Raw genomic sequence first — 44,150 nt, forward strand, 5'->3', positions numbered from 1 at the left:
CAAGACCGAACGAGCATTCTTCCTGCTGGCCAGCGACGACGTCAGCAAGAACAAGCGGTGCAAGATACTGGTCGACTCGTTTCTCGCCCAGTCCGAAGAGCTGCGCCTGAGATTTCTGGGGCGGATGATGCTGGGGCTCACGTCCCAGCTTGCATCGGGTCGGCTGGACATAAATTGGGTTTAGAGCCAGTGAAAACTTTTAGGTATTCTCATGGCGCCCGTTGCTGCCTACCATGAATTTTATAATGAGCAAGGCCGCCCATTTCAGGCGGCACATTCTCGATTTCCGATAGTGGGCCGCTGATTACTCCAGCACCGCAGATGAGGGTAATATGGACGCTGACACACCCACAATTCGACGCCGCGGCGGCCGATCTTCTGTCGTGGCGGCGCGGGAAGCCGAGAAAAGGCCGCGCGTTTCCACCATAAAGTACGGCATTCGGCCAGTAGAGGTCGTCTCTGCAGAGCAGTTGGAACGCATTCACCAGGCGTCCTTAGCTATTCTGCGCGAGGTCGGCATCGAATTCAGGGATGAAACGGCGATAAGGCAGTGGAAGGAGGCTGGCGCCGATGTTAACGAGCATCGCGTCCGCCTCGAGGGCGATATGGTTATGGACCTCATCGCCAAGGCGCCATCCCGCTTTGAGATGACATCCCGCGACCTATCGCAGCGCTTCGAGATCGCGCTTGATACGATGACATTCGGTGCCATGCAGGGGGCACCAAATGTCCGCGACCTACAGGGCGTCCGTCGATCATCGACGATCGCGGATCTTCGCGACATAAACCGGCTTACCCAGATGCTGCCGGGCTTCCACATTGCCGGAGGGTTTACCTGCGAGCCCACCGACATCGCAGTGCCCTGGCGTCACCTACACATTAATCATTCCAGCCTAGTGGAAACGAACATGCCCTTCTTCGGTCTTACGACCGGGAAGGAGCGAGCCGAGGATTCTATCGCGATGGGCAGAATCGTCCATGGCAAGGAATTCATGGACCAGAATGCTGTGATGATGGGGCATGTGTCAGGAAATTCGCCCTTGGTCTGGGATTCAACCATGCTTGAAGGGCTTCGAGCTTTCGTCGAAGCCAACCAGGTCGTTTTGCTGTCACCCTTCGTCCTCGGCGCTGCTAACACTCCCGCAGACGTGCCGGCCACCATTGCGCAGTTGAACGCAGAAGCGCTCGCCGCGCTCGCCTATACCCAACTGGTCAGACCCGGCGCGAAAATGATCTATGGCCAATATTCGGTCTCGGTCTCGATGCGCAGCGGCGCCCCGATGTCCGGGATGCCTGAGGTCACCTTGCTCAACGCCGTCATCGGCCAGCTCGCCAGGCGGTACGGTGTGCCTTGGCGAACCACTGCCTCCCAGTCGTCCGCCAAGACTTTCGATGCGCAGTCCGGATATGAGTCAGCCATCGCTTATATGTCGGGCGCCAGCGCCTGCGCGAGTCTAATGATGCACGCCGGCGGCTGGGATGAGGCCGGCCTGGTGTGCTGCATGGCCAAGTTCGTGGCTGACGCGGAGCAGAATCTGCTGATCGAGAAATACGCGAAAGGTATATCCTTCGAACATTTCGACGACGCGCTCGAGGCTGTCCGGCGGATCGGCCCTGGCGGCCACTACCTCGGGGATTCCTTCACGCTCAAGCACTTCAAAGACGCTTTCATCGCCCCCGAGATACTCGACTACCTTAGCTACGAGCAGTGGAAGGTGAAGGGATCGAAAGATATGGCACAGCGCTGCCGCGAGAAGGCCAAATCGATTATCGAAAGTTACGAGCAGCCGTCTCTAAATGTGGCCTTGCGAGAAGAACTCGATGCATTCGTCGCCAAGCGCCAGGAGGAGATCTCGCCAAGCATTGCTTAGGCTCCCTGCGCAACATAGCGACGCTGCATTCACCGCTGCAGAGGTACGCGCTTCACCCCGTTCGAGATGCTCTGTGGAAGGTCTCGTAACCAAAGAACTCCCAAGGCTTCGTCCGAAGCCGGGTCGGCGCCCCATCGAGCATGGGGTGCCGACCTCTTTGAAATCAAGCGTTGAGACAAGACATGGCTGATGAAGAGATCATTCTTTCCGAGCTTTCCGACGATGAACTCGTGCAGCAGATGCACGACGACCTTTACGACGGACTCAAGGAAGAGATCGAGCAGGGAACGCATATTCTCCTCGAACGCGGCTGGGTGCCCTACAAGGTGCTGACCGAGGCGCTGGTCGAAGGCATGCGCATCGTCGGCGAGGATTTTCGCGACGGCATCCTGTTCGTGCCGGAAGTGCTGCTGTCGGCCAACGCCATGAAGGCCGGCATGTTCATCCTGCGTCCGCTGCTCGCCGCCACCGGCGCGCCGAAGCAGGGCAAGATGGTGATCGGCACCGTCAAGGGCGACATCCACGACATCGGCAAGAACCTTGTCAGCATGATGATGGAAGGCGCCGGCTTCGAGATCATCGACCTCGGCATCAACAACCCGGTCGAAAAATACATGGCGGCCTTGGAGGAGCACCAGCCCGACATCATCGGCATGTCGGCGCTGCTCACCACCACCATGCCCTACATGAAGGTCGTCATCGACACGATGAAGGAAAAGGGCATCCGCGACGACTATGTCGTGCTGGTTGGCGGCGCGCCGCTCAACGAAGAATTCGGCAAGGCCGTCGGCGCCGACGCCTATTGCCGTGACGCGGCCGTCGCCGTCGAGACCGCCAAGGACTTTATGAAGCGCAAGCACAACGTTCGAGCTTGATTTCTGAGGGCTCGATCTCGCGCCGACAGAAGTTAAATCCGGCGCGATATTTTGGACGGATTAGACACCATGAATGCGCCATTTGCACCGCCCAGCAGTTCAGGCCCAGTGCTTTGGGACACTGCAAAGAATCAGATGGATGCACAAGCGGATCAGTGCCGCCTGATGATCTTGGCGCTCCCTGGATTTTCCCTGCTTAGTCTTTCATCATTTGTGGACCCGCTTCGCCTTGCCAATTCGATCTTAGGACGGCCGTTTTTTGAATGGTCCCTGTTGAGCAAAGACGGTCAGCCGGTAAGATGCGCCAGCGGCTTTGGGCTGTCGGTGGACAGTGACTTCAAATGCGCCAGCCAAATGTTGCAGTCCGGAAATCGGCCAACCATGGTCGTCGTCCTGGCTGGCGAAATGGTCGAAAAGCAGGTTTCAGCTTCTCTTGTAAATGTTCTTCGTCTTTATAAACGACACGGCGTTCCCATAGCGGCTTTGGGTACAGCAACCTGGCTGCTCGCCGAGATCGGAATGCTCGACGGGGTCCCGTGTACAATTCATTGGGACAAGCGTGCCGCGTTCGCTGAGACATTCGGACGGCCCCAAGTTACCGATCGACTCTTCGTTCGAGATAGCCAGCTCGTGACATGTGCAGGTGAGTTCGCGTCGTTCGACCTGGTGATGGAGTTGATCAGCGAGCATCTCGGCAAGGAGGTGGCGCTGGCCGTCTGTCGGCACACCACGGCCGGGCATTGGCGCTCCACCTCGGAAAGACAGTCGCCCATCAGCCCTAACGAAATAGGCATCTCGAAGCCGATCGCTGAAATAATTCGTATCATGGAAGAACATGTCGAGGACCCAATGCCCGTGCGTGACATTGCCAGGTGCGTCGGTCGCTCGCCGCGTCAGATCGAAAGGCTCTTCGCGCGCGCATTGTCTACCTCCCCGATGCGCTATTACCTCCATGTAAGACTTTCCCGAGCCAAGCGTCTTGTCGAACAGACCGAATTGCCGATCGTTGAGGTCGCGATAGCCTGTGGGTTCGCGTCGGCGTCGCATTTTTCCAAGTGCTTCCGCCTCGCGTTCGGCGCCAATCCAAACGCTTATCGAGCTTAACCTCTGGCGCTGAGAGGTCGGAGGACATCGTGCGGGATAAACCCATTCTATAGCATGCGGTATTTTTTTCCGCATATGAAAGTCCGCTAACCTCCGACTTAATTGTCCAAACACCAACGTAGGGAACGCTTAATCCATGTCATCTTTCTCGGTCACGACCCCCAAAATTGATCCCAGCCGGCGTCCAACAGCACTGAAACCTGACGGGAGCATCGATGACAACGATCGCGTGGAAATTGGGCCTACCGATGTCGCGTTTGCCGAATGGTCGGCACTGGGGTTGACCCCGCCAAATCTGGTGAGAATGCGCGAGACGCGGCTTGCCCGCATCGTTCAGCAGCTTCGGCAGCGCGACTATGCGGGCGTGCTGTGCTTCGATCCGCTGAACATCAGATATGCAACCGATTCCTCGAACATGCAAGTCTGGGTTACGCACAACGCCAATCGGGCCGCGTTCATATCTGCGGATGGATATGTCGTAATCTGGGACTTCCACAATTGCGAGCACCTTTCGGCCCACCTCCCACTCGTGAACGAAGTCCGAGATGGGGGTGCGGCCTTCTACTATTTCGCCGCTGGTGACGCGGAAGAGGTGATCGCCAAGCAATTTGCCGGGCAGGTCGACGAGCTTCTGCGCCGAAGCTGCGGCAAGAACCGCCGTCTGGCGGTCGATAAGATCGAGATCCCTGGCCTTCGTGCTTTGGATGAAATCGGGATCAAAGTCTGCAACGGGATGCAACTCATGGAGCATGCGAGGGCCATCAAGGGCATTGACGAGATCAACGCCATGCGCTGCTCGATCGCAACTTGCGAGATTGCCGTCGCCAAGATGCGCGAGCGCTTGCAGCCCGGTATAGCCGAAACGGAACTGTGGTCGGTGCTTCATGCCGAAAACATTGCCCGGGGCGGCGAGTGGATCGAAACCCGTATCCTCACTTCCGGGCCACGCACCAATCCGTGGTTGGCAGAGGCAGGGCCGCGCCGGATCCAATCGGGCGACTTGGTCGCGTTCGATACCGATATGGTGGGTCCTTACGGCATGTGCGCCGATTTTTCGAGAACCTGGTACTGCGGCGATGGAAAGCCCACCGATGAGCAGCGCCGGTTGCATGCCATCGCATATGAGCATGTGCAGACCAATATGGCCCTGCTGAAGCCCGGCCTGTCGTTCACAGAAATTACGGAGCGAGGCCACAAGCTACCGAAGGAATTCGTCCACCAGCGCTATGGCGTCATGATGCATGGCATTGGCCTGTGCGACGAATATCCTGCAATCTTTTATCCCGAGGATTTCATTCCGGGAGCGTTTGACTACATCCTTGAGCCCGGCATGACGCTTTGCGTCGAAGCTTACATCGGAGCTGTCGGTGGGCGCGAAGGCGTGAAATTGGAGGAGCAGGTTCTGGTCACCCAGAACGGCTTCGAAAATCTCACGAAATGTCCTTTCGACGCCGCTTTGATGGGCTAGATCTTCGGCATCGGTCGCATCCGAGCAGGAATCGGCCGGACTTGTGCTGACGTGAATACCTCACGTCTGCTCAAGGCGTTCGAAGGAGGCCAGCACGGCTGCCGATGCCTCCCACGGCCGCCTCTGGCTTACCGCCGGGCACGCTCCCGCGTAGCCCCAGAGCAAACTATTATGAAACAGAAGATGGGTGCGCACGGTCGTATAAGCAGAGGATCATTATTCTAAGTTTTGAGGCTAGATATGACGACCGAAGGTCCTACCCCTGAATCCAATAAATCTTGGGCAGGGCGCAGTGTTGAGGATGCGGGCACGGCTGCCGCCCGCGCCGCCTTGGCGGTTTTCACTCAACGTTTCGATTTGGTGCGCGAGTTCCTGGATGCACCATTCGGCCGCCACAGTGCCGATCTGCGCTTCGTTCTCGACGTGATGCGTTCCCAACCGACGGCTGGCAAGTGGTTCACGATAATGACCAGGCCCTACAGCGAGTGGCGCGCCGCGCGCTGGTCGCCTGACGGCTTGGACATCGCTGAAATGGCGCCTGCCTGTTTTCAAACGCGCGAGGATGTCGAACGCTGGGTTTTCAAGCAGCGCTGGCGCCATCTGATCGGTCCACTCCCAGTGCAGGAAAGTGACGATGCAGCCTGATCGCCCAGTGATCCTCGCTTATGCAGATCGCGACAGCGTCAAGCCGGGCGAAACCATCGGCTTTGCTGTGAGTTGCGTGAAACTCGACAGCTTCGAGTGCGATTTCGTCCGCTTGCTTGGCTGCGATGCCGGACCGGAAATGCCGCCCTTCGAGCCCACCGTGTTGATGGAGGGCAAGCGTTATCCTGGGCGCGAGCAGCCCATCCGGGCTGGTTCCTACATTGAGGTCGGTGGCTCGCAGCGTCTGGCGGATCTTGGGCCAATAACGCTTTGCGCCAACATTTTTCCGACTTTTGTTAATGGTCAACCTCGTTGTCTGGTGAGTACGCTGACCGCGGACGGGCGCAGTGGGGTCGCCTTGCGGATCGATGCCGAGGGCTGTCTGACCGCGATCTTTGCGGACGCCGATGGGGCGCGGGTCTACCGCCTCGATCAGCCATTGTCTCTGCGTCGCTGGAGCTTCGTTGCGCTAAGCTATGATGCCGAGCGCGGTCATTTGCTTATCGCGGTTCATCGCCTCGCTTCGGGAACGCACGACCACGCCGGCGCAAGTTGGCTGGCCGTGCAGGATGTGAAGCCGCCAGCAAGCGGTGACGGTCATCTTCTAGTGGCTGCCGAGCGGGGTGGAGACGGCTTTCCTTGCCACCACTTCAACGGCAAAATGGAACGTCCCCGCATCTTGGCTGCGGCGCTGTCCCTCGGCCAGATCACGGAGTTGGCTGCACGCAAGCCGAACGAACCTGTCAATTGGTCCTGCTTGGCCGATTGGGAACTGGTGAATGAGCCCGCATCAGACGTGGTCCGGGATCTCTCAGGCTTGGGTCACGACGGCTTATGCGTCAATCAGCCCGCCCGTGCTGTCCAAGGTTCGAACTGGGATAGCTCTACATTAGATTGGCGCCAGGCGCCTGAACAATATGGTGCTATCTATTTCCACCACGACGATATCGAAAGTCCCGGCTGGCAAGAGGACCTGCGGCTTACTGTGCCGGTCGATTGGCCGAGCGGTTGCTATGCCGCCCGTCTGCGGGGAGAGAGTGCTGAATTCTATGTGCCGTTCTACATACGGCAGCCAGCAAATGCCTCGAGCGATGTTGCCTTCCTGGCGCCCACGGCCACATACGCAGCCTACGTCAACATGCTATCCCAACATCAAAGAATAGAGTACGGTCTCGGCTGTCTTGGTGTCACTTTCACCCCACTCGACCTTCTGGCTGTTGGTCTTCCAGGTCCCGGCAGGTCGCTCTACGATCCGCATGACGACGGCAGCGGGCGCTGGATCGGCTCGCTCCGCCGGCCGGTGCTGAACCGACAGCCTGGCGGCTGGCTCTGGAACTTCCAGATCGATCTTTGCCTTCTCGGCTGGCTTGGCCGGGCAGTTCCCGGTCACAACGTCTTGACGGATGAGGAGCTCGACCGAGAGGGCGTTGCCGCCTTGGAGGGTTGCCACGTGCTGGTTACTGGCAGTCACCCGGAGTATTGGTCTCAACCGATGCTGCAGGCCCTCGACCGTTTCCTCGCCAAGGGCGGTCGGCTCATGTATCTCGGGGGCAATGGGTTTTACCACACCATCGATTTTCATCCCCAAAGGCGCGGCTTGGTCGAGCTCCGGCGGCGTAATTCAAAGATGGGCCGTGTCGACGCGGGCGATGCCTACAGCAGCTTTACAGGCCGGCTCTGTGGCGCATGGAGGGATCTCGGCAGACCCGAACAGTCACTCGTTGGAGTGGGGTATCGGACCGAGGCTTTTGACCGCTCCAGTTACTATCGTCGGCTGCCGGCAGGTGACGATCCGCGGGCGCGCTTCATTTTCGAAGGGATAACCGAAAGCATCATTGGCGATTTTGGTATATTGGGCGGAGCGGCGGGTCTTGAGCTTGACGTTGTGGACCAAGGACTTGGCACCCCGCGCCATGCCCTTGTGGTTGCCGCTTCCGAGGGCCATAGCAGCGCATACATGCGGGGGATGAGTGGAAGCGAGTTCTTCACAGCTCTCTGGAATGATGCCCCAAGAGAGCCTATTCGAGCAGATATAACGTTCTTTGAGACACCTGCGGGCGGCGCGGTCTTTTCTGTCGGCTCGATAGCGTGGGGAAGCTGTCTGCCGTACGCCGACTACGCCAACAATGTCGCGCGCATTTCCGACAACGTGCTACGCCGCTTCCGCGATCCAAGTCCGTTTCAGACGCCGGGCTGACGTGCGGTTGCGAAGTTGTGCCTTATAGCGGGCCGGTCCGAAGGAGCGTGAGAACGCCCGAAGGCACAGCCCTTTGTTGCTTGCACGACAGCGTCGTTGCGTGGCTGTGGTGCCAGCGAGAGACGCAGCTAAGATTGAGGAGCGAAATGCCTGACACGAAATCAGCGACATAGCGGTCCTTGGGCGCGGTGACGATATCTTCCGGCGTTCCCACCTTTCGCGAGGTCTAGGAACTGCTGTTGGAGTTGGCGGCCTAGGGCTGAGAACGGCTCGTCCAGTAGCAGGATCTCCGCCGCCATGGCACGGGCAAGCCCCACCCGCTGCTTCATCCCGCCGGAGAACTCGTCGGGTAACGCTCACCCCAACCGCTCAAGTCAACGAGCTTTGAGGTTTTCTTCCGCCACGCGGCGGCACTCCTTGCGTGATTTGCCGCGGAGTTCGAGACTAAGGGAGACATTGTCGTAGACGGTGCGGTGCGGCAGCAGCGCCATGTGCTGGAACACCATGCCGACCGTCACTGAGCGAAGGGCCCTCAGAAGGTGCGCGCCTTCGAGCGCAAGCGGCCAGTGCGCAAGCCCTGGCCCGATGACATCGAGCGCGAGCGCGTCGTCATCGCTGCTCCGTCGGCCTGCGGTCGCTGCGGTGGATCGCGGCTGGCCAAGCTCGGCGAGGACGTGAACGAGACACTGGAGGACACCCGCCGCTTCATGCTCACTGACATACTCCTTGAACTCGGCGTTTAGCGCCTCGATGCGCCGATCGAGATCCCGCCATTCCTCGCGCATCTCGATGATCAGCGTGCGCATTCGGCCGCTTAGGGGTGTCCGCTTTCGCGCGACTAAGTAGCGACCAGTTCGGCGATTTTGGTCGCGACTTCCGCCATCGACTCTTCGGCAGTGCTGAGCCCGGCTCGGGAGGCTAGCAGGAGACTGACCTGCTCAAGTTCTTCATAGGTCGTTCCATGAACAACCGGGACGAGCCGCTCACGCCGGAGAAGCGCCGAAAGCTCTTTGTCTGCGATGCCTTCTGCCGGGAGGCGTCGCAACATAGCCGGGGTCACCAAAACAATACCGACCCGCGAATTCACCAAGCCCTTGTCGATCGCGCGCATCATCGGCACCCCGAGACCAAGGTCTTTCTCGCTGAACCACACGCGGACACCGCGCGCTTCGAGCAGATCATGTAGTTCTTTGGCAGAGCCCTGCCTGTCATCCCATGCGTGACAGAGAAATACGTCACGAAGGTCAGGCTGCGAGGCCGCTAGGTTCTCCACGTTTTCGCGAATCGGCGTGAGCGCCTGCACTTGTTCAGGCGTGTACCACACAGCCGAACCTGCTCCCGACCAGCGCGGCTTTGCGGTGCGGCGCCCCGACCCGTTGCTACTGCTCCTTGAGGAGGAGTAAGAAGGGGACGAGTATGATCCGTTGCTGCTGTAGCCGCGATACCCGCCGTAACCGCTGAAGCGGCTATAGCGACTCCCGCATGCAGGACAGTCGGCTGCGGCGGCCGATGAGCGATGGCCCCTTACCGGCGCAGTGCATCTAGCCATGCCTTTTCATCTCCTTCGCCACTCCGCCAGATCGCGGATCTATTGATGGGCTTGTAGCCCATTCAAATTGACTGGTAGGTTGCATCTCTCACGTCGAAGACGAGCAATGCCTCTCGCCTTACGCCTTCAATATCTCGGATGGATGGATGGCACCGATGATCTCTGAAGCCAAATTCGATTCTGTAGTCGCGACCAATCTTTGAAACGCTGACCACAGCCTCAACTCCATCCGACGTTTTTCCTCGTAGATAGCCAATTCGCTTGTCTTTCGAACGAGCCAAGTGGTTTTTTCCTGCCTGCTGTCACGCGCCCACGAAAGAGCGTCGAACCGGAATGAAGCGGCTCGAGCCCTTCTGGACAAGACCGTTAGTTGTTCTTTGGTTTGTTTGTCCCCACTTTTGTCTGCTGCGTTGCTGCAAGCACAGGTTCAAGAATAAATGCCCTCGTAGTGATGGGCCAATCACGCCGCTATTACGCATATTCCTGTTTGCGCTTCACGGCGTTTGTTCCGGGACAGCCCGCGGCTTCGAAAGAACAATCCTGCCGCTATTGGGGCAGGCTCAGCATTGCCATCCGGCCGCCATCGATCGTCCACACCTGTCCGGTGACAAAAGAAGCTTCGTGCGAAGCCAGCCAGGCAATCAGGTTTGCGACCTCCTCGGCCTTCCCGGTGCGGCCTACCATGTGGATCTTCCCGACCTTTTGGCGAAATCCCTTTGGATCAGGCAGGTTCCGGATGAATTCCACATTGATGTCGGTATCGATCCAACCCGGTGCCACCGCGTTGCAACGGACGCCTTCCCCGCTGTGGTCGATCGCCACTGCCCTGGTGAGGGCATGGATACCCGCTTTGGATGTGCCGTAGGCAGCATGCTTCGGATTGGAGCCCAGGCCCTCGATTGAGCCGACATTCACGATCGAACCACCCACTGACCGCAGGTGGGGCAGGGCGGCTTTGATCAGCATGAACGGTGCCGTCAAATTGACGGCCATCGTGCGCTCCCAATCCGCCAATGCCATATCCTCGATCCGCGCTTCCTCCATCATTCCCGCGTTGTTCACCAGCACGTCAAGTCGCCCGGCTTGGTCTACCGCAGCCTCGACAGCACGACCTGCCTCAGCCGGCACCGATAAGTCGATCGAGATCGCTTCGAACTCCCGATCCTCGCCCCGCTGCGCCGTGATGACGCGTGCACCCTCGTCCCGAAGTCGTCGCGCGGTGGCTTGACCAATTCCGCTACGCCCGCCCGTCACGAGGGCGACCTTTCCTTCAAACCTCTTCATCGTGGCTCCTTTTCCACCGTTAACTTAGACGAGCGACTTTCACGTGTGGGGCCGGGACCGGACGAACTGAGTTCGTTCGGATAGCCTGCCCGAGAGCCGTGCTGCTAGACGCTGCCACACGGCCGGACAAAGGTTGCTGAAACCCGTGCGGAGCATTTGCGCGCTTGCTCGGTTTTCTCACGCCCCCATTGCGGGTAGCGAGGCTGGCACACGCTATAGCGGCGAAGCTCTTGCTCAAGCCAACTCCGAGGCACTGTAACCAAAGGTACTCTTGGGGGAAAATCAGCTAGAGAGGAATACCTGGTCATCCCGCCTTGCAGACTCGAGCCAAGCTCATCGACATCGGCGCCGGCTGCCCTTTGTCGCCTGGTGGTTTCGCGTTGAAATCGATACTGGCGTCGTGGGGAAGTGCTGGAAATGCACGCACCTTTGCGCCTCGCGCGGTCCAACCACCGAGAACCGGTCCTCCCGGCCCCAGAATGCTGGAGTGTCAGTATTCATCAAAGCCTCGCTGCGGCGCCGGAATAAATAGTGTTCGCTCTGGCAAAAGGAATCATGCCGCCCGGTAGGGCGGTATCGCTCACCATAACATCAATGATAGAGGATCAAGCGTTCCCAAGAGAATACCTAAAAGTTTTAGCTGGCGCTAAATCCAATTTATGCCTGGTGCGGCCGGGCAAATTGGAGAGTTGGCAGTCAGAGCAAAATCCGCAGGGGATTGTGCGCTTCCCGAACCCTGCCTCCAGCGTGGTTAGCCGCATCCCAGTCTCGGTCCGGAAACCGGCAGCGCGATGCTTCTAGAGCCTTTAATCGGCACGCTTGGCGGCTTCACGTTGAGGTCCCCCACGAAGAGCAACTGGATCGAGGTGCAAGGCTAAAGCTTCGGCATTACGCAGGTCTATATCACTGCGTTCCCATCTATGCTTTGGGCAGACATGTTCTTGCGCTTGAGGCCACACGCTCTCCGATCCCCGAGCCGCGCCAGAATTTAACCGTTCACGCCAGTCGCGAGAGAAATTTCGAACGGCTTTTTCTGACCTCGCGCCGCGCTGCTGCGGGGGGACAAAAAATTCTCAGATGGAGGGTTCTCAAATGCACAAGTGGACCAGACATCGGCGGCGCGCTCATCCAAGCTGCTCGAAACTCGCCATGAGCTTGGCAGTCGGAGCTTCTGGGGATGCTCGCCATGACATGACGCGCTGAACAGAAGTTCCGGCTTCGCCAGACGGTCTGGTGAGAAGAACAGCTTGTCAGTCACTCAGATGCCGCCCATGCAGAGATATTTCATCTCAAGGTAATCCTCGAGGCCGTGGCGGGAGCCCTCCCGCCCGATGCCGGACTGCTTGACGCCACCGAAGGGCGCTGCTTCCGAGGACATGCGCCCGGTGTTGATGCCCACCATGCCGTATTCCAGGGCCTCCGCTACACGCCAGACACGCTTCAGGTTGGACGCATAGAAATAGGCGGCTAGTCCGTAGATCGTGTCGTTGGCCTCACGCACGACCTGATCCGCATCCTCGAAGCGGATGAGGGGAGCCAATGGCCCGAATGTCTCCTCCTGCGCCACCGTCATTGCGCTGGAGACGTCGGTCAGGACTGTCGGCTGGAAAAAGGTGCCGTCCGCGCCAATCCGGCCCCCGCCGCACCGGATCGCGCCGCCTTTTCCCACGGCATCGGCGATGTGGGATTCGATCTTGGCGAGCGCCTGGCGGTCGATCAGCGGGCCGATAGCGACGCCTGGATCGAAACCGTCGCCAACCTGGAGCTCGCGAACCCGTTCGACGAACTTGTCGACGAATTCGTCATGAACGCTCGATTGGACGTAAAGGCGATTCGCCGAAACGCAAGTCTGGCCGGCATTGCGGAACTTCGCCTGGATCGCCCCGTCCACGGCGGCATCGACGTCGGCGTCGTCGAAGACGATGAAAGGCGCATTGCCGCCGAGCTCGAGGCTGACCTTCTTGATCTGGTCCGAGCACTGGCGCATGAGCAGGCGTCCGACCTCGGTCGATCCGGTAAAACTAATCTTGCGCACTTTGGGATTGTGGCAGAGCTCGCGCCCCACCGCGGCACCCTCCGAAGCATAGATGAGGTTGACAACGCCGTCGGGAAAGCCGGCCTCGGCGGCGAGCGCGAACATCGCGCCTGCGACAAGCGGGGTCTGTTCCGCAGGCTTAAGCACTATGGCGCAGCCCGCGGCAAGCGCCGGCGAGATCTTGCGCGCCACCATCGAAGCCGGGAAATTCCATGGCGTGATCGTGCCGACGACGCCGATCGGCTGCTTGATCACCAGCATGCGGCGATCTGTCGAGGGAGCCGAGATGGTCTCGCCGTAGATGCGATTGGCCTCCTCGGCGTACCATTGCAGATACGCGGCCGCATGCGAGACTTCCGATTTGGCCTCGGCGAGCGGCTTGCCCATTTCCGCCGTAAGGATCGCGGCCAGGTCATCGGTGTGGCTGACGATCAGCTGATGCCATTGCCACAGTATTTCGCTGCGCTCGCGGGCTGTCAGTCCCGCCCATTCAGCCTGCGCGACATAGGCCTTGTCGATCGCCGCGCGGGTCTCCTCCACGCCCATGTCGGGAAGCACCGCCAGCAATTCACCGGTCGACGGATTGAAGACCTCGAACGTGCGTCCACGGACCGGCGTGCCAAGTGCAGGCACACGGTCGATAGCGCCAAACAAGGGGGATTTCAGATGGCGGACCAGCTCCGGATGTAGAGACATGAGGCGATCTCCTCAACTCGGAGGTTGGCTGTGGAGGGGAATGCGGAACCTATCGGCAGCCGCCATTCTTGCTTAGCACTTGGTGCCGGCGCTGATAAACAACCGTCGATCGAGTCCGCGGGAAAATTCGGCGAGCGGCTGGAACGAGTTTGTCGTGGCCGGCGCATACCGTTGGGGAGCTAGACCTGTCAGACACCGACCACCAGAGCCCCGCCTGTCAGGCCAGCACCAGCTGCTGCCAATAGCAGCCTCTCACCCGGCTGAAGCGGGTTGGCGCCATGGGCAATCGACAGCGACAAAGGAATGGTTGCGGCCGACGAGTTCCCGTAGTCGGCGATGGTTTTGACGATGCGGCCATCCTCAATGCCAAGCGACTTGCCGACAGCGTTGAAGATGCGGGCATTTGCTTGATGCGGCGCGAACCGGGCGACGTCCGTTGTCGAAAGGCCGGCCGCTGCCAGCGCCTCGACGGAACAGCGGCTCATCATCTCCACGGCCTTGACGAAGACCTCGCGGCCGTCAGCGATGGTCATCCGGGTTTCGGCAATGTCGATGTCTTCCGCGAAGGGACGGTTGCTGCCGCCGGCCGCGATATGGATCAGGCCATAAGCGGACCCATCCGAGGCAACCGAGGCACCGAGTATGCCGTGGCTGGGATCATTTGACGGGGCCAGCACCACCGCACCTGCGGCATCGGCGAACAATACGGCGCTCGCCCGCTCGGTCGGATTGATCCGGCGGCTCAAAATGTTGGCGGCGATGACGATGGCTGGCTTGTTGTGCAGGCGCACGAAGCCGTCGGCGAAGGTCATGGCGTAGATGAACCCGGCGCAGGCGCCCGCCAGGTCAACCCCACCGGCCTTTTCGAGGCCGAGCCTGTGCGCCACCAGTGGTGCGCTCGGTGGTAGCAGATGGTCCGGCGTAGAGGTGGCGAGCAGCAGCAGGCCGATATCCTTGCGGTCGATGCCGGCCGCTTGCAGCGCCATGTCACCGGCCTTGGCCGCCAGTCCGGAAAGCGTGTCGTCGGGCTCTGCCCAGAAACGCGTGCGGATGCCGGTGCGCCCTTCGATCCAGCCTGCTTCCAGCCCGAGGCTTGTTTCGATCTCGGCATTGCCGACTTTTCGGGCCGGGACGTGATGGCCAAGGCCTATGATGCGCGCTGTGCGGTTCATCTTTTGTCGCCCGCAAGTCCGGCCGCCTCGTCTATTGCCGCATAGAGCCTGTCGAGTTCGCCCGACGTCACGCAATAGGGCGGCAGCACGTAGATGACGTTGCCGAGCGGTCGCACCAGCAATCCGCGATCGAGGAAAAAGGCGCGCAGCCTCGGGCCGACCTCGGCCAGATAGCCGGCATTGCCGACGCTGAGGTCAAGCGCGGCGATGGTGCCGGCCGTGCGCACATTCTCGAAGCGCGGATCCCCGTTGAACCGTGCAACCTTCTCCGCCTGCATCCGCGACAGCGCGGCCACGCGCTCCGCCACCGGCTCGTCGTTCCAGATACCAACATTCGCCAGTGCTGCCGCGCAGGCGATCGGGTTTGCAGTGTAGGAACTCGAATGGAAGAAGGTCTTGGACCGATCCGTCGAATAATGCGCTTGGAAGATCGCGTCGGTGGCAAGCGTCGCCGCAAGCGGTAACGATCCACCCGTCAGTCCCTTGGATGTGCACAGAATATCGGGCGCGACCGCCGCCTGTTCGCAGGCGAACATGGTGCCTGTGCGGCCCCAGCCGGTCATGACTTCATCGGCGATGAAAAGCGTCCCCGAGCGCTCGGCAATGCGCTTGAGTTCGGCGAAAACTGAGGCCGGATACATCAGCATGCCACCGGCGCCAAGCACCAGCGGCTCGACGATCAGCGCGGCAACCTCGCCGTCACGCGAAAGCCGTTCGAAGGCATCGAGCGTCTGCTGCTCTTGGCCGGCGGCAGGGAAGGGGATGGTATCGACCTGAAACAACAGCGGTTCGTAAGCGGCGTTGAAGACGCCGCGCGCGCCGACGCTCATCGTGCCGATGGTGGCGCCGTGATAGCTGTGCTCGATGACGACGATGCGCGAGCGCGCCGCGCCGGAGTTGCGGTGAAAGCCGAGAGCCATCTTCAGCGCCACTTCGACGCTGGTCGAGCCACTATCGGAATAGAAGACCCAGTCGAGGCCCGCCGGCGTGATGTCGACCAGCGCCGAAGCCAATCGCTCGGCCGGCTCATGGCTGAGGCCGGCAAAGATCACCTGGTCGACAGTTTCGGTCGCCTCGCGGATCGCCTCCACGATCTTCGGGTGGCGGTGGCCGTGGGTGATGACCCACCAGGAGGAGATCGCGTCGAGTATGCGCTTGCCGTCGCGCGTCTCGACATAGGCGCCTTCGGTACGCACGATCGTCGGCGGCACCGGCTCGGTGGCGTGTTGGGTGAAGGGATGCCAGACGGCGGAGCGGCTCATACCCGGATCTCTATGAAGTCGGCGGCATTAAACGAAGCCGTCATGGCCGCGGAAAGTGTTCCAGGTGTCAGCGACTGAAGAAAGGGGAGGCGACCCAGCACGCGCACCTTGCCCATCTGGGCGATCGTTTTTTGCGTATCGACCATCCTGTCGCCGATGAACACCACGCCGAGCAGCGGTATCGAGCGGGCGCGCAGAGCCTCGATCGAGAGCAGCGTGTGGTTGATGGTGCCGAGCGCGGTGCGGGCGCAAAGCACCACCGGCGCGTTCCACTGTGCGAAGACGTCGATGTAGAGTCTGCACCTGTTCAACGGCACCATCAGTCCGCCGGCGCCCTCCACGACGAGCGGACGGTCCGTCTTGGGCAGTGCGAGTTGATCTGCATCGATCTCCACCCCGTCCAACTCCGCGGCGCGGTGTGGGGACAACGGCTCTCTAAGGCGCCAGGCTTCCGGCAAGACCCGATCAGGCAGTCCGGCGAGGAGAGAGACAACCTCGCTGTCGGTCTCTTCGCGGTTACCCGCCTGCACCGGTTTCCAGTAGATGCCATCGAGAAGCGCCGTAAGGCCCGCTGCGAACACCGTCTTGCCGATGCCGGTGTCGGTTCCCGTCACAACGACTTGCACCGTCATCGGGCGCTCTCCCATTCTGCAGCCAAAGCATCAAACAGTGCCGAGACGTCGGCTTCGCCGACATTCAGCGTCAGCGAGACGCGCAGCCTTGCCGTGTTTTCGGGCACGGTTGGCGGGCGGATGCCGCGCACGTCGAAGCCACGCGACTGCAGGGCCGCTGCCAGCGCCATGGCGCGGGCATTGTCGCCGACGATGATCGGCAGGATCTGCGTACCGCTCGGAGCCAGGCCAAGGGTCTCGGCCCTCTTGGAGGCAAGCGCGACCAGCCGCGCCAGACGCTCGCGCCGCTCCGGCTCGTCGGCGACGATGTCGAGCGCCGTTGCCGCCGCCACCGCCATCAGTGGCGAAGGCGCGGTGGCGTAGATGAAGGGCCGGCAGCGGTTGACGAGATAGTCGCACAACACCGCACGCGCGGTGACCAGCGCGCCGGAGGCGCCCAGCGCCTTGCCGCAGGTGTGCAGCACCACGACATTGTCGCGGCCTTCGAGGTGGTGCGCCAGACCGCACCCGTCCGGACCATAGACGCCGGTGGCATGCGCTTCGTCGACGAACAGGAATGCGTCGTGGCGGTCCGCGATTTCGGTGAGTTCACTGAGCGGAGCGCGGTCGCCGTCCATGCTGTAGAGGCTTTCGACCACGATCCAGGCGTGGCCGGCGCCGCCTTTCGCGCGCCAGCTCCGGATCGAATCGTCCACGGCGTCCGCATCGTTGTGCGCGGCTTGCGTCACTTCGGCGCGGCCGGCTCGGGCCCCCTCATGCGCGCTGGCATGGATGAGTTCGTCCAGCACGATCAGATCGCCCTTCTGGGGCAAGGTCGTCAGCACCGCGAAATTCGCGACATAGCCGCCGCCGAAGAACAGTGCCCGCTCGGCGCCGAAAAAGTCGGCCGCCTTGGCCTCGAGCGCCTCGTGTTCGTGGTCGTTGCCGCGCAGCAGCCGCGAGCCGGCCGCTCCGACAGGAGTGCCGGCGGCGAGCGCCGCCGCGAGGGCCTCTGCCATACGCTTCGAGCGAGCGAGGCCGAGATAGTCGTTGGAGGCGAAGTCAAGACCCGAGCGGCTGCTCAACCTGCGCAACCGGTCCTTGCGAGCAAGACCATTTAAGGTCGCCCTGTAGCGGTCGAGGAAGCCACTGCCGTTCACAAGACCTCACGCGCAAATGGCTTGATGCCCAGCCGGCGAAACAGCGCGCTGTCCTTGTCCTCACCGGGATTGTCGGCGGTCAGCAAGGTGTCGCCGACGAAGATCGAGTTGGCGCCGGCGAAGAAGCACAGCGCCTGCATCTCGTCGCTCATCGCCGTGCGGCCGGCCGACAGCCGCACATGCGATTTCGGCATCATGATGCGGGCGAGCGCGATGGTGCGCACAAATTCGATCGGCTCGATCGGTTCGGCGTCGCCGAGCGGCGTGCCTTCGATCGGGATCAGCATGTTGATCGGCACGCTATCAGGCGGCTCCGGCAGGTTGGCGAGCGTCACCAGCATGTCGATGCGGTCGGCCTTCTCTTCGCCCATGCCGACGATGCCGCCGCAGCAGACCTTCATGCCGCTGTCGCGGACATTGGCCAGGGTGTCCAGCCGCTCGGCGAAGGTCCGGGTCGAGATGACCTCTGTGTAGTAGCGCTCGGAGGTGTCGATGTTGTGGTTGTAGTAGTCGAGGCCGGCCTGCTTCAGCTGCTGGGCCTGGCCGAGGTCGAGCATGCCGAGCGTCATGCATGTCTCCATGCCGAGCGCCTTCACGCCCTCGACCATGGCGACCACGGCCTCCATGTCGCGCTCCTTGGGACTGCGCCAGGCGGCGCCCATGCAATAGCGCGTGGCGCCGGCATCGCGGGCCTTCGTCGCCTCGGCGATTACGCGCTCGACCTCCATCAGCTTCGAGGCCTTGAGCCCGGACTGGTGATGCGAGGACTGGCTGCAATAGCCGCAATCCTCGGGGCAGCCGCCGGTCTTGATCGAAAGCAGGCGCGACAGCTGCACCCGGTTGGGATCGAAACTCTCGCGGTGGGTCGTCTGGGCGCGCAATAGCAGGTCGTTGAAAGGCCGGTCGTAGACTGCCTGGGCTTCCGCCCGCGTCCAGGGCGGATGGGCCCAACCGAGAGGGTCCGATGTCAGGTCCGAGCCAAGTTCCGCGTTCATTCCACCTCCATCAGCAAAAACGTGGGTATCAGCCAAGAAAACGGACCTCGGAGCCCGTCACGATCTGCCCACCAGCGCCGGCACGGGCAGGGGAGTGCGAGCTTCGTCGAGGATGGAGAAGCTGTAGCCTCCGCCCGCATCGCGCTCGACCGAATAGGTCAGGCGGTCGACGATCCGATTATCCTTGTCGAAGGTCAGCACACGCGGTTTCAGCGCGGTGAACTCCGCCTGGTCCACATAGACCGAGTTGCAGATGATGACCTGGTCGCCTGGCTGGCAGGTGCGGGCCGCGGCGCCGTTGAGAACGCAGCAGCGCGAGTCGCGTTCGCCGAGGATGACATAGGTCGAAATCCGCGCGCCCGAATTCTTGTTCCAGATATCGACGAATTCCATCGGCAGGATGCCTGCCTGTTCGCAATGGGCGGGATCGAGCCTGATCGAACCGTGATAGTCGAGATTGGCCTCGGTGACATGGATGCCGTGCAGCTTGCCGGCAACGATTTTGCGCATCCCTTCCTCCAATACGACTTTCGATCCTGCCCACCCGCCCGAGGTCCCTGGTGTCGGACGCTAGCCCGTGGTTTCTTGGCCGTGAGCGGATAAACGCTCCCTTCTGATCGCGTCGCATGACTCATTGAAAGCGACGTCCAAAAGGTAGCCGATAAGTTCCAGCTCCTGCGAGGCAGCCAGCTGGCGCAGTTCATCGAGCCGGCAGACGATTACGCCGAGCGCTTCGCCGCGGGTTGTTGTTTGGTCATTGTCCGTCATCACTCCCCCTTTGCCAGTCAAAGCCATCGCATGGCAACGCAGTTGCGCCGATGTTTGGGGCGGCGACCTAAGTCGCGGTAGCCAGATCACGACTTGGCCTGTCGCCGCAAAATTCTCTCCGCGGTTTTGCCCTCAGTTCAAGCGCCGACTGCAATTGCCATCGAGCGGCACGTCCAGCCCAATGTCGAGGATCGGGGCGCTGTGGGTGAGCCAACCGACGGAGATAAGGTCCACGCCGGTCGCCGCAATTGCCGGGGCGCTCGCCCGCGTGATCCGGCCCGAGGCCTCGGTGATCGCGCGGCCACCGACCATCGCCACAGCCTGGGCAAGGTCCTCGAGCGACATGTTGTCGAGAAGTACGGCGTCGACGCTCGCCTGCAGCGCCATCTCCAACTGGTCGAGCGTGTCGACCTCGACCTCGATCTTGACCATGTGACCTATGGCGCCACGCGCCCTCTCGATCGCGGTGCGGATGTCACCGGCAATGGCGATGTGATTGTCCTTGATGAGCACGGCATCGTCGAGCGCGAAGCGGTGGTTGGCGCCGCCGCCGGCGCGCACGGCATATTTTTCCAGGACACGCAGGCCGGGCGTGGTCTTTCTTGTGCAAACGATCTTTGCGTTATAGCCCCGCACCGCGTTGACCAGCGAGGCTGTCGCCGTTGCGATGCCGCTCAGCTTGCATAGAAAATTGAGCGCCGTCCGTTCCGCCGTCAGCAGGCTGCGCGCTGGCCCGCTTACGACCGCGATAGTCTCCCCGGCCGAAACCTTGCCGCCCTCGGGACAGTGCAACTGCATGCTGATCCCAGGATCGACCAGCAGAAAGGCAAACATCACCAGATCAAGCCCGGCGACAACGCCGGCCTGCCGGGCATTCAACGCGAGCGTCGCCTTGCAATCGGCGGGGATAATGGCATCGCTGGTGATGTCGCCGGCTCTGCCCAAATCTTCCAGCAGGGCACCGCGCACGATCGGCTCCATGATGATCTGGGGGAGCGGTGCAAGTAAACTCATATCAGCAACTCCGTTCGGATCTCTGCCAACTGAGCGCAACGGCATTCTCAAAGGCAGTGCAGAGCGTCAGTCGCGAAGGCAGGGCAGCGGCAGCGTCGCGACAAGGAAAATCGGATCGGTAGTGCGAACCGCGGCTCTCCTCGCGCTTCAAGGCTGCGATCGCCATCAACAGCGCAACCAGCGCCGGCTCCGCGGCCGCCGTGTCCCCGACGGCGATCGGCAGCAGGTTCGCGACCGCTGCGCTCAGTGCCTTTCCGTTGCGGACAATACCGAGCGCATTGGAGACCTCTTGTCGTATGGATGAAGGATCGGGTCGCACAGCCACCATCGCGGGCATCCTGGGCCACTGCCAGCCTGCGGAAGTCCCCGCGATACACCCTCCTACCCAGGCGGCTGTCGCAACCAGTTCGGCCAACGAGTTGCTGGCCAGCCGGTTTGCCCCGTGCAGTCCCGTACGAGCCACTTCGCCGCACGCCCAAAGGCCCGAGACGGAACTGCGCCCTTCGGCGTCCACGGCCACGCCGCCCATGTGGTAGTGCGCTGCCGGACGCACGGGGATAGGCATGGCGGCCGGATCAATGCCGGCCTGCTTGCAAGCGGCGTCGATCGCCGGGAAGCGTTTTGCGAATTTCTGCCCGAGGCAGCGCCGGGCATCGAGATAGACTCGATGCCCGGCGGCGAGCTGATGGGCGATCGCCCGTGCGACCACGTCGCGCGATGCGAGCTCGGCACCAGGCGTGTCGCTCAAGAAGCGGCGACCATGTTCATCGACCAGCAAAGCGCCTTCGCCGCGCACTGCTTCGCTGATCAGTGGCATCGGCCGGCGCGGACAGTCGAGCGCGGTCGCATGGAACTGCACGAATTCCAGATCAGAGAGTTCCGCGCCGGCGCAAGCGGCGAGCGCCAGGCCGTGGCCGAAAGAGGCAAGCGGATTGGTAGTGTCGCAGAAGAGGCCGCCGATACCGCCGGTCGCCAGCACTACACGACGGGTGGGCAATGCGAAAACGCCACTGTGAAGGACGGCCAACAAGCCCACAATGCCGCCCTCTGCAACGACCAGGCGAAGGGCTGTCGCGCCTTCCATGATTGTGATCGAACGGGTTCGCCGCGCCACGGCGAGCAGTGCATGGAACAACTCATGACCTGTGGCGTCCGCGACGTGGACGATCCGTCGCCTTGAATGGGCTGCCTCCAGGCCGAGCCGCAGTTGTCCGTCTAGAGCGCGGTCGAAGGGAACACCAAGACGAATGAGGTTCTCGACAGCTACAGGCGCGGCCTCGACCACTCGCCTGGCCATTTGTTCGTCGCAAAGCCCATCACCCGCGGCAAGCGTATCGGCGAGGTGCAGATCGGGGCTGTCGTCCTCGCCCAGGCTCGCTGCGAGGCCGCCCTGAGCGAGGGTGCTCGAGGTATCCGTCCCAAGCGGGGCTCTGGAAAAGAGCACGACTGGTTGCGGCGCCAGATGCAGCGCCGTCATCAGGCCGGCAAGGCCAGCGCCGATGATGACCGGCGCCCCGCCGATGTCATGGATGTATGCCGTCATACGAAGAGCATGCGTTCGACGGCCCAGCGGGCCCGCTCGGCGATACGCGGATCAATGGTGACGATGTGGCGGTTCTGCTCGAGCGCTGCGCGTATGTTGGCGAGTGTGATGCGCTTCATGTGCGGGCAGAGATTGCAGGGGCGCACGAAGTCGACTTCGGGATGCTCGACGGCGACGTTGTCGCTCATCGAGCATTCGGTCATCAGCACGACGCGTGCCGGTTTGTGCCGTCCGACATAGTCGGACATTGCCGCCGTCGAGCCTGCGAAATCGGCTTCGGCGACCACCTCCGGCGGGCACTCGGGGTGGGCGAGCACCGTGACGCCGGGATGCGCTTCGCGCAACTCGCGTATATCGACGGGGCTGAAGCGCTCATGCACCTCGCAGCGTCCTTTCCAGGCGATGATCTCGACCTTGGTCTGCGCCGCGATGTTTTTTGCCAGATATTCGTCGGGCAGCATGATGACGCGTGGCGCGTTGAGCGACTTCACCACCGCAAGCGCATTTCCCGAGGTGCAGCAAATGTCGGACTCGGCCTTCACCGCCGCAGAGGTGTTGACGTAGGTGACGACTGGAGCGGAAGGATAGCGCTGCCGCATTAGCCGCACGTCCTCCGCGGTGATCGAGTCGGCCAGCGAACAGCCCGCGGCAAGGTCTGGAATGAGCACCGTCTTGCCGGGATTGAGGAGCTTTGCGGTCTCAGCCATGAAATGCACGCCGGCGACGACGATTACGTCTGCGTCGACCGTCATTGCCTTGCGGGCAAGCGCCAGACTGTCGCCGACGATGTCGGCAACACAGTGGAAGATCTCTGGCGTCTGATAATTGTGCGCGAGGATGACGGCATTGCGCTCACGCTTCAGCGCCAGGATGGCATCAATGTCAGCGGCAAAAGCCGGCCATTCCACCAGCGGGATCACTCGTCGGACGCGTTCATAGAGAGACGCGGCCGTGGGTAATGCGCCAATCATTTGCGCCTCCGCTTATAGTCAGACTGGAAATAAATGCGATAAGCTAAGCTTGGCTTGGCCGTTCCCAAAGGTTTAGGACTTGGCCGATTCCTTTGCTCTTAGCGTTTTGAAGAACTTCGAAACCCCAGCTGATGTCGAAGACAGCCATGCCGCAGGCGATGAAGATCACGCGCTCTTTCCCGTCCTCTCTGCCGGGTTTCTCGCCGTTGACGACGTCGCCCAAGCCCGTTGAATCCTTGAGGGCCGGCAGCTTGCCAGCATCGATCAGACGAAAGAAGGGCCCACCGATAACACTGCTATAGTAGGCTTCCTTGTTTCCGGAGGCGATCGCATCCTCGACATACGCCTCCTGCAAGGCCGTGTGGTCGTAGACGATCTTGGCGTCAGTCAGGAACGACGCGTCCGTGTTAAATGGGCCGGACACCAAGATGGTCGCGCCAGGCTTGATCCATTCGTCCTTGAAGTGGAGCGGTTTGAGTCGTGAAGCGGCGATGGTGATTACGTCAACATCGCGGAACCCGGCCTCTGTGTCGTCTACGCCGATGGCTTCGACGCCATAGTCCTTATGTACCCAGCTTGCGAATTCCTTGGCTTTTTCGAGAAAGAGGTCGAAGCAGACCACCTTTTGAACGGCGCTCAGTTGGGTCATGATTGCGGTAAAACACGCCTTGTTGATCGGGCCGCAGCCGACGACCGAGACGATCCGTGCTTCCTTGTTGGCTAGGTGCCTGGCCGCGACGCCTGGCACTCCGCCAGTGCGCGCGGCGCTCAAAAGATTCGCCGACATCAGCGCGAGCGGCGCGCCGGTGTCTTTGTCGTTGAGCATCATGGTCAAGATGGAACGTGGCAGCCCCTTTTCAGCATTGGCATGGTTCGAGCCGTACCATTTGTTGCCGCAGACGTCGAAACGTCCACCGAGGTAACCAGGCATGGCCGCGAAACGACGGTCAGGACCGGCCACGGGCATGTTCGGGAACTTCGTTTCCTTCGGAAAGACTATGTTCAGGCCATGATTGTTGTGGTTGGCGCCGCCCATCAAATAGTCGCCCCTGCCGAGGAGGCTGAAAGTTTCCTCGCACACCTCAACGCAGCGCTGTGCGTCGAGAACGCCGGCGGCAATCATGTCCGGCTCGGAAAGGTAGAGAAAATCGACCCTGGGATACATGGAGGCAACCTCTTCTATGGTTGAATGAACATTTGAGTCCCCGCCCTCTCGCGGGCCGCGTCAGAAGCGGAGAAGGGGCTTGATGTCAAAGAGCCGGCAGCCAGGGCTTGCCGCGTTGGCGCGCATGAGGAAGTTCAGCTTTTCAATGCGCTCTCCCGAACGCGGCGCGCCATTCTTTTGGAACGGCACTTCGAGACCGACGGAGAAATCCATCACCACGTCATCGACGACGCCGCCGGAACGGCCCGACGGCACCGAGATCATGCCGTGTTGGCTGGCAAACCGATGCGCATCTATGGCCTCGGAGATCGTGCCGACCTGATTGGGCTTCAGGATGAAGCCGTCAACGGCATGGGTTTCATAGGCGCGTTTGAGTAGGGCAGGGTTGGTGACGATGAGATCGTCACCGAGAACGATCGTGCGGGTGAGTTCCTTGGTCGCCTTGCTGTAGCCGTCCCAATCGTTCTCATCGAGCAGGTCCTCGACGAAGACGAGATCGAACTTGTCGGTGAGCCCTTTGGCATATGCGATCAGTTCGTCGGCGGAGACATGGTTGCCTTTCAGCAGATAGGTTCCGGCGTCGCGGTCGTACATTTCGCTGGAGGCGCAATCGAGTGCGAAGGCAACGCGGCCTGTATAGCCGCAGGCGTCGATGGCTTGCTGCATCAGTGACAGGATCACTTCCGGGTCGTCCGAAGGGGCCGCGTAGCCATAGGAGCTCGCGATTTGCGGCTTGCAACCGAGATGTTTCGTCAGGACCTCGGCGAGTTGCTGGAACACCGCGACCGCCATCTCGACGGCCAGGTCTACGCTGTCGGTGCCATAGGGCACGATCAGGAATTCGTTGAAGGCCTGTGTCAATGTCTCGTAGCGGCCACCGTTGACGACGTTGAAACAGGGCACCGGTACGGTGCGAATTTCTCTGCCCGCAATGTACTTGTAAAGCGGGATCCGGCGTGCGTCGGCAGCCGCACGGAAGGCGGCGATTGAGGTTGAATAGATCGTGTTGCCGCCGAGATTGTGCTTGTCCGGCGTGCCGTCGAGTTCGATCATCCTGTGATCAATGGCGCGCTGGTCGAACACGTTCATGCCGATCAGCGCCGGGCCAATGACGTTCACTGCTTTGTCGACGGCCTTGTGGACGCCGAGCCCCTTGTAGCTCGCCGAATTTCCATCGCGCAGGACGAAGGCCTCATGCATCCCGACCGACGTTCCGGTGGGAGCTGCGCCCCTGCCGATTGCGCCGCTTTCGGTGCGGATTTCAACCTCTACGGCGGGCCGGCACTTGCAGTCGATGATCTGCTGGGCCCGGACGGATGCAATCCTGTCCTCCATGGCTACCGAGACTCCTCAATTGCCGGGACGTAGAGGATGTTGAGGTCACAGAGATTGGTGCCGGTGTTCCCGGTGAAGACCGTGGAGCCGATGGCAGCGAGCGCCTCGAAGCAGCTGTGTTCGCGCAGCGCTTGATAAAAGCTGATGCCCTTGTCGGTGGCAGCCTTCAGGCTGCTGGAATCGGTGATACCGCCTGCGACTTTGGCTGTGCCGTCCGTACCCTCGCTGTCGATTGAAAGCAGACACGCGCCCTTGGTCTTGGCAGCCGTGATGGCGAAGCTCACAGCCATTTCCTGGCCTGGCCCGCCGTGGCCTTTGATCAGACTGTTGTCGGTTATCTGCGTGGTGACCTCCCCGGAACTCAAAAGCACGCAGGGCGGCTTGACGGGATTGCCGTAGGTTTGCATTTCCCGCGCCATCGAGGCGAAGAAGGTGCCTGCGTCTCGGCTTTCGCCTTCCAGGAACGAGCTGACGATGATGGCGGGAATGCCAATCTCCTCGCAGACTTGCTTCGCATAGATGCAGGAGTCCGGCAGCGTATTGATCAGAAAATAGGTGTTGTCGGGAAAAGCCTTCGGCGTTTCCTTGTCCGGCCCTGCGTTCATCAGGTAGTCCACGACGCTCTTCGGCAGGCGGTCGACGACATCGAAATTGACCATAGTGGCGCGCGCGTCGTCGAGTGTCGTAGCATCTGGCCCGATCGGCGTGCTCTTGTAGGCGGCGTAAGGCACTGCGATGTCGCCCGTTGCCGGCGAACCGACCGCATCGCTGATGCCGAAGCCGATCAGTTCGGCCCCGACCTGCTGAATGCGCTTTGCCAGCATTCCCCCGTTCAGTGCCGAGATGTGGCGTCGCACCGCATTGATTTCGTAGATGCCTGCGCCCGACTTCAAAAGCACGTCGGTCGCCTCGATCTCGTCCTGCAGGGAAATGCCCTCGATCGGGCAGGACATAAGGGCGGAGCTCCCACCGCTTATGACGACGATGAAGAGATCGTCCGGCCCGGCGTGGTCGACAACTTCGATAATCTTCTTGGAGGCGCGCAATCCCTCTTCGTTCGGCAACGGGTGCCCGCCGATATGCACTTCCGTCTTGTTGAAATGGTCTGTCTCTTCGCTGATCTTGACGATCGCAATGCCGCGCGTCAGGCGTTCGCCGAGCACGTGATCCACCGCCATCGCCATGTGATTGCAAGCTTTGCCGGCGCCAAAAAGGTAGATGTTGCGTTTTGCCGAAAGGTCCCAGGAGCGTGTGCCGATGTGCAGCACGTCGCCTTCCACCCGCATGATGCTGCGGATCCGCCTGTAGCTGTCCAGCTTGTCAAGCGTGCGGTCGGCGATCTCGAGCACGAGTTTCCTCGAAGCGACATCACCCTGCGCGACGATATGCTCGGCGTTTCTTATCTTCTTCATCTGGGCACTCGGGACGACTTAGGGGCAACGATTGAGGCCCGCATCCGGGAGGCAAATCCCGTCGCGAACGGCCATCAGGTACCACTTTCAAGCTGTGCCTGGTACGGCGATAGAATCTCGTCAGATATAAAGCCAGTTTATCTGCGCCCCGTTCTTTTCTGCGTTGATGCGTCGGGCAACCGGAGTACTAAACTGGCACCGCTGCGGTGGACCATCAAGACAAGTCACGGACAATGGGAGAACGTCGGATGAGAAAGTACTTGCTTTGCTTGGGTACGGTCGGGGCTCTAATGAGCGCTGGAGCTGCCCATGCTGCCTGCGGCGACATTAGCTTGGCGCTGTTCAGTTGGCAGTCGGCCGAAGCGAATGCCTATGTCGATCAGTTCATCCTCAACAATGGTTATGGCTGTAACGCAACTACCGTTGCGGGTGACACGGTGCCGACCGTCACTTCCATGATCGAGAAGGGTCAGCCTGACATTGCTCCGTCAGTGGTCGTGACCCTATTGGGCGATTTCTATGCCAAAGGCGTTGCCGAGGGACGTGTCGGCCGAATCGGCACTGGAATCAGCGATGGCTCGGTCTCAGGCTGGTACATTCCAAAATACCTTGCCGACGCTCACCCCGACATCAAGACGGTCGAGGACGCCATGAAGCATCCGGAACTGTTTTCGTCTCCTGAAGACCCTTCTAGGGGCGGCGTGATCCAAGGCCCACAGGGCTGGGGCGACACGGTGGTGACGGCGCAGCTGTTTAAGGCCCTTGAGGCTGACAAAAAGGGGTTTGTTCTCGTCCCGAGCGGGTCTGCGGCGGCGCTCGATGGTGCAATCGCCAGGGCTTATGAAAGCAAGAAGGGCTTCATCGCCGCGTATTGGGCTCCTACTTCCCTTCTCGTGAAGTATCCAATGGTTCGGCTCGAAGCTGCACACGACGATGCAGAGTGGGTGCGCTGCACCACAAAGCAAGATTGCCCGGATCCGAAGCCGAATTACTGGAAGACGGCCGATGAAATCACCTTGGCCTCGGGAAAATTCCTGAAACGCGACGACGTCGCTCCAGCGAAAGACTACTTCGCGAAGCGGAGTTGGAGCCAAGCCGAGGTCGGCAAGGTGATGTTGTGGATGAGCGAGAACCAGGCAAACGGCGAGGAGGGCGCGAAGTGGTTCATCCAGAACATGCCTGAAGTCTGGACAAAATGGATCCCGGCCGACGTTGCCGAGAAGGTCAAGGCGGCGGCCAAATAAGTCACCTTACGGCGCGAAGGCTTCGGATTGCGTCGAGATCTCAACGAACCCGGAGAGAACGCAGAATGGCAGCTTGCCTGCCATCATCTCCTGAACTTTGGGAATAGCGGCAGACATGCTTAGGGGCTTTGCTATGGACTGGTTGTTCAAATTTCCCCAGTTGGACCCCGACTTGTTGCTGACCATAAAGCGCGCGGTGGACGGTTCTCTCAGGGCACTTACGCGTCTTTACGGCGACACAATCGAGAACTTCTTTTATCCGCTGCAGCGCATTCTGGTCTTCTTTGAAGGCATGATTACGGGGTCGCCATGGCCGCTCGTGGTCGCGGTGCTGGCTGGCGTTGCATGGTTCGCGGCACGGCGTTGGACCGTGGTTGCAGCTGTCGTTGGGACGTTGATCGCGATCGGCCTTCTTGGCCTGTGGCAGGACGCGATGAAGACGATTTCGCTTGTCTTTACGGCGACGATCTTTTCCATCGCTGTCGGTATGCCACTCGGCATCCTTATGAACCGCTTTAGGCGCGTCGGCGGGGTAATGCAGGCTGTCCTCGACGTCATGCAAACGATGCCGCCTTTCGTCTATCTTATTCCGGTCGTCATGCTGCTCGGCATCGGCCGCGTGCCAGGATTCATTGCCGTCGTGATCTACGCTGTCCCCCCGATCATCCGCCTCACTGACCTCGGAATTCGCTTGGTCGACAAGGAGGTCCTGGAGGCGGCCGATGCATATGGCTGTTCGCGATTGCAGAAGCTTTGGAAAGTCCAGATGCCGCTGGCCATGCCGACGATCATGGCCGGCGTCAATCAGACCATCATGATGGCCCTTGGCATGGTCGTCATCGCTTCGATGATCGGCGTGCAGGGGCTCGGCCTGAACGTGCTGCAAGCAATTGCCAACCAGTATTTTACGCAGGGCATCTTCAACGGCTTTGCCATAGTCGGCATTGCGGTCATTTTCGATCGTACCAGTCAGGCCTATGGCCGCCGGCTGCAGAGGCGTCAGGGGACGGCGCATGACTAAGGGCGCGTCAATCGAGATACGCGATCTCTACAAGATTTTTGGCAGATCGCCAGAGCGTTACGTCGAGCCGGTCCGGAATGGGTTGTCGAAACCGGAACTGGGAAAGAGGCATGGACATATTCTTGGGCTGAGCAATATCAACATGTCCATACCTGCCGGCAAAATCCAGGTCGTGATGGGATTGTCCGGATCCGGCAAGTCCACGCTGATCCGGCACATCAACCGCTTGATCGAGCCGACGTCCGGCTCGATTACAATCGAGGGACGCAACATTCTCGAAATGTCTGAGCTAGAGTTGCGGCAATTCCGCCGCAACACGACTGCAATGGTGTTCCAGAGATTTGCCCTTCTGCCGCATAGGACCGTGATCGACAACGTGACGTTCGGGATTGAGGTCCGCGGGATCGAGAAGTCCAAGTGTCGCGAGATTGGCATGCGCTGGATCGAGCGCGTGGGCCTGGTCGGGTTTGAGAAGCGCTATCCCGAGGAATTGTCTGGCGGCATGCAACAACGGGTAGGATTAGCGCGTGCCCTTAGCAATGATGCGTCGATCCTGCTTATGGACGAGGCCTACTCGGCTCTCGATCCGTTGATTAGGACCGACATGCAATCCATGCTTCTCGAACTGCAGGCGGAGTTGAAGAAAACGATCGTCTTCATCACGCACGACCTTGACGAGGCGCTCCGGCTTGGCGACCGGATCGTTATCTTGCGAGACGGGTCGATTGTTCAGCAAGGCGACAGCCAAGACATCTTATTGAACCCCGCAGACGATTACATCGCGCGGTTCGTGAAGGACGTTAATCGGAGCCGCTTCCTGAAGGTGAATGCTGTAATGGATCCCGTTCCGCAAGCCGGCAACAATTTGCTGCCAACGCTTAGGTCTGGCTCGACGCTCGACGTTGCCGCCAAGGAACTGACAAATTCGCCCTCCTCTGAAGCTCTTGTGGTGGATAGCAGCGGCAAGCCCGTTGGAATGGTTTCCCTTCGTCAAATCACCGCAGCGATGTCATCACCGTTTGAGAAGGACGCAGCCGAACTGGGTGTCGGCGCTATCGATAGTGTGGACGCACACGGAAAACGTACCGCTCGTGCAACGTAAAGGGCCGGCAGATACCATGACGCGTGGAACATCATATCGGCGGTCGAGAAACGTGGCCATGTACGAGCAAATGGCTGCCGGCGCGGCTGGATGAGCAGGGTGGCGCGCGGGGAGGCAGTTTCGTCGGCAACGTTTGCTCCGCTGGAGAATCCGACGTTTCGCGCGATCTGGCTTGGCGCACAGCTGTCGAGCCTGGGCTGGCTGATCCAGACCGTTGCGGTCAGCTGGCTAATGGCGACCATCTCGACCTCGGACGTGATGGTCGCCCTTGTGCAGACTTCCACAACGCTGCCCGTGTTCATTCTATCGATCTTCGCTGGAGCAATTGCCGACAATTTCAGCCGCCGCAACGTGATGACGCTCGGCTGGTGCGTGATAGCATTGTCTTCGATAATGCTGACGGCTCTTGTTGGCCTGGGATTTTATAATCCGTGGATGATCCTGGCATTCAGCTGTCTGGCTGGATGCGGCGCCGCTTTCACTGACCCGGCCTGGCACGCCTCTGTAGGCGACATCCTGCATAAACGCGAAGTTCCGGCGGCGGTCACACTGATTTCCGTAGGATACAATGCCGTGCGAAGCATCGGTCCGGCGCTCGGCGGCGTCGTTGTTGCATCCTTTGGACCTTTGACCGCGTTTGCTCTAGCGACGCTGACCTACCTGATGATGCTGTTGGCAATCGGGCGCTGCAAATGGGCCGGTCGCTCTTCGCCGCTTCCACGTGAGTCACTCAGTACGGCCATCCACGACGGAGCGCGCTTCACGGCACTGTCGGCGGAGATCATGGCCGCGATCGCGCGAGGGGCGCTTTTCGGTCTAACGAGTATTTCCATACTGGCGTTGCTCCCTCTGATTGCCCGCGATCAACTGGGCGGAGGACCAATCGGCTATGGCATCCTTATGGCTGGCTTTGGTGCGGGTGCCTTGACCGCCGGCATATCCAACAACGTGTTGAGGCGGTCCATGTCGCAGGAGCGGCTGACGACGCTCGCATGCATAGCCAGCGCTGCGTGCTGCCTAGCTCTTGCATTCACTTCTTCTATATTAGTGGCCACTGTTGCCTTGACGCTCGGGGGCGCGGCCTGGGTCGTCACCTGGACGGGGCTTGACGTCAGCGTGCAGTTGTCGAGCCCACGGTGGGTGGTTGGTCGGACGCTTTCGATCCACTATGCCCTCTGCTCCGGCGGCGTTGCCGCTGGCAGCTGGCTCTGGGGCGCCGTGGCTGAGAACTATTCGCTCACATTGGCGTTGGAAAGTTCGGCTGGCGCTCTGCTCTTGGTTGCAGGCACCGGCATGCTTCTTCCCATTCGTCAATGGAAAGAGGCCGACCAGGACGCTCTCAGCTTCGAAATCCCGGAAGTCGCGCTGGAGGTAAAGGCCAGAAGCGGGCCGATCGTTGTTAAGATCGAGTACTTAATACCGGAGTCGAATGTCGAAGCTTTCCTGGATCTGATGCGGCAAAGACGCCGAGTGCAGAGGCGCGTCGGTGCTCGGCACTGGAACATCCAGCGTGATCTGCGGGAACCGTCGCTTTGGACGGAGGCATTCCGCACTCCGACCTGGATGGACTACCTTCGCCTGAACCATCGCCTCACAGCGGCCGACAAGGAGTTGGATCAGGGTCTTCTCGAACTGCATGCGGGAGAGCTTCCCCCTTCCGCAAGGCTTTCGATCGAGCGTCCAACGGGAGCGGCTCGCAGAAGATATGAATCGACAGGCTTCTTTTTCCGGCGCTGACCTTTACGGCGGACATGAGGAAGTACTCAGCGAAGTCGTCTGCGATTCGGCGCGCCGGACGCGCTGCGTGTAAAGCGCGCTCCTCGCATCGGGAGCGCTCCCGATCGGGGAGCCACGGCCCGTAACACAGAATGCATTCGACCGCTTTTTCATTCCTCCCATTAATCGAATCTTAGTCCCGACGGTGATGACGACATCCTGCTTGCTAACCTCTTTGGCTGCGTCACCAAGAGTTCGCCCCAACTTGAAACGCAAAGTCCGGACCGCCGCTTCGAAGATAAAGAGCGGATGCGAAGCCACCAGGGCTACGACCTTTGACATGACGCTGCTCTATATCAGACGCCATCGTTTCCGTCTACGACACACATACCAGATCGTCTATTCGAACAGGAACCTGACCGCGAATCACAGTAACCGTTCGTCTCGGCGGCGAATTCATTCAACCTCGCGTTCCGGATACTGATGTCGGCAAGTGTATTGCGAGAATAAAGTTACGCTGGTCGATTACCACAAGATCACGGGCGCGAGCCGATTAGACGTGAAAGAGGCTCTACGCGAGACGCGGTTATGAGAGAGTGGCGAGGGATAGCGGAGCATTGATCAAATTCAGCCTGTCTTAAGCCGGACAGCAGAATGAGGGTAAGATGGATCTCACGCACTACGATCTGCGGCAGTATCGTCATGGCCAGATTATCGGAATCACGCTCACATGGGGCGCGATCGCCCGATTGCTTGGTAGATTTGAGCAGCTACCGGCACGGGCAACGACATCAAGCCATTGGAAACAATCCGTAGTCCAGTGCGGCACGCAACGGCAGCGCAGCGCCTCGCCCGCAGGGTGGATATTCATTCAATGACGTTGCGGAAAGGGAGCCATCCCCGGCATTGCGCTACTTGCAAAATTGCGTCTTTGTTCGAGCGGTCACAAGGTGGGCGCGACGTTGTGCCGAGTCGCCGAGTTGGTCTGTTTTATGGCGTGCTGATTCCCGGCGAGTTAGGCCGCTACTTTACCCAGCATGGCAGTACACGCCCTTGGCAGCGCTTGGCTGCCTGTGGATCGGGGGTGAGTTTAAGGTAAGGCCCAGATACGTGCGTGCTGTGTTCGAGAGATTTTTGGAACGGCTTTCAGAAAGCGTCGATGAGGCTGATCTCCGCAGCGCTATGGCCGATGTCGCCTCTGGATTCGATCTGCTCGCTTTTGCCTACCTCTCATTGCCACAGCGTCCTAATGGCAAGGCCACGCTGATCTCAAATTATCCGGCGCCTTGGACAGCACGCTATCTCACGAACCGGTATCAGAGCGTCGACCCCGTCATTGTGCGTGCACGCGGTGGCGGGTGCACATTTCAATGGGGCTCCGATATGATCGGTACGGAAAAGGCTTCAGGGGCTGAGGTGTTCGAAGAAGCGGCGCAGTTTGGTATCTCCTGCGGCGTGACATTTCCGATTATCGATGGCCGAGGCAATTTCGCGGCGATGACGTTTGCCGGTGAAAAGCCTGTTCCTGCTTTTTTCCGCGCGGCAGAGCGCTATGAAGAAGGTCTGTCGTATATCGCGACTTGTTTTCATGTGTTCGTCCGCCGCAAACTGACCCCCAATCGAATGGTCGACGGTGTCTTGCTGACGCCGCGGGAATACGAGTGCCTGCAGTGGGCAGCACAAGGCAAATCCGATTGGGAGATCGGCTGCATCCTGGGGATCACGCAGCGCACGGCCGCCTTTCATCTGGGCAACGTTCGCCGCAAGCTTGGGGTGACGACCACTAGGCAGGCAATTGGGCGCCTCGCGCGTTCGGATTTCGGTTGATTGACAGGTTAGTTTCACCTTGTGGAACTGCATAGGTCGCCCTATCGCGGATGTTCGCCTCAAATGGCCGCGAATTTCCCCCGTGAGGATGCTAGGCACGGAAGCATTCCCTGGAGGCGCTCAAGTGCCTCAATGCCTTCCATGTTTACCGCGAATTCGCCGAAGTACTGATGGCGAAAGGCCGGGTCCACGCCGCTCCCGCGACCGCGTCGGAACGCCGTCTCTCCCGGGGTGCGCTCACGAACAATCATGAGTTGCTTGCCTGAAAAAGGTGACGGTCCACGCCGCGCGTCAGCCGGCGAACAGTTCCTTGTAGCCGGTTGTCACTATCCAGTTCGCCCGATCGATATGGCTGCGAACAGCCCGTCGAGCGCGCACCGGTTCAAGATCCGGGTCGATGCCGAGAATGAGATCTGCCATCTCCTCTAGGCTGGCACTGTCGGCACAGGCGTCGAGGATCCTCAGGTAGATCTTGAAATGCTGCCTGTCATAGCTCGTGAGGCTCTCCGACCAGGGGACTTCGTCGCGCAGTGTTGAGCTTTGTGTCCCGCCGGTTGCCGTTGATCGATTCATGTCTGCCGCGAACCTCGCATGTTGATTGCTGGATTCAGGGAAACATATCCCGAAATGGGATTATCCGGAACCGGGATTAGTCGCTGAGCCGGTCTTTACCTGACCGGTTCACCTACATGCCCAAGTCGCTTCGATCTCCCCGCCACCAGCGGTTTCTGGCCCAGCTGATATCGCTGCGCAAGGCCAAAGGCCTGACCCAGGCACAGGTGGCTGAGAAACTTGGTCGGCCGCAATCCTTCGTGGCCAAGTATGAGGGTGGTGAGCGGCGTCTCGACGTCATCGAGTTTCTCGACGTAACTGCGGCGCTTAACGCTGATCCGTGCGAGATTCTATTGAGCCTCCGGACATAGCGAGCCGGGCGCGAGCAACGTGCATCCCGGCTGCTAAATTCAAGGTTAACGCGTCGCCGGCGGGCGCTCTTTGCACGGCGCTGCGGCGCTCGTGAACCGAACGAGTTTGCGGCGTCTCGCCCATAGCTCCCGCACGGGTCGTCTGACCTCGCAATTCTTCATTGTTGGGCCTTTCCATGGAGGCGGGGGGGGTGGGCGGCGTCCGTTGTAGGCCCGCCGCGGCGCCGCAACTCTTCGCTCTCTCTTTGGGTCCTACATTTCGTTTTCGGTGCTGCGTCCGCCTGGATGGCGGCCTGCCAGTCGCAATTCGCCGACCCGGCTTCCAGGAAGTCGATTGGCGAGCGGGAGCACAAATGCATGCAAGACAGGCGAGGGCGGGCACTCGAGCGGAGCGCTAAGAGGTCCCAGACCGCAACATTGCGAGCTGAAGCCTGGCACCGTGTACCGGCAAAGGAAATCTTAGCCTGCCGAGGAACAGCAACGTCCAGCTGTCCAGTCACAACTGTGGAAATTAGAGACGACCGATTCCTTCAGAAGGGCAATCGATCACTGTCCTTTCGCCCGGAGTCTGCGAGATCGCTCGACACAGCTGCCAGTCCTATCCTGCTCCGCTTTTGGAGGTGGCTTAACCTGTACAACTGCACAGGATGCCAAAAACTCAAGATTTGGCTCCAATGGCGTGGAAAGTTTCCGGAGGAGGCCTTCTATGACCGCGCTCATTACACCCCATACTACACTAACCTGCCGACAAAATCGTGGGCAATCCATCGCCAGCCTTTACCTGCGCCTTCAGGCGACGTCTGGCGCTGGCCCGCCGCAGCCGACAACAGCTAAGAAGACGATTCCGTTGACCCGCTCACACCATGCTAATTGTTGCTGCGCGTCAGTAGCCAGTTTGCTGATTACCTGCGACCTCTGTCCTCGGCACTGTCAATCGCGTCCGGTTCGACAAAACGGCACCGCCGATGTCTGGTGCTTTCGCCGCTGCTGCTCCGCCAGATCGCATGATGCTTCAATGTTTCCGGGCGGGGAGGGGAGCGGCAGTCATGCCAGTTTTTTTGACCGACGATGATCAGGCCGACTGGCGGGAGGAAAGATCATACGATTACACCAGCGGTCTGACGCCGCGCGGATGGGCCTGGGAGTTCTTGCGCCGCAATCCAGCATTCCAGCGTGCTGTGATCGCAGCGCCTCAGCAGACCAATGCCTTGCTTCACCAGCCGTCTGTCGACATGGTCACGCCGGCCGGTGACTTGTCACGCTGGGGTGTCCTGTTTCGCCGAGTCTTATGGGCGAAATTCGGTCGTATTCTGGTCTCCGCTTTGGTGCGTCCATGTGCTGCCAGTCATTGCAGAACAGCTGTCTGCATCCTGGGCGACATTGCCATTCGAACTCTCGGCATTGCCATGTCTTGCGACGGTCCTGCTGGCGCCCGACAAAAGCCAGCATGTTCTTCTTCGCAATGCGGAGTATACGCTCCAGCTCGCCGTGACTGGTGCGGACATCTCAAACCCTGTTTGCCTCCGTACCGAGGCTATCTGGCCGGCAATGTTTTCGAAGCCCCGCCTGAAGGCGCTCGAGTGCCTCAATACTTTAACTTTGGGTCAACACCTGCCTTCCCGCTTGTTTCCGCCGGAAAGACGCGGTCCCCGTCTAACGTTCGTACTTCGTGCGCTCGACGGCTCACTGGCTGGGGCGTCACATCGCGAGCTCGCCGAAGCGCTGATTGGTCAAGCGCGCGTCCACGCCGACTGGAGGGATCCTGGCGGTCATCTGCGCGACCGCATTCGCCGCGCCGTCTCTCGTGGCCGCGCCCTCATGAATGGAGGGTACCAAGAATTCCTCACTTGAAAGCAGTCCGCCCTTCGATGTGAAGAGGCGCCTTCGGCACTGTCCGATAGCCGACACTGTCGAATGCGCAACGTAGAGGAAGCTGACTCTCGGGGTGTTTTTAAATGCTTTTGGCTTGGCACGGTACATGCAAGCTATTGTGCAGAACGCTCGGACTGAGTGGCCACCGCCACGAACGTCGTTGACTTACGCCACCTCCCAAGGCGTACCCGCGCCCGGCAGCGAGCCCAGTCTCCTGCCGGGCATACCTGTCAGACGTACTCGCGTTCAGAACTCCAAATCAGGCAATGCCCGGTTGAAGATGCCGTCGGAGAGCTCTCGAAGGGGCCTCATATTCGATTCGACGCGATCCCCTCGCCACGCGACCACTCTCCATGATCGTCAACAATCGCAACGTCGGCCCGGTCGATGTGCCGGACGATCTGATGATGATCGACTTCCTGGACGAATATCTGAACCTTACAGGCGCCCGGCTTGCCTGCGGTGAAGGCATGTGCCACGCCTGCGCGATCGTCTCGATGGGCCGGACGACGCAGGTCCGGGGAGTAGTCGGCCCGGTGAAATCGCGCAGTTCTATGGATCTCTGCGGTTGGAGAGGGCCGACCAGATTGCCAACAGTCATACCTTCCGCTCGTCGGAGTGGCGTTGCCGTCTCACCCGGTCGGGAGCCGGGATCTCAGGCGAAGCGGCCATCTTGGCTGCCGCCGGTGCGATGGCGGCACGCCAGTTCACAATTCACCGGCAGTACATCGATGGAAATATGGCTGGCAACGGAACGGTTGGGACATTAGCGTGGACGCGCCACTTTCCCCCAGGCGGCACGGCTAATGAGCTGCATGGTGCACGAGACTGGCCCCGAGATATTCGACGCTGAAGCGACACCGATCGCCTCCCTCTTGGCCAAGCAGTTCGCCAGCTTGCCGACTTAAAAGCACATCGCCAATCTTGTTGCGTTCTTGGTTTAGGCGTTGCAACAGATCCTTCAAAGAAATTCATGGAATCTTTGCGACCGCAAATCCATGTCAGTGGTAGTGTCACCACAAATTTAGAGTTCAGCGGCGGCAGAACCTAGTGTCGTTATATTGTCCGCCGCCGAACAGCATTTGCGAAGAGCGCGAAATGACAAAGCCAGCAGGACCAGGGTTCGATTGTTTTAGGCGTCGTGCTTACCAATGTTGATGCTTGTCGATCGCCTAACGACAACAGCACATCTTGATCGCCTCCGGATCCTGGGCCTTTGCGCGCACGCCGACCTGACTGTCCGCGAGCTATCGGAAATTCTCGATCTTCGTCGGGAGCGCGTTGCACGACACGTCCGGCTGCTGGCCAGATCCGACTTTCTTTGCGGCAACGGACAACGTCCTTGGTCCTCATATCATCTCAATACAGCGTGCAAAGACGGAGGGCTGGTTCAATTCTTGGTCGATCTCCTCCCCCACGACGATGGCTATCATAAGCGGGACCTGGAGCGGCTCGAGGCATTTCAAGACGCGTGGTCCAACGGGACTGCTGCTTGATCGTGGAACAGATCAAACCAACTGGAGCGCGACTATCATGGACAACTCCGCCGACGGCGCCATCGCGCGGCCCGACACCAACAGACAGGCTAGCCTGGCCGCGGTGGATTGCCGCGTTAACGAACTGCTTCTAAGACAGGAGCGCCAGGACCGGACAACTCTCAAACTTATCGCCTCCGAGAACTTTGCCTCCTCGGCGGTGTTGGAAGCGACCGGGTCGATTTTCACCAACAAGTATGCCGAGGGATACCCCGGTGCGCGCTACTACGCCGGAAACGAGATCGTCGATGAGCTTGAAAACGTCGCTATCGAGCGCTTGAAGGCGCTATTCGGCTGTGAACACGCGAACGTCCAGCCATATTCCGGCTCCCCGGCCAATCAGGCTATCTATCGCGCGCTTTTGAGCCCCCGTGACAAAGTCATGGGCTTGCCTTTACCCGAAGGCGGCCATCTGACGCACGGTTGGGCGGTCAACTTCTCCGGCACCGATTATCAGCGAGTCCCGTACAGGCTGCACGAAAAGACGCAGCAAATTGACTATGACCAATTGCGCGAGACAGCCAAGCGGGAACGCCCGAAGCTAATTTGGGTCGGCGGAACTGCTTATCCACGTATTTTTGACTACGCGGCAATGGCCGAAATCGCTGCGGAGGCGAACGCCTATCTTGTGGCCGACATTGCGCACATCAGCGGCCTTATTGTCGCCGGAGCGCATCCGAATCCCGTGGCCCATTGCGACGTCGTCACCAGCACGTCTCATAAGTCGATCCGTGGGCCCCGTGGAGGCTTTATTCTGTCGAAGAAGGAAGATCGCTATCAGGCGCTTTATCATCCGAACAGCCAACACAATCTGGCCAAACGTATAGACCGCGCCGTGTTCCCTCTCCTGCAAGGCGGACCGCATATGAATACTATCGCCGCGCTTGCCGTCGCTTTGCAGGAAGCAGCGAACCCGTCCTTTCGTATCTACGGTCAGCAGATCGTCGACAACGCCAAGGCTCTGGCCCAGGCGCTTCTGGAGCGAGATTATGAACTCGTCACCGGGGGCACTGACAATCACATGCTGATCCTTGATCTTCGGAACCGGCCGGTGTCAGGCAAAGCGTATTCCGATCGCCTGGCAAGGGCAGGCATCATTACGAACTGCAATATGGTGCCGGGCGACCGGCGGCATCCGGCGCTCACAAGCGGCATTCGCTTAGGGACACCAGCGGTGACGTCCATGGGCATGCGCGAGACGGAGATGGCGCAAATCGCCGATTTCATCGACTCGGTCTGCCGCCAGCCCGATGACCAGGAGGTTCATGCGAGCGTACGAAGAGAGGTTGCAAACTTCTGCACTGCGTTCGAGGTCCCCGGCATCACCGACCGATAAGCCACCCCAGTCCATAAACTCCTCACCTAACCCCAACACTTGAAGCGAGGCATACATGACCAGGCAGTTCGTGTTCTCTTCCGAATCCGTCGGCGCGGGACACCCCGACAAGATGGCAGATAACATCTCAGATGCCATCCTCGATGCCATTCTCCGGACCGACCCGAAGGCGCGCGTCGCCTGTGAAACGTTGGTGAAGACAGGGATGGTCGTTCTGGCTGGCGAGATCACCACCCATGCGCAGATCGACTACAGCCAAGTCGCCCGCGATACGATCCTGGATATTGGCTACGACGACGTTGCCATCGGCTTTGATGGCCGACGTTGTGCCGTCGTTCTGGCTCTCACCGAGCAGTCACCCGACATAAGCCAGGGCGTTGACGAAGGACGAGGGCAGGATCTGGAGCAGGGGGCGGGAGATCAGGGCCTCATGTTTGGATTCGCATGCAATGAGACCTATACATTGATGCCCTTGCCGATCCAACTCGCTCACCGTTTGACCAAAAGACAGGCAGAGGTCCGAAAAGCAGGACAACTTGGCTGGCTGCGTCCGGATGTGAAATCTCAAGTGTCGGTACGCTACGAGGGTCTTCGGCCGGTGGCGCTGGATACCATAGTCCTGTCGACGCAGCATGACGAGGCGGTCTCCCAAGATACAGTCCGCGATGGCGTCATTGAGGAGATCATAAAACCGGTCCTGCCGACCCACATTGATACTTCTGGGATCAGATTTCTGGTCAACCCAACAGGGCGGTTCGTGGTCGGTGGGCCCGCCGGTGACTGCGGCCTCACTGGACGCAAGATCATCGTCGATTCCTACGGTGGAACGGGGCGTCACGGCGGCGGCGCCTTTTCGGGCAAGGACCCATCCAAGGTTGACCGCTCTGCCGCCTATGCGGCGCGGTACGTCGCAAAGAATGTCGTTGCCAGCGGCCTTGCAGAGGTCTGCGAGGTTCAGCTTGCTTACGCGATCGGCGTGGCCAGTCCGGTTTCTGTCATGGTCAACACATTCGGAACCGCAAGGATTGAGGAAAAAAAGATCGAGCGCCTTATTCTTGAGCTTTTCGATCTCCGACCGAAAGGCATCATCAAGATGCTTGATCTCTTACGCCCGATATACCGCAAGACCGCGACATACGGGCACTTTGGCCGTGAAGAGCCTGAGTTCACCTGGGAAAAGACCGACAGAGCCGACGACTTGCTGCGTGAAGCAGGACCGGCAGCTGCGTGAGGGCCGTTGGCTCAAGCGAATGCGGCAATCCATTTCAACTCGCTATACCCGGGCCCGGCCGGCATGCCAGATAGCCGGGTGGTTCCTTGGCGGAGATTTTGATGCCGGAATATGACGTGCTTTGCATCGGCAATGCCATTGTCGACATCATCGCGCAATGCGACGAGGCTTTTCTCGAGACTAACGGCATCATCAAGGGCGCGATGAACCTCATCGACGCCAAGCGCGCCCAACTGCTTTACAGCCGCATGGGACCCGCGATCGAGGCTTCCGGCGGCAGCGCCGGCAACACCGCCGCCGGCGTCGCCAGCCTCGGCGGACGGGCCGCCTTCTTCGGCAAGGTGTCGAACGACGCGCTCGGCGAAATCTACACGCACGACATCAAGGCCCAGGGCGTGGCCTTCGATACCGGGCCGCTCGAGGGCGAACCGCCGACGGCGCGCTCGATGATCTTCGTCACGCCCGACGGCGAGCGTTCGATGAACACCTATCTCGGCGCCTGCGTCGAGCTTGGCCCGGAGGATGTCGAGGCCGACAAGGCGGCCGGCGCCAAGGTGACTTATTTCGAGGGTTATCTGTGGGATCCGCCGCGCGCCAAGGAGGCCATCCGCCAGACTGCAAGACTGGCGCATGCGGCCGGCCGCGAGATGTCGATGACGCTGTCGGATTCCTTCTGCGTCGACCGCTACCGCGACGAGTTCCTCGAGCTGATGCGCTCAGGCACCGTCGACATCGTCTTTGCCAACAGCCATGAGATCAAGTCGCTCTACCAGACCGCTTCCTTCGAGGAGGCGCTCGGCGCCATCCGCAAGGATTGCAGAATAGCCGCCGTCACCCGTTCCGAGAAAGGCTCGGTCATCGTGCGCGGAGACGAGACCGTCATCATCGAGGCGACGAAGATCAAGGAGCTGGTCGACACGACCGGCGCCGGCGATCTCTATGCCGCTGGCTTCCTTTTCGGCTACACGACCGGACGCAGCCTCAAGGAGTGCGGCGACCTCGGCTCGCTGGCGGCCGGTTTGGTGATCCAGCAGATCGGCCCGCGCCCGCGCCAGAGTTTGCGCCGCGAAGCCGAGCAGGCCGGGTTGTTCTAGCCGGCCTGCAACGACGGGCGCCCCGTTCCCCTCCTGCGGACCGTGCGGGGCGGTGCGCGTAAATCGAAATGTCAGATGCGCATCCGCGTGAGAAGCAGCCGCAGGGGCATGCCACGATGGATAAGGGTGAGTATCGTCCTCCAGTGCGAACCTTCTGCCGTGCGATATGGGAAGCATTCCGATCAGTAGCTCGACCTGTCGCATATCTTGCTCACCCGCCGTGGTCGACCTCATGTGCTAACAGGTCGGCCGTGCGATACAGCGGGGAAGAGGCCGACTCGTGAATTGACATGAACGCATCACCCGATTGAGATTATCCTGCCGGGAGCGCAGCGCTGTTCACGCCAGTCGGACGATGATGGGCAGTCATAAGGACCATCGTGAGCCACGCCAGCATCGCCATGACGATGACACGGTTTCTTTTGCGGAACGGTCTTCCGAGCCAAGCTACCTTGTGCGTTCGCCGACCGTAACACCCGCTGTCGACGCCGACGTGATCTTGTTCAACACCAGCAAGGGTTTTGGCTTTGTCAAATTGCCGGAGGGCATCGAGACACATCCGGGTGCTGCAGGCGGCCGGGAGCCGCGGTGTTTCCGAGGCAAGGCGTCTCAAGGTCACGACGGAAGAAAGTCCAAGAGGTCACCAGAGGTCGACCGCGAAACGCAGCTACACACGCGTAGCGCTAGAGAGCCCGCCGCCGGACGAGCGCCCAGTTGGAGAGCGAGGGCACGGTCAAGTGGTACAATGCGCAAAGGGCTTCGGCTTACTTGCTCCTCAAAACCGTGAGAAGGACATCTTCGTTCATGCCACCGCGCTGACCCGCTCAGGACTGGGCACGCCGATCGAGGGTCAGAAGGTGTTTGTCCAATGCGGGCAGGGCCAGAAAGGCCCGGGGGTTCGTAGCATTCGCCTCGCTTAAAGCCAATGCGTTGGTCCAAGACCGAAATCGCACTTAGACAAAGAAAAAGCCCGCTGCCGGGAGGAGGTGGCAGCGGGCTCGATTTTCGAATGAGACACGGGAGGAGGTGCGCCCCATTCAGCGTCGGCACCATATCTGGGAGGAGTAGATGGCCGACAACATGAGCATATCGATAGCCGCGGATATTGCAACGCACAAATCATATCTCGCAGGTGCGAAATCATGCCGCATCGGCTTGGTCGATCTGAAAAAATTGTGGTCAGGCTGCGCCATTCTTGCGGCCGCGCTTGGCAGGTGCTGACGTTTCCGGTTCCTTCGGCTTGCGGCCGAGACCCATGGTCTTGGCCAACGCCGAGCGCGCGGCAGCGTAGTTCGGCGCCACCATGGGATAGTCCGCCGGCAGTCCCCATTTCGCGCGATATTCGTCGGGCGTAAGGCCATGGTGGGTTGCCAGGTGACGCTTAAGCGACTTGAACTTCTTACCGTCCTCAAGGCTGAAAATGTAATCGGGTGTAACCGATTTTCTGATCGGTACGGCAGGGTTGAGAGGTTCCGACTTTTCTGGTGCGGCACCACCGGCACTGGTTTTCAATGCGATGTGGATCTGGCCGATAAGCCCAGGCAGTTCACCGACGGGAACCGGATTGTTCGAAACATAGGCTGAGACGACATGGGCGGTGAGTTCGATGAGGTTGTCAGCTTTCGTCTCGGTTTCTTCGGTCATGAAAACGCTCCTGCGGGCTTAGACTGGGCGGTGGAGAATCAATTCATAGCTAAATAGTGACGACCGCGTTTGATGGCAACCAAGCCATTGCACGATCTGTTGGCGGATCGCTACACACCCGGCCGCAGTCGCAGGATATTCCTCTTCAACCGTCATCGTCCTGACAACACCGCTGTGCCATGGTTGTGCCGCGTCCGATGCGGGGCGCCTCTTCACGCAAATTGGTTACGGATAGTTTGGAGAAACGAATGAACGCAAAGGCTTTCAGCAACCCCCTTTTCGTGAAGCGCTCAACGCACATCATCCAAGAGATTGCCGGCCTTGCGGATGCCATCGATTTTCTCAACGAGTGGCCGGAAGATCGCAGAGACATGATCCACGAGGTCGCCCTGAGGGGAGCTATGCTGGAATTTGGGTGACGAGGCTGATCAAGCGGCGCTCTGCGGCTTCGTTTCGATGACCTCGATTCCGTC

General features: G+C 60.2%; 39 protein-coding genes and 1 pseudogene. 21 read left to right on the forward strand and 19 right to left on the reverse strand.

The features are described from left to right. The 7 genes from CK222_RS32755 to CK222_RS29925 form a co-directional block, all read left to right on the forward strand. Positions 1-184 (forward strand): hypothetical protein (locus tag CK222_RS32755; protein ID WP_210201957.1); only part of this gene is annotated, 184 nt, incomplete at its 5' end. A gap of 148 nt (positions 185-332) precedes the next feature. Continuing rightward, positions 333-1,871 (forward strand): trimethylamine methyltransferase family protein, encoded by a 1,539-nt coding sequence (locus CK222_RS29900; RefSeq protein ID WP_095802792.1) that lies wholly within the window; start codon positions 333-335, stop codon positions 1,869-1,871. Positions 1,872-2,053: 182 nt separating this feature from the next. After that, the gene (locus CK222_RS29905; protein ID WP_095802793.1) at positions 2,054-2,746 is read left to right on the forward strand and encodes a B12-binding domain-containing protein; all 693 of its coding nucleotides are present in this window, start codon (positions 2,054-2,056) and stop codon (positions 2,744-2,746) included. A 69-nt stretch (positions 2,747-2,815) separates the two neighbouring features. After that, positions 2,816-3,850: a GlxA family transcriptional regulator gene (locus CK222_RS29910; protein ID WP_095802794.1), complete on the forward strand. Its 1,035-nt coding sequence runs from the start codon at positions 2,816-2,818 to the stop codon at positions 3,848-3,850. A 136-nt stretch (positions 3,851-3,986) separates the two neighbouring features. Further along, a complete protein-coding gene (gene dddP, locus CK222_RS29915; protein ID WP_095802795.1) occupies positions 3,987-5,318 on the forward strand; it encodes a dimethylsulfonioproprionate lyase DddP in 1,332 nt (443 codons plus the stop codon). A gap of 240 nt (positions 5,319-5,558) precedes the next feature. Continuing rightward, positions 5,559-5,963, forward strand: coding sequence for a hypothetical protein (locus CK222_RS29920; protein ID WP_141247160.1), 405 nt, complete (start codon positions 5,559-5,561; stop codon positions 5,961-5,963). Continuing rightward, on the forward strand, positions 5,953-8,160 hold the full coding sequence (locus CK222_RS29925) for a N,N-dimethylformamidase beta subunit family domain-containing protein (RefSeq protein ID WP_095802797.1): 2,208 nt from the start codon (positions 5,953-5,955) through the stop codon (positions 8,158-8,160). Before CK222_RS29920 ends, CK222_RS29925 begins: the two co-directional genes overlap by 11 nt. A gap of 374 nt (positions 8,161-8,534) precedes the next feature. Here CK222_RS29925 and CK222_RS33220 read toward each other — a convergent pair whose 3' ends face one another. Beyond that, entirely contained in the window at positions 8,535-8,678 is a 144-nt protein-coding gene (locus CK222_RS33220; RefSeq protein ID WP_245433366.1) for a hypothetical protein, read from the reverse strand. Positions 8,679-8,699: 21 nt separating this feature from the next. Here CK222_RS33220 and CK222_RS32610 point away from each other — a divergent pair. After that, positions 8,700-8,891 (forward strand): annotated as a pseudogene (locus tag CK222_RS32610) (IS66 family transposase); the annotation flags it as partial. Positions 8,892-8,998: 107 nt separating this feature from the next. Here CK222_RS32610 and CK222_RS29935 read toward each other — a convergent pair. From CK222_RS29935 to CK222_RS30010, 16 genes are all read right to left on the reverse strand, one after another. Further along, positions 8,999-9,709 carry a toll/interleukin-1 receptor domain-containing protein gene (locus CK222_RS29935; RefSeq protein WP_095802798.1) on the reverse strand — a complete coding sequence of 237 codons (711 nt, stop codon included), beginning with the start codon at positions 9,707-9,709 and terminating at the stop codon, positions 8,999-9,001. 546 nt (positions 9,710-10,255) lie between these two features. Next, a complete protein-coding gene (locus tag CK222_RS29940; protein WP_095802799.1) occupies positions 10,256-10,993 on the reverse strand; it encodes an SDR family oxidoreductase in 738 nt (245 codons plus the stop codon). Between the two features lie 1,258 nt (positions 10,994-12,251). Continuing rightward, positions 12,252-13,724, reverse strand: a complete 1,473-nt coding sequence (locus CK222_RS29945; protein ID WP_095802800.1) for an NAD-dependent succinate-semialdehyde dehydrogenase — start codon at positions 13,722-13,724, stop codon at positions 12,252-12,254. Positions 13,725-13,912: 188 nt separating this feature from the next. After that, complete coding sequence (locus CK222_RS29950; protein WP_095802801.1) at positions 13,913-14,896, reverse strand: beta-ketoacyl-ACP synthase III; 984 nt, start codon at positions 14,894-14,896, stop codon at positions 13,913-13,915. After that, positions 14,893-16,158 (reverse strand): adenosylmethionine--8-amino-7-oxononanoate transaminase, encoded by a 1,266-nt coding sequence (locus tag CK222_RS29955; protein WP_095802802.1) that lies wholly within the window; start codon positions 16,156-16,158, stop codon positions 14,893-14,895. Before CK222_RS29955 ends, CK222_RS29950 begins: the two co-directional genes overlap by 4 nt. Further along, positions 16,155-16,790, reverse strand: coding sequence for a dethiobiotin synthase (bioD, locus tag CK222_RS29960; RefSeq protein ID WP_095802828.1), 636 nt, complete (start codon positions 16,788-16,790; stop codon positions 16,155-16,157). The genes CK222_RS29955 and bioD overlap by 4 nt, the downstream gene beginning before the upstream one ends. Continuing rightward, a complete protein-coding gene (locus tag CK222_RS29965) occupies positions 16,787-17,929 on the reverse strand; it encodes an 8-amino-7-oxononanoate synthase (RefSeq protein ID WP_095802803.1) in 1,143 nt (380 codons plus the stop codon). The genes bioD and CK222_RS29965 overlap by 4 nt, the downstream gene beginning before the upstream one ends. After that, positions 17,926-18,924, reverse strand: a complete 999-nt coding sequence (gene bioB / locus CK222_RS29970; protein WP_095802804.1) for a biotin synthase BioB — start codon at positions 18,922-18,924, stop codon at positions 17,926-17,928. The genes CK222_RS29965 and bioB overlap by 4 nt, the downstream gene beginning before the upstream one ends. 57 nt (positions 18,925-18,981) lie before the next feature. Then, positions 18,982-19,434: an aspartate 1-decarboxylase gene (gene panD / locus CK222_RS29975; RefSeq protein ID WP_095802805.1), complete on the reverse strand. Its 453-nt coding sequence runs from the start codon at positions 19,432-19,434 to the stop codon at positions 18,982-18,984. Between the two features lie 60 nt (positions 19,435-19,494). Then, complete coding sequence (locus CK222_RS29980; RefSeq protein WP_141247161.1) at positions 19,495-19,692, reverse strand: hypothetical protein; 198 nt, start codon at positions 19,690-19,692, stop codon at positions 19,495-19,497. Positions 19,693-19,824: 132 nt separating this feature from the next. Next, positions 19,825-20,706 carry a carboxylating nicotinate-nucleotide diphosphorylase gene (gene nadC, locus CK222_RS29985; protein WP_095802807.1) on the reverse strand — a complete coding sequence of 294 codons (882 nt, stop codon included), beginning with the start codon at positions 20,704-20,706 and terminating at the stop codon, positions 19,825-19,827. A gap of 1 nt (position 20,707) precedes the next feature. Beyond that, on the reverse strand, positions 20,708-22,249 hold the full coding sequence (locus tag CK222_RS29990; protein WP_095802808.1) for an L-aspartate oxidase: 1,542 nt from the start codon (positions 22,247-22,249) through the stop codon (positions 20,708-20,710). Then, positions 22,246-23,220 carry a quinolinate synthase NadA gene (nadA, locus tag CK222_RS29995; RefSeq protein ID WP_095802809.1) on the reverse strand — a complete coding sequence of 325 codons (975 nt, stop codon included), beginning with the start codon at positions 23,218-23,220 and terminating at the stop codon, positions 22,246-22,248. Before nadA ends, CK222_RS29990 begins: the two co-directional genes overlap by 4 nt. A gap of 43 nt (positions 23,221-23,263) precedes the next feature. Beyond that, complete coding sequence (locus tag CK222_RS30000) at positions 23,264-24,385, reverse strand: tyramine oxidase subunit B (RefSeq protein WP_095802810.1); 1,122 nt, start codon at positions 24,383-24,385, stop codon at positions 23,264-23,266. Between the two features lie 60 nt (positions 24,386-24,445). Further along, positions 24,446-25,720 carry an enolase C-terminal domain-like protein gene (locus tag CK222_RS30005; protein ID WP_095802811.1) on the reverse strand — a complete coding sequence of 425 codons (1,275 nt, stop codon included), beginning with the start codon at positions 25,718-25,720 and terminating at the stop codon, positions 24,446-24,448. A 2-nt stretch (positions 25,721-25,722) separates the two neighbouring features. After that, the gene (locus tag CK222_RS30010) at positions 25,723-27,132 is read right to left on the reverse strand and encodes a DUF4147 domain-containing protein (RefSeq protein ID WP_095802812.1); all 1,410 of its coding nucleotides are present in this window, start codon (positions 27,130-27,132) and stop codon (positions 25,723-25,725) included. Positions 27,133-27,380: 248 nt separating this feature from the next. Between CK222_RS30010 and CK222_RS30015 the strand changes: the two genes are divergently transcribed. The 5 genes from CK222_RS30015 to CK222_RS30035 all read left to right on the forward strand — a co-directional run bounded on the left by CK222_RS30015 (position 27,381) and on the right by CK222_RS30035 (position 34,042). Then, positions 27,381-28,376, forward strand: coding sequence for a glycine betaine ABC transporter substrate-binding protein (locus tag CK222_RS30015; RefSeq protein ID WP_095802813.1), 996 nt, complete (start codon positions 27,381-27,383; stop codon positions 28,374-28,376). Positions 28,377-28,509: 133 nt separating this feature from the next. Next, complete coding sequence (locus CK222_RS30020; RefSeq protein WP_095802814.1) at positions 28,510-29,397, forward strand: proline/glycine betaine ABC transporter permease; 888 nt, start codon at positions 28,510-28,512, stop codon at positions 29,395-29,397. Next, a complete protein-coding gene (locus CK222_RS30025) occupies positions 29,390-30,499 on the forward strand; it encodes a glycine betaine/L-proline ABC transporter ATP-binding protein (protein ID WP_095802815.1) in 1,110 nt (369 codons plus the stop codon). The genes CK222_RS30020 and CK222_RS30025 overlap by 8 nt, the downstream gene beginning before the upstream one ends. Before the next feature lie 90 nt (positions 30,500-30,589). Further along, the gene (locus CK222_RS30030) at positions 30,590-32,236 is read left to right on the forward strand and encodes an MFS transporter (RefSeq protein WP_095802816.1); all 1,647 of its coding nucleotides are present in this window, start codon (positions 30,590-30,592) and stop codon (positions 32,234-32,236) included. Between the two features lie 1,089 nt (positions 32,237-33,325). After that, positions 33,326-34,042, forward strand: a complete 717-nt coding sequence (locus CK222_RS30035) for a LuxR family transcriptional regulator (RefSeq protein ID WP_095802817.1) — start codon at positions 33,326-33,328, stop codon at positions 34,040-34,042. 291 nt (positions 34,043-34,333) lie between these two features. On the opposite strand, the gene CK222_RS30045 is transcribed toward CK222_RS30035, so the two are convergent. After that, a complete protein-coding gene (locus CK222_RS30045; RefSeq protein WP_095802819.1) occupies positions 34,334-34,615 on the reverse strand; it encodes a DUF2285 domain-containing protein in 282 nt (93 codons plus the stop codon). 116 nt (positions 34,616-34,731) lie between these two features. Between CK222_RS30045 and CK222_RS30050 the strand changes: the two genes are divergently transcribed. From CK222_RS30050 to CK222_RS30080, 7 genes are all read left to right on the forward strand, one after another. Further along, positions 34,732-34,965, forward strand: a complete 234-nt coding sequence (locus CK222_RS30050; protein ID WP_095802820.1) for a helix-turn-helix transcriptional regulator — start codon at positions 34,732-34,734, stop codon at positions 34,963-34,965. Between the two features lie 1,548 nt (positions 34,966-36,513). After that, positions 36,514-36,816, forward strand: coding sequence for a DUF2285 domain-containing protein (locus CK222_RS33225; RefSeq protein WP_245433371.1), 303 nt, complete (start codon positions 36,514-36,516; stop codon positions 36,814-36,816). A gap of 374 nt (positions 36,817-37,190) precedes the next feature. Then, positions 37,191-37,607: a hypothetical protein gene (locus CK222_RS32615; RefSeq protein ID WP_176477787.1), complete on the forward strand. Its 417-nt coding sequence runs from the start codon at positions 37,191-37,193 to the stop codon at positions 37,605-37,607. 763 nt (positions 37,608-38,370) lie between these two features. After that, entirely contained in the window at positions 38,371-39,708 is a 1,338-nt protein-coding gene (gene glyA / locus CK222_RS30065; protein WP_095802823.1) for a serine hydroxymethyltransferase, read from the forward strand. Between the two features lie 55 nt (positions 39,709-39,763). Continuing rightward, positions 39,764-40,939: a methionine adenosyltransferase gene (metK, locus tag CK222_RS30070; RefSeq protein WP_095802824.1), complete on the forward strand. Its 1,176-nt coding sequence runs from the start codon at positions 39,764-39,766 to the stop codon at positions 40,937-40,939. Between the two features lie 101 nt (positions 40,940-41,040). Then, the gene (locus tag CK222_RS30075; protein WP_095802825.1) at positions 41,041-42,033 is read left to right on the forward strand and encodes an adenosine kinase; all 993 of its coding nucleotides are present in this window, start codon (positions 41,041-41,043) and stop codon (positions 42,031-42,033) included. A gap of 737 nt (positions 42,034-42,770) precedes the next feature. Then, positions 42,771-42,953 carry a cold shock domain-containing protein gene (locus CK222_RS30080; protein ID WP_245433368.1) on the forward strand — a complete coding sequence of 61 codons (183 nt, stop codon included), beginning with the start codon at positions 42,771-42,773 and terminating at the stop codon, positions 42,951-42,953. Between the two features lie 259 nt (positions 42,954-43,212). Here the strand turns inward: CK222_RS30080 and CK222_RS30085 are convergent, their stop codons facing one another. After that, positions 43,213-43,677 carry a MucR family transcriptional regulator gene (locus CK222_RS30085; RefSeq protein WP_095802826.1) on the reverse strand — a complete coding sequence of 155 codons (465 nt, stop codon included), beginning with the start codon at positions 43,675-43,677 and terminating at the stop codon, positions 43,213-43,215. 248 nt (positions 43,678-43,925) lie between these two features. Between CK222_RS30085 and CK222_RS30090 the strand changes: the two genes are divergently transcribed. After that, on the forward strand, positions 43,926-44,096 hold the full coding sequence (locus CK222_RS30090) for a DUF982 domain-containing protein (protein ID WP_095802827.1): 171 nt from the start codon (positions 43,926-43,928) through the stop codon (positions 44,094-44,096). The last annotated feature ends 54 nt before the right edge of the window (positions 44,097-44,150 follow it).

The organism is Mesorhizobium sp. WSM3866 (genome assembly GCF_002294795.1).
Lineage (GTDB): Bacteria > Pseudomonadota > Alphaproteobacteria > Rhizobiales > Rhizobiaceae > Mesorhizobium.

What these genes read in the sequence shown, in the direction of transcription:
- CK222_RS30015 (WP_095802813.1), top strand. Translation starts at nt 27,381, where the DNA reads ATGAGAAAGTACTTGCTTTGCTTGGGTACGGTCGGGGCTCTAATGAGC.
- CK222_RS29920 (WP_141247160.1), top strand. Translation starts at nt 5,559, where the DNA reads ATGACGACCGAAGGTCCTACCCCTGAATCCAATAAATCTTGGGCAGGG.
- CK222_RS30050 (WP_095802820.1), top strand. Translation starts at nt 34,732, where the DNA reads ATGCCCAAGTCGCTTCGATCTCCCCGCCACCAGCGGTTTCTGGCCCAG.
- CK222_RS29945 (WP_095802800.1), bottom strand. Translation starts at nt 13,724, where the DNA reads ATGTCTCTACATCCGGAGCTGGTCCGCCATCTGAAATCCCCCTTGTTT.
- bioB (WP_095802804.1), bottom strand. Translation starts at nt 18,924, where the DNA reads ATGAACGCGGAACTTGGCTCGGACCTGACATCGGACCCTCTCGGTTGG.
- CK222_RS29910 (WP_095802794.1), top strand. Translation starts at nt 2,816, where the DNA reads ATGAATGCGCCATTTGCACCGCCCAGCAGTTCAGGCCCAGTGCTTTGG.
- CK222_RS30045 (WP_095802819.1), bottom strand. Translation starts at nt 34,615, where the DNA reads ATGAATCGATCAACGGCAACCGGCGGGACACAAAGCTCAACACTGCGC.
- panD (WP_095802805.1), bottom strand. Translation starts at nt 19,434, where the DNA reads ATGCGCAAAATCGTTGCCGGCAAGCTGCACGGCATCCATGTCACCGAG.
- CK222_RS30005 (WP_095802811.1), bottom strand. Translation starts at nt 25,720, where the DNA reads ATGGAGGACAGGATTGCATCCGTCCGGGCCCAGCAGATCATCGACTGC.
- CK222_RS30020 (WP_095802814.1), top strand. Translation starts at nt 28,510, where the DNA reads ATGGACTGGTTGTTCAAATTTCCCCAGTTGGACCCCGACTTGTTGCTG.
- CK222_RS29955 (WP_095802802.1), bottom strand. Translation starts at nt 16,158, where the DNA reads ATGAGCCGCTCCGCCGTCTGGCATCCCTTCACCCAACACGCCACCGAG.
- CK222_RS29950 (WP_095802801.1), bottom strand. Translation starts at nt 14,896, where the DNA reads ATGAACCGCACAGCGCGCATCATAGGCCTTGGCCATCACGTCCCGGCC.
- CK222_RS29925 (WP_095802797.1), top strand. Translation starts at nt 5,953, where the DNA reads ATGCAGCCTGATCGCCCAGTGATCCTCGCTTATGCAGATCGCGACAGC.
- CK222_RS32615 (WP_176477787.1), top strand. Translation starts at nt 37,191, where the DNA reads ATGATCGTCAACAATCGCAACGTCGGCCCGGTCGATGTGCCGGACGAT.
- CK222_RS29940 (WP_095802799.1), bottom strand. Translation starts at nt 10,993, where the DNA reads ATGAAGAGGTTTGAAGGAAAGGTCGCCCTCGTGACGGGCGGGCGTAGC.
- CK222_RS30090 (WP_095802827.1), top strand. Translation starts at nt 43,926, where the DNA reads ATGAACGCAAAGGCTTTCAGCAACCCCCTTTTCGTGAAGCGCTCAACG.
- nadC (WP_095802807.1), bottom strand. Translation starts at nt 20,706, where the DNA reads ATGAGTTTACTTGCACCGCTCCCCCAGATCATCATGGAGCCGATCGTG.
- CK222_RS29935 (WP_095802798.1), bottom strand. Translation starts at nt 9,709, where the DNA reads ATGGCTAGATGCACTGCGCCGGTAAGGGGCCATCGCTCATCGGCCGCC.
- CK222_RS29900 (WP_095802792.1), top strand. Translation starts at nt 333, where the DNA reads ATGGACGCTGACACACCCACAATTCGACGCCGCGGCGGCCGATCTTCT.
- glyA (WP_095802823.1), top strand. Translation starts at nt 38,371, where the DNA reads ATGGACAACTCCGCCGACGGCGCCATCGCGCGGCCCGACACCAACAGA.
- CK222_RS30030 (WP_095802816.1), top strand. Translation starts at nt 30,590, where the DNA reads ATGAGCAGGGTGGCGCGCGGGGAGGCAGTTTCGTCGGCAACGTTTGCT.
- CK222_RS30085 (WP_095802826.1), bottom strand. Translation starts at nt 43,677, where the DNA reads ATGACCGAAGAAACCGAGACGAAAGCTGACAACCTCATCGAACTCACC.
- CK222_RS33225 (WP_245433371.1), top strand. Translation starts at nt 36,514, where the DNA reads ATGTTTTCGAAGCCCCGCCTGAAGGCGCTCGAGTGCCTCAATACTTTA.
- bioD (WP_095802828.1), bottom strand. Translation starts at nt 16,790, where the DNA reads ATGACGGTGCAAGTCGTTGTGACGGGAACCGACACCGGCATCGGCAAG.
- CK222_RS30075 (WP_095802825.1), top strand. Translation starts at nt 41,041, where the DNA reads ATGCCGGAATATGACGTGCTTTGCATCGGCAATGCCATTGTCGACATC.
- CK222_RS30000 (WP_095802810.1), bottom strand. Translation starts at nt 24,385, where the DNA reads ATGTATCCCAGGGTCGATTTTCTCTACCTTTCCGAGCCGGACATGATT.
- CK222_RS29905 (WP_095802793.1), top strand. Translation starts at nt 2,054, where the DNA reads ATGGCTGATGAAGAGATCATTCTTTCCGAGCTTTCCGACGATGAACTC.
- dddP (WP_095802795.1), top strand. Translation starts at nt 3,987, where the DNA reads ATGTCATCTTTCTCGGTCACGACCCCCAAAATTGATCCCAGCCGGCGT.
- metK (WP_095802824.1), top strand. Translation starts at nt 39,764, where the DNA reads ATGACCAGGCAGTTCGTGTTCTCTTCCGAATCCGTCGGCGCGGGACAC.
- nadA (WP_095802809.1), bottom strand. Translation starts at nt 23,220, where the DNA reads ATGATTGGCGCATTACCCACGGCCGCGTCTCTCTATGAACGCGTCCGA.
- CK222_RS29990 (WP_095802808.1), bottom strand. Translation starts at nt 22,249, where the DNA reads ATGACGGCATACATCCATGACATCGGCGGGGCGCCGGTCATCATCGGC.
- CK222_RS29980 (WP_141247161.1), bottom strand. Translation starts at nt 19,692, where the DNA reads ATGACGGACAATGACCAAACAACAACCCGCGGCGAAGCGCTCGGCGTA.
- CK222_RS30025 (WP_095802815.1), top strand. Translation starts at nt 29,390, where the DNA reads ATGACTAAGGGCGCGTCAATCGAGATACGCGATCTCTACAAGATTTTT.
- CK222_RS30010 (WP_095802812.1), bottom strand. Translation starts at nt 27,132, where the DNA reads ATGAAGAAGATAAGAAACGCCGAGCATATCGTCGCGCAGGGTGATGTC.